Raw genomic sequence first — 52,324 nt, 5'->3', positions numbered from 1 at the left:
GTGGTGCTACTGCTCACGCACCTGGCCGCTTTCAGGCGGCTGTTGAAATCTTGGTTGAGATGGTGGATAGCCAAGCCAAGGGCATCATCCACAGTGCCGAGAGTCGCAAGTTGGTGGCTCCTTTGGCTTTAACGGTGTTTGTCTGGATCTTCTTGATGAACGCCATGGACTTGTTTCCTGTTGATTTGTTCCCCAAGATTTGGGAAATCATCTACGGCGCGAACGGTGGCGATGCGCACCATGCCTACATGCGTGTCGTGCCTTCGGCTGATTTGTCCACCACTTTGGGCTTGTCGACTTCTGTTTTGTTGGTCTGTGTGTTCTACAACATCAAGATCAAAGGTATCGGCGGCTGGGTGCATGAGTTGTTCTGCGCTCCCTTCGGTGCTCATCCTCTTTTGTGGCCCGTCAACTTCATCATGCAAATGATCGAGTTCGCGGCCAAGACCGTGTCGCATGGCATGCGACTGTTCGGTAACATGTACGCAGGCGAATTGGTGTTCATGTTGATCGCCTTGATGGGTGGCGCCGCTGCTGCCACATTACCAGGCATCTTGCTGCCCATCGGTCACATCATTGCTGGTTCAATCTGGGCCATCTTTCACATCATGATCATCACATTGCAAGCCTTCATCTTCATGATGTTGACGCTGGTGTATGTGGGTCAAGCGCATGATGCCCACTAAAGCGCACTCGTTTTCGGTTTTTTCTTAACTTTTCTCTCATCCATTCTTTAGGAGCAACAAAATGGAACACGTCCTCGGTTATGTAGCACTCGCAGCTGGCCTCATCATTGGTTTGGGCGCTATCGGTGCTTGTATCGGTATCGGCATCATGGGTAGCAAATACCTCGAAGCAGCTGCTCGTCAGCCTGAATTGATGAACGAATTGCAGACCAAAATGTTCTTGTTGGCTGGTCTGATCGACGCTGCTTTCTTGATCGGCGTTGGTATCGCCATGATGTTCGCTTTCGCGAACCCCTTCGTCCTGAAGTAATCTAGCAACTACCAAAAGAAAGGTGTTGCCGTGAGTATCAACGCAACCCTGTTCGTCCAGATGATCGTATTTGCGGTCTTGGTGTGGTTCACGATGAAATTCGTGTGGCCACCCATCGCAATCGCCCTCGACGAACGTTCAGAAAAAATTGCCCATGGTTTGGCTGCTGCCGAACATGCCAAGATTGAACTGTCCAACGCGCACAAAGAAGTGGAATTGAAGCTGGCTGAAACCCGCAACGAATCTACCGCTTTGTTGGCTGATGCAGAGCGTCGTGCCCAACACTTGATCGATGAAGCCAAGGCTCACGCCTCGGATGAAGCGAAAAAGATTGTGGCTGCTGCTCACGCTGAAGCAGCGCAAGAAGTCGTGAAAGCCCGTGAGCACCTGCGCGAGCAAGTGGCTGCATTGGCTGTCAAAGGCGCCGAGCAGATTCTCCGCAAGGAAGTCAATGCCAGCGTTCACGCCGACTTGTTGGGTCGTCTAAAGACTGAGCTGTAAGAGGACAACATGGCCGAACTCGCCACCATTGCCCGCCCTTACGCAGAAGCTTTGTTCAAGGCTTCGGCCGCAGACCTGAGCGGTACCACTGCATGGCTCGATGAGCTTGCAGCGATCGCTGGGAACGCCCAATTGCTGCAATTTGCAGAAGGCCCCAAAGTCACTTCAAACCAAGTGTTTGACTTGATCGTTGGTGTTGCCAAATCCAAATTGCCAACTGCTGCGCAAAACTTTTTGCGCGCCGTGATTGACAACGGTCGCTTGAGCGCATTGCCTGAAGTGGCAACGCAATTCCGTGCCCATGTCAACGCGCAAAGCGGTACGGCAGACGCTGTTGTGTACAGCGCTTTCGACATCGACGCAGCAGCTTTGGCTGATGTGACGGCTGCTCTTGAAAAGCGTTTTGGCCGCAAACTCAACGTCTCTGTGGCTTTGCAGCCTGAGCTGATTGGCGGTATTCGCGTGGTGGTGGGCGACGAAGTGTTGGACACTTCTGTCAAAGCCCGTTTAGATCAAATGAAAGTTGCGCTGACGGCTTAATGCCTGTCAGCCCTAACAAGAAAGAAGGAAAGAGTCATGCAACTCAATCCAGCAGAAATCTCTGAACTGATTAAGAGCCGTATCGAAGGTCTGGGCAATGATGCCAACGTTCGTAATCAAGGCACCGTTTTGTCGGTGACTGACGGTATCGTTCGCGTGCACGGTCTTTCAGACGCGATGCAAGGCGAAATGTTGGAATTCCCCAACAACACATTCGGTCTGGCCCTGAACCTCGAGCGTGACTCGGTCGGCGCCGTGATCTTGGGTGAGTACGAGCACATCTCTGAAGGCGACGTTGTCAAATGTACAGGTCGCATTTTGGAAGTGCCAGTCGGCCCTGAACTCATTGGTCGCGTGGTGAACGCTTTGGGTCAGCCTATCGACGGCAAAGGCCCAATCAACGCCAAGATGACCGACGTGATCGAAAAGGTTGCACCTGGCGTTATCGCTCGCGAATCTGTGAGCCAACCCATGCAAACTGGTTTGAAGTCTGTGGACTCCATGGTGCCAGTGGGCCGTGGTCAACGTGAGTTGATCATTGGTGACCGTCAAACTGGTAAGACGGCTGTCGCGATCGACGCCATCATCAACCAAAAAGGTCAAAACATGACCTGCGTTTACGTCGCGATTGGCCAAAAAGCCTCGTCGATCAAAAACGTGGTTCGCGCTTTGGAGCAAGCTGGCGCGATGGAGTACACCATCGTTGTGGCCGCTTCTGCCTCTGAATCTGCAGCGATGCAATACGTGTCAGCCTACTCAGGTTGCACGATGGGCGAATACTTCCGCGACCGTGGCGAAGACGCTTTGATCGTGTATGACGATTTGTCTAAGCAAGCTGTGGCTTACCGCCAAGTGTCATTGCTGTTGCGTCGCCCACCCGGCCGCGAAGCTTACCCTGGCGACGTGTTCTATCTCCACAGCCGTTTGCTCGAGCGCGCTGCCCGCGTGAACGCCGACTACGTCGAAGCTTTCACCAAAGGTGCCGTCAAAGGCAAAACTGGTTCATTGACTGCATTGCCAATCATTGAAACCCAAGCTGGTGACGTGTCTGCATTCGTGCCTACCAACGTGATTTCGATCACTGACGGTCAAATCTTCTTGGAAACTTCGTTGTTCAACGCTGGTATCCGTCCTGCGATTAACGCTGGTATTTCAGTGTCTCGCGTGGGTGGTGCAGCTCAAACGAAATTGATCAAGAACTTGTCCGGTGGTATCCGTACCGACTTGGCTCAGTACCGTGAATTGGCAGCGTTTGCTCAGTTCGCTTCTGACCTCGACGAAGCCACACGTAAACAGCTCGACCGCGGTGCTCGCGTGACTGAATTGCTCAAGCAAGCTCAGTACAGCCCACAGTCCATCAGCATCATGGGTGCAACCCTGTTTGCTGTGAACAAAGGCTACATGGACGACATCGAAGTCAAGCAAGTTCTGCACTTTGAATACGAAATGCATGCTTACCTCAAAGACAAGCACGCTAAGTTGTTGGCCAAGCTTGAAGCCGACAAAGCCATGGACAAAGAGGCTGAAGCCGAAATGACCGAAGCTTTGAACGCGTTCAAGAAAACCTTCGCTTAATTCCTACCTGACACAAGGAGCCTCAAATGGCAGCAGGTAAGGAAATTCGCGGCAAGATCAAATCGGTGGAAAACACCAAGAAGATCACCAAAGCTATGGAAATGGTCGCCGCGTCTAAGATGCGTAAGGCGCAAGAGCGCATGCGTGCGGCTCGCCCTTACAGCGAGAAGATTCGTCACGTCGCGGCTAACCTCGGCAAGGCCAATCCTGAGTACGTTCACCCCTTCATGGAAGTGAACCACGCCAAGGATGTGGGCTTTATCGTGGTGACCACAGACAAAGGCTTGTGCGGCGGTCTCAACACCAACGTGTTGCGTATGTTGTCGAACAAGCTGAAAGATTTGCAAACCGAAGGTCACAAAGCACAAGCTGTGGCTATCGGTAACAAGGGTCTGGGCTTTTTGGGTCGTTCGGGTGTCAAAGTTGTGTCGCACGCGACGCAGCTGGGTGACACCCCTCACCTCGACAAGCTCATTGGCCCCGTCAAGGTGTTGTTGGATGCGTATGTCAACGGCGAGATCAATTCGGTCCAGCTGTGCTACACACGTTTCATCAACACCATGAAGCAAGAGTCTGTGGTTGAGCAACTTCTGCCCTTGTCGGCCGAAGTGCTGAAAACGCACGAAGTGCACAGCACTTGGGACTACATCTACGAACCGGACGCACAAACCGTCATCGACGAATTGTTGCTCCGCTACGTAGAAGCTATGGTGTATCAAGCCGTGGCTGAAAGTATGGCGTCCGAGCAATCGGCCCGTATGGTTGCGATGAAGTCTGCGACCGACAACGCTGGGAACGTGATCAACGAACTCAAACTGGTTTACAACAAGACGCGTCAAGCCGCGATTACGAAAGAACTTTCGGAAATCGTTGCAGGTGCGGCTGCTGTCTGATTTTAATTTTTGGAGCAAAAAATGGCTCAAGCCCAAGGCAAGATTGTTCAATGTATTGGCGCGGTGGTGGACGTCGAGTTCCCACGCGACCAAATGCCCAAGGTCTACGACGCGCTCAAGCTCGAAGGCACAGCACTGACTCTGGAAGTTCAGCAACAGCTCGGTGACGGCATCGTCCGTACCATCGCGTTGGGAACTTCAGACGGTCTGCGCCGTGGTTTGATGGTGACTAACACTGGTGCCGGTATCACCGTGCCAGTTGGTAAAGCCACACTCGGCCGCATCATGGACGTGTTGGGTAACCCCATCGACGAACGTGGCCCAGTTGACCAAACTCAAACCGCCACTATTCACCGCAAGGCTCCTGCCTATGACGAACTCAGCCCTTCGCAAGAATTGCTCGAGACCGGCATCAAGGTGATCGACTTGGTCTGTCCTTTCGCCAAAGGCGGTAAGGTCGGCTTGTTCGGTGGCGCGGGTGTGGGTAAAACCGTGAACATGATGGAACTCATCAACAACATCGCTAAAGCGCACAGCGGTTTGTCCGTGTTCGCTGGTGTGGGTGAGCGTACCCGTGAAGGTAACGACTTCTATCACGAGATGGCCGACTCAGGCGTGGTGAACTTGAAAGACTTGAACGAGTCCAAAGTTGCCATGGTTTACGGTCAGATGAACGAGCCTCCAGGCAACCGTTTGCGCGTTGCGTTGACAGGTTTGACCATCGCGGAATCATTCCGTGACGAAGGCAAAGATGTGTTGTTCTTCGTAGACAACATTTATCGCTACACATTGGCCGGTACAGAAGTGTCCGCCTTGTTGGGTCGTATGCCTTCTGCTGTGGGTTACCAACCTACATTGGCCGAAGAAATGGGCCGTTTGCAAGAGCGTATTACCTCTACCAAAGTGGGTTCTATCACTTCCATCCAAGCCGTTTACGTGCCTGCCGATGACTTGACCGACCCATCTCCAGCAACAACGTTTGCTCACTTGGACTCCACCGTTGTGTTGTCTCGTGACATCGCTTCGCTCGGTATCTACCCAGCTGTGGATCCATTGGACTCCACCAGCCGTCAATTGGACCCATTGGTTGTGGGCGAAGAGCACTACTCAACAGCGCGCGCTGTGCAGGGCACTTTGCAACGCTACAAAGAATTGCGTGACATCATCGCGATTTTGGGTATGGACGAATTGGCTCCGGACGACAAGTTGGCTGTGGCTCGCGCTCGTAAGATCCAACGTTTCCTGTCTCAGCCTTTCCACGTTGCTGAAGTGTTCACTGGTTCACCCGGTAAATACGTGACCTTGGCCGAAACCATCCGTGGTTTCAAGATGATTGTGAACGGCGAGTGCGACCACTTGCCAGAGCAAGCCTTCTACATGGTCGGTACCATCGACGAAGCGTTCGAAAAAGCTAAAAAGATCTGAGAGATCCTATGAGTACCATCCACGTAGATGTCGTCAGCGCAGAAGAGTTGATCTTCTCCGGCGAAGCCACTTTTGTGGCTTTGCCAGGCGAGGCGGGCGAGCTCGGTATTTATCCGCGCCACACGCCGCTGATTTCACGCATCCGCCCCGGTTCGGTGCGCATTCACACAGCTGATGGTGGTGAAGAGTTTGTTTTCGTAGCAGGTGGCATTCTTGAAGTGCAACCTGACTGCGTCACCGTCATGTCTGACACCGCTGTGCGCGGCAAAGATATGGACGAAGAAAAAGCAAACGCAGCCAAACTCGCAGCTGAAGAAGCCGTTAAGAACGCAAAATCAGACGTTGATATGGCCCGTGCTCGCTCAGAGCTGACCATCTTGGCTGCTGAATTGTCGGCCTTGCGCCGCTACCGCGCTCACAAGTAATTGCTGTGCGCGTCAGCGTCCAAAAGCCCCTGCCTCACGGTCGGGGCTTTTTTATTGCCTGTTCTAAAAACATGGACAATTTGAACCATGCCTAAAGCCAAACTCCGAGCTGCCACTGTGGGTGGCACAGCAGACGCCATCGAAAACCAGTTTTATGAAGCCTTGCAAACAGGTGACATAGAAAAGCTCATGGGCTGTTGGGCCGACGAAGACGACATCGTGTGCGTCCACCCAGGCGGGCCACGCTTGATTGGCAGCGCTAGCATCCGTGCCGCGTTTGAAGCCATGTTTGCCAACGGCACCATTGCAGCACGACCTGAGCATATTTGCAAAGTTGAGTCGCTCACCAGTGCCATGCACAACGTGATTGAGCGCGTGGCCTTGCTCACCACAGATGGCACACAAGAGGCCGTTGTGGTCGCGACCAACGTGTATCAGCGAACGGCACAGGGATGGCGCATGGTGGCGCATCACGCTAGCCCAGGCACTGCGCCCACACACGCAGAAGCACACGAAGCGCCACAGGTCTTACATTGATTTGGGATTACCACGCGCCTTGGTGGCTGCCTGGCGGAAACCTACAAACGATTTATTCCGCCAAGTTTGCGCGTCGTTACACAGGCGCAAAACCGTGCTGGGCGCGTGAACGATGGGACACGCCAGACGGCGACTTTGTTGATGTGGACTGGCGCAGCGATGACGCTGTGCTGGCAGAACATGCCCCACTGCTGGTGCTTTTTCACGGTCTAGAAGGTTCATCGAGCAGCCACTATGCCCAGGCCTTCGCGCAAGAAGCGCAGGCGCGAGGATGGCACATGGCCGTTCCGCACTTCAGGGGATGCAGTGGTGAAATCAATTGGACGCCGCGTGCCTACCACTCCGGTGATTTTGAAGAAATAGGCTGGATGCTTCAGCGCTTTCACCAACACCACCGAGGTCCGATTTTTGCGGTTGGTATTTCTCTGGGCGGCAATGCGCTCATGCGCTGGGCGGGGGAAATGGGCCACACGGCAACGCAGGTTGTGAATGGCATAGCGTCCGTGTGCTCACCCATCGACTTATGTGCAAGCGGTCATGCCATTGACACTGGATTTAACAAAGCTGTTTATGCGCGCATGTTTCTAGCCACCATGAAGCCGCGTGCCATGCAAAAACTAGAACAATTCCCTGGCCTGTTTGATCCGCAAATGTTAATGGCGGCAAACACCCTTTACGCATTTGACGATGTGTTCACGGCGCCGCTGCACGGGTTCAGAGGCACTGATGACTATTGGGACCGAGCCAGTGCCAAACCTGGGCTGACACGGGTTCGAGTTCCTGCGTTGGTGCTGAATGCTCGTAACGACCCCTTCATTCCAGCCAGTTGCTTGCCCACCCAGGGTCACGTCAGCGATCAAGTCACCCTTTGGCAGCCAGAGGCTGGGGGGCATGTCGGCTTTGCTTCAGGTAAATTCCCCGGTGATTTGAAAGAAATGCCTTGGGCCGTGACGGAATGGATGACACAGCATGGATGACCTCGTTCAACAAGCCATGGCCAAATGGCCCAATGTTCCAGACTGCTACGGTTGGTTGGGGCTAGATGCACGCGGCGACTGGTACATGCGCGATGACCAAACGCAAGCTTTAGGCACCTTTACCCAAAGCAAAGGTTCGCGCTTGCAGCATGAAAAGCTCATCGCATTCATCGGCCGAAACTACGCCTGCGATAAGCAAGGGCATTGGTATTTTCAAAACGGCCCACAGCGCGTGTATGTAGAACTAGAGGCCACGCCTTGGGTCTGGCGTCTACAGCCAGACGGCACGATTCATGCGCACACGGGCATGCCTGTGCGGATGCAGCGCTGCATCATGGACGAACATGGACGTGTGTACCTTGACACCGAGCAAGGCTTTGGCTTGCTGCACACCCAAGACGTGGTGCAAGCTGCCGACTTAGTCGAGGCCGGCTTATGGGTGCCTCAGGCAGTGCCGGCTCGTGAACTGCCCAAACGCTTTGGCTATGTACGCAGTCCACAGCAAAGTGCGGTAGCCCAAGTTAAGACGTAAAAAAACCGGCTCAAAAGCCGGTTTTTTTACAAGAAGCGAAAGCTTATTTGCCTTCGGGCTTCTTAGGTTCTGTGAACTTCGCACCAGCTGCATTGGCCATGTAAACCACGCCACGGCCAATTTCGAAATCTTCAAAATCACCGCCGCCTTGAGGGCCCATAGCGCCCTTGCCCTTGAGCGCAGAAGTCAACAAGGTGTCATAGCCTTTGCCGATACGAGCACCCCATGCGCCAGCATCGCCAAACTTGGGCGCACCGGCTGCGCCTGAGGTGTGGCAAGCCGAGCACTGGGCTTTGAAGACGTCTTCGCCACTGCGCGCTGCACGGTTGGCGTCTTTGATCTCCACTGCGCCAACTTTTTGGATACGAGCTGCAACTGCCTCTGGCTCGTTGGAAGAGCCAGCTTGTGGCTTGTTGCCAGAAGTCACATAGGCCACCAAGCCAATGATGATGAACACAGGCAGCACAAAAGAATACAAGACAGCCAACAAAAGCTGCTTCGGAGTTTTGATAGGACCTGTGTGGTCTTCTTCGTGGTGTTGGTTGCTCATTTTTAAATCCTGTAAGAGGGGCTCTAGAACTGACGGAAATTATAGCGGGGCGCCTACAATGCCAAGTCACAAAAGCGCGGCTGTAGCTCAGTGGATAGAGTATTGGCCTCCGAAGCCAAGGGTCGTGGGTTCGATCCCCGCCAGCCGCACCAAATTTACATTCGCCATCCTTCGGGGTGGCGTTTTTGTTTACGGCAAAGTCTTATCGTACATGGGTTTGCCAGATTTTTTAGTTCGTGAGTCTTCGTCATGCTGCGCCGACAGTCGGGGGTTGAACAGGGTTTGAAGAGGGTTTCGCATCCAACGCTGTCAAAGCGAAACCCTGCAAACTACCCCGAAGCCTAATCCGCATAGGGCTTAAGTATGTTCCTCGCGCGCGCATGCATGCGCGCGTATCGTTCGCTGGTCACGTTGACATGCGCTTATCGGCATCTTTTAAAAGTTCCGATGGACGAATGTCGAAAGCATTACATAGCTTGTAAAGCATCCGCACACTAGGGCTGTTTTTGCCGAGTTCGAGGAGCGAGATGTAGTTGCGGTCAACGTCAGCACGCAATGCCAAGTCGGTTTGACTCCATTTACGTTTTGTGCGTTGGCCCCGAAGTGCCAAACCGAATGCCTGATCTATATCCAATTTGCTTGCTTAATTTATTAAGCAAGGTTCGTTTATGCGGGGCTATGAATTGCTGCATATATACGGCAGAATGAGGAGCATGTATTTAGGAACAGAATTTCACCGCTATTGGGCTGAATGCGGTGACGCCTTAATCCATCCAAGGGATCAAAGCTACTTCGAAAACGACAAAACAAAACAGTGCAAAGAAGACTGTGACTTTGTCACAAGTGACTATGGGCCATGGCCTTTCGATGGACCGATGGAGACGGCGAAAATTGTCGTTTGCTATGCCAATCCAGCTTACTCAGTAGAAGATAAAAAGCACCAAGAGCTAATCAGTAAACAAAGAACTGGGGTAGAGCCTTTGCCTAGGCCATGGCATAAGTTTTATAAAACAAGGATCGCAGATCCATTAGGAAAGAGCGTCGAGTCGTTGGAGTCTCAGATGGCGATCTTAAATGTGTGTCCATATCCATCAATCTCCATGCCTGACCGAGCAATCAGGTTCGCGGCAGGGCTTCCAAGTGTGTGGGCCGCTCAGAAATACTTGAGGGAAGTGCTAATTCCAAATGCCAAGGCGGGAAAGATATTTTTGGTGATAGCTAGGAAGCACATGCTTTGGGGTGTGAATGACGGCATAACTGAAGGCAACATTTCTTGCGTCAGAAATAGGTTCGGCAAGTTAGATCAAGTGACGGTAGAAAAAATTCATAACTGGATGACCAGTCAAGAGCGGTGTGAATCACCAAAACCCGAAAATTGAATAATGAACATAACGTTGCGCCCTATCCCTCACGGCTCATATGTAGCCAGTGATGCTGAAGTAATCTCATGCACCTACAACATGAATGGCTTCACACCCATGAATTCTGTGTTGGTTGCGCATCAGATTGAGCGTGCGTATTTCACGAGCAAGACGTTAGAAATTCACCACTCTGTAAGAGGCTTCCGCACGTTAGTGCATGAGGATGTGAGTCCCAGCGTAATCACGAGCACAGAGACTGAAAAGTGGGACAGCATCAGCGATGCGTCGTTTGAAATCTTGCGAACGGCGGCGGCGGTGGGTCGATACAAATCAATTTGCTTCACACAGTTTGCTTTTGTGAAAGGGCTATTCCCTGAAATTGCCTTTGAGCAATTGTTGCTCGCTGCTGAGTTTGCTGAGCATTTCGGGAGTTTCGAAGAAATCATCGTGGATGTGGACGAGAAGTACATCGAGCAAGCACAGGCAATTTGGCAACAGCTGAAGCAAAAACTGAGTGAGCCGCATCCAGATGATGAGTTCGAAGTGGATAGCACAACGAAAGTTGAGAACACCCAACTCGATCCCGTTACAAGCACGGCGTTTCTGCTCGAACGGGCGGAGACTGGGGACGCGAAATCCATGGCTCAACTTGGGCAGCACTACCGGAACCAAACGCCGATTCTTGCGTTGAAGTGGCTAACGCTAGCAAGCTTTAGAGGTCTCAAGAGTGCGGAGCCCCTACTCGCGTATGTTGAGTCAAAGTTGACCTATGAGGAAAAAACTATTGGTTACAAATTGAGCTTGCTTTGGCTATCTGACCAGATAAAGAAAATTGAAGCGCATCGTGAGGCAGAAATGGCACCTGAGTTTGTTGCTTGGATGAAGAAAGAAGCTACGTAATATGAAGCGATTGCTCAATTTGCTATTTGGCATCTCAACCAAAAAGCGTAGCCAACTACCTGAGATTGCAGCATCGGATATGCCCGCAACAGTTGCAGAGGCAATTTCGCTAATGCAGGATATTCTTCCGCAGCATGTCCAAGACGACATTAGAGCTATGAAAAGTGAGGATCTTGGACGATTACATCGTTCACTTGGAATGTGGGTGCGCAACAATTTTCAGCTGTGGAGTAAAGACTCTGAAATACGAAAGGAAATTGGAACTGTTTGTGCAGATAACGCATCGGAAGTCGTTGTTTGTGCATTTTGGGAGAAGTTGCAAGAGCGAGATGGTTTGACTGAGACGGTCAAATCATGACGTGCAAAAAATCACGAATGGCTTTTTTTGTGCCACTGATATTTCTAGCAGGGGCGCTGACGTCGAGTGTTTTTGAATGGTTGCAGCCAGTATCGACGATAGAAATTACCAACGTGAGCACGCGAGACATAAGCTATATCGATATCGAATATCGTGGGGACTACAAGTACACAACCCGACTGGCGGAAAAGTTGAAACCTCACGAAGGTGTCGTGTTTAAGGGGATATCTAATGGAGAGGCGAGTTACAGCTTAGAGGTCAAATTTGATGATGGAACCATCGTTTCGGGTGGCGCTGGATACCACGGCAGAGGCGACGTTGTACGAGAATATGTTGGTATCACAGGGGTCATGAGTTCCACGCGCAATTTTCCGAGTTTGTTTTATTCAGACCCCCGTGAGACGACACATCATGAGAAGGGGAGCACAAGGGCCGATCGACTTAAGAGCGAGCGGAGTCATTAGGTTGGCGCTAAAAGACGAACAACGGCGAATAAGTCTTGGCGCCCCGCCAGCCGCACCAGCTTTTACTCAGACGATGCCTGTTTCAACGCCAGCGCACGGTCATACAAAGCGTTCTTGGCCTCGCCGCTGATTTCTGCCGCTACTTTCACGGCTGTTTTCAGGGGGAGTTCTTCCATCAAGATTTTCAGGAGCCGGTCGTTGTCCGAGCCCGCTGCGCGTTCTTGCGCTTGGGCATGCACTACCAAAGCAAATTCGCCACGCGTGCGTTGTGCGTTGCCTTGCAGCCAACCAGCCAAATCTTGCGCTGCCACAGTGGCAATTTCTTCAAACTGCTTGGTCAGCTCTCGACCCACAGTCACTGGGCGATCGCCCAAAACCGCCAGTGCAGTGGCCAATGCTTCGATGCGATGCGGCGCTTCTAGCAGCACTTGCGTGCGAGGCTCTTCGGCCAGCACCTCAACGGCATGCCCGCGCTCGGTGGCTTTGGATGGCAAGAAGCCCACAAAAACAAAACCAGACGAGTCATGTGCAGGTGTGCCGCACGCGCTCAACAGCGCGGTCACGCTGCTGGCGCCGGGCAATGGCATCACACGCAAGCCCGCGCTTTGTACCTGCCAAGCCAAGCGCGCACCGGGGTCGCTCACGGCTGGGGTGCCCGCATCGCTCACGTAGGCCACGCGCTGCCCAGCCTGCAAACGCCGAATCACCTCTTCTGCCGCTTCGGCCTCGTTGTGTTGGTGTACCGCCAGCCAGTGCGAGGACGATTTGTCGATGCCGTAGGCGCGAAGCAAAGTTTGTGAGTGGCGCGTATCCTCACATGCCAGCGTGTCGCAAAGACTCAGCACATGCAACGCACGCAAGCTGATGTCGGCCAAATTACCAATGGGCGTGGCCACCACATACAGCGTGCCTGTGGGGTGGTTTTGGGCGGCTGCGGCAGCGTGTGCGGCCGTCAAGGCGGAATCGAAGTTGACGTTCATCAAGGAGGTGCTGTGAACAAACCCAATGGTCAAAAGCAAGTGCAATCAACCACCAAGCAAAAAGGAGATGCGGCCGAAGACCGCGCGTTGCAGCATTTACAAACCCAAGGGCTGCAACTGATGCAACGCAATTATCGAACGCCCGGGCGGGGTGGTGGCGAAATAGATTTGGTCATGCGGGAGAGCGATGGCACCTTGGTCTTTGTCGAGGTACGAAAACGCGGCAACGCCCAACATGGCGGGGCTTTGGCCAGCATTACTTTTGTCAAACAGCGGCGCATTGTGTTTGCTGCGCGTCACTATCTGTTGAAACTGCGCCAGACACCCCCATGTCGGTTTGATGTGATCGCCGTCGAGGGCGACGACTTGCAGTGGTTCAAAGCCGCTTTTGACGCTTAAAGGTATCATTGCCCCCATGCTTGAGCAACGTATCGAACAACACTTCATCGACTCTGCCGACCTGAAATACCAGGCCGCGCAAGTCTTGTCTAAACCCATTGCAGCAGCAGTGTCCGCCGTATTAGCCAGTGTCACCAGTGGTGGCAAAGTGCTGGCATGTGGCAATGGTGGCTCAGCCGCCGATGCGCAACATTTTGCGGCAGAGTTTGTGGGCCGTTTTGAGCGCGAGCGCCCAGAACTGGGCGCGATTGCGCTGACCACCGACAGCTCCATCATCACGGCGATTGCCAACGATTACAGCTACGAACAAATCTTTTCTAAACAAGTGCGCGCCCTCGGTCAGTCGGGCGACGTGTTGTTGGCCATCACCACCAGCGGCAGCTCGCCCAACGTGTTGGCCGCCATTCAAGCGGCCCACGAGCGCGACATGACAGTGGTGGCGCTCACTGGCAAAGGCGGCGGCAAGATGAGCCAAGCCTTGCGCGAAACCGATGTGCACATTTGTGTGCCGCACGACCGCACAGCCCGTATTCAAGAAGTGCACTTGTTGGCCATCCATTGCATTTGCGATGGTGTGGATGCGCAATTGCTGGGTGATACAGAAGGTAAAGAATGAAAATTTTGAACAAATCCACAGCTTCGTTGCTGTCCACATTGGTGATGTGCTTGGGGCTCGCCTCTTGTGCTGCACCTTTGATGTTTGGTGGCGTCATTGGTGGTGCCATGGTGGCCAGTGATCGTCGCTCGGCAGGCATTCAGGTGGAAGACGAAACCATCGAACAGCGCAGCGCGACAGCCATTCGTGAAAACTTCGGCAGCAAAGAGCACATCAACATCACCAGTTACAACCGCCAAGTGTTGATCACGGGCGAAGTGACCACAGACACGGTGCGCCGCCAAGTGGAATCCTTGATTGGCCGCGTGGAGAACGTCCGTGCGGTGGTCAACGAACTGGCCATTGGTCCCGCATCGAGTTTCAGTGATCGCTCCAGCGACGCTGTGCTGGTGGCGAAGGTCAAAGCCTCCATGGTGGATACAGAAGATGTCTTTGCCAACGTCTACAAGGTGGTGGGCGAGCGCGGCACTATTTATTTGATGGGCCGTGTGACCCAACGCGAAGCCAAGCGTGCGACCGATGTGGTGCGTGGCGTCAGTGGCGTGAAACGTGTGGTGCGCGTGTTTGAATACATCACAGAAGATGATTTACGCGCCATGCAACCCAAGCGCGGTGACTCGCAATCTGTGGATCTGAATGCACCTAGATCCAACGCTTCGCAGCAACCCGTTGTGACGCCCATCAAATAATTGAGCGCAACAAATAAAAAAGCCCCGCATGCGGGGCTTTTTTGTGGGCGCTCGGGTTTAGCGCAAACGCTTGATCAAGCTGGATGTGTCCCAACGGTTACCACCCATTTTTTGCACGTCGCCGTAGAACTGGTCGACCATCTGCGTCACTGGCAACACAGCGCCGTTGCGCTTGGCTTCGTCAAACACCAGCCCCAAATCTTTGCGCATCCAATCCACGGCAAAGCCGAAATCAAATTTGTCGGCCACCATGGTCTTGCCACGGTTGTCCAGTTGCCAGCTTTGTGCCGCGCCTTTGCCAATCACGTCGAGCACGAGGTTCATGTCCAGGCCTGCCTTTTGGCCGAAGGCAATCGCTTCGCTCAAGCCCTGCACTAAACCTGCGATACAGATTTGGTTCACCATCTTGGTCAGTTGGCCCGCGCCCGGCTCGCCCATCAGGGTGAACGCACGAGAGAAGGCCATAGCCACGGGCTTGACCTTTTCAAACACAGGCGCATCGCCACCACACATGACGGTCAGCAAACCGTTTTGCGCACCGCCTTGGCCGCCGGACACAGGTGCATCGATGAAGTGAATGCCTAGATTCTTGGCGGCGATGTAAATCTCGCGTGCCACGTCAGCAGAGGCTGTGGTGTGGTCCACCAATACGGTGCCCGGCTCCATACCCGCCAACATACCGTCAGCGCCAAACACCACCGAGCGCAAATCGTCGTCATTGCCCACGCAGCAAAACACGATGCTGGCGCCTTTGGCGGCTTCGCGTGGGGTCAGTGCGCTCTTAGGTGCTTTGCTGGCTGCAAATTCATTGACCCAAGCCTCGGCCTTGGCGGGCGAGCGGTTGTACACCGTGACCGCGTGACCTGCTGTGGCCAAGTGGCCAGCCATGGGGTAGCCCATCACACCCATGCCGATGAAGGCAACGTGAGCAGAGGGGGCGGATTCGTAAGTTTTGGCGTTGATGCTAGACATGGTTATTCCAGAAAAGGGTTGAACTGCGCTGAATCATAGGGGCTAGGCGCGGCTCGGTGTGTCACGCAGGGAACCGCTGGGAGGGCCTAAGCAATTCGACCTTGGCGGCGTGCGTCTTGTAGGGCTTGCGCCATGGTTTGCATGCCTTGCGCGGCACCTGTTTGCAACACGCTTTGCATTTGCGCAGTTTTGCCCTCGCGAATGAGATGGCGAATCGCGGGCGTGGCGACCATCGTTTCAAATATCGCAACGCGGCCATCGCCGCTTGGCGTGGGGCATAGCGTTTGCGACACTACCCCAACCAGGGCATCGCTGAGTTGGGTGCGTACCAATGCTTTCTCGTGGGCGTCAAACACATCCACCATGCGCTCGACCGTTGCGCAAGTGCTGCGCGTGTGCAGGCTGGCCAACACCAAGTGCCCGGTTTCGGCGGCGGTGAGGGCGAGGCGAATGGTTTCTAGGTCGCGCAGCTCGCCCACCAAAATTACATCGGGGTCTTCGCGCAAGGCTGCGCGCAATGCGTGCGCAAAGCTTTGGCTGTGTGTGCCCATTTCGCGCTGGGTAATCAGGCATTGGTCGCTGGTGTGTACAAACTCGATCGGATCTTCTAGTGTCACGATGTGTTGTTGGGTGTGCGTGTTCAGGTGTTGCACCATGGCCGCCAAGGTGGTGGATTTGCCAGAGCCAGTTGGCCCTGTCACCAGTAGCAAGCCCACGCGTGTGAGTAGCTCAGGAATGGCGGGCGGTACGTGCAGCGCAGCAAATGTAGGTGTGCCGCTGGGGATGTGCCGCATCACCGCGCCGAAGCCGTGCTGCTGCATGAAGGCGTTGGCTCGAAAACGTCCCAGCTCTGGCACGGCAAACGCAAAATCTACCTCATGGCCTTGGTTGAATTGCGCGTGTTGGGCTTCGTCCATCAACGGTGCCAGCATCATGCGCAGCGCATCGTGGGTTAGCGCATGGGGTGTTGGCGTAGCCGCATCGAGTGTGACCAACACACCGTGCTGACGCACCATCGGAGCACGCCCCGCAGACAAGTGCAAATCAGAGGCTTGCAGCGCCACCGCTTGGGCGAGGAGTTGGTTCAAAGTCAGAGCTATGTGAGGCATGCCGCTCTCCTTGTTAAAGTTGCACCCAAGATGAATACGCCAGACCACGTGCTACACGACAAACTCCAAGCGGTGCAAGCCCGCATTGCAGCGGCCTGTGTCGCGAGCAACCGTCCTGCGAATGCGGTGCAACTATTGGCAGTTTCCAAAACATTCAGCGCTGACGATGTGCGCCAAGTGGCGGCCTGTGGTCAGCGCGATTTTGGGGAAAACTACATCCAAGAAGGGGTAGACAAAATCACCGCTTTGCAAGGTGTCGCACCCCCTTTGGTGTGGCACTGCATTGGCCCCATTCAAAGCAACAAAACCAAACTGGTGGCTGAACACTTTGACTGGGCGCACACGGTAGACCGCTTCAAAATTGCGCAGCGTTTGAGCGACCAACGCCCCCCACATTTACCTCCGCTCAACGTGTGCCTGCAAGTCAACATCGACGGCGGCGAAACCAAATCAGGCATTGCCCCCGCCGACGTGCTGGCGCTGGCCGCCGAAGTGGCCAAGCTGCCCCGCTTGGAGTTGCGTGGCCTTATGACCATTCCAGACCCCGTGGAAGGCTTTGATGCGCAAGTAGCTGTGCACGCCAAAGCACGCGCCTTGTTTGACGAGGTGAAAGCCGCTTTGAACCTGCCCCAGTTCGACACCTTGTCGATGGGCATGACGGGCGACCTAGAAGCTGCCGTGCAGGCGGGCAGCACGATGGTGCGGGTGGGGACGGCGATATTTGGTGGGCGAACTTACGCCGCTTAAAACTGCGGCAAATTAAAACCGCGGTAAATCCGGATGCTTAATCTGCCCCGCACGCACCAACATCTTGCCGTATTCGGCGCAGCGGTGCAGGGTGGGGATGACCTTGCCGGGGTTGAGTAAACCCTTGCTGTCAAAGGCGCGCTTCACGCCAAACATCTGTTCGTTTTCTTCGGCGCTGAACTGCACGCACATGCTGTTCACCTTCTCGATGCCCACGCCGTGCTCGCCCGTTACCGTGCCACCCATGGCCACGCTGGTTTCCAAAATGTCTGCCCCAAACTGTTCGCAACGGTGCATTTGGTCGGGGTCGTTTGCATCAAACAGAATCAGCGGGTGCAAGTTGCCGTCGCCTGCATGAAACACGTTCAAGCAGCGCAGCTGGTATTTCTTTTCCATCTCTTGAATGGCTTGCAGGATGTCGGCCAAACGCTTGCGCGGAATGGTGCTGTCCATGCACATGTAGTCGGGGCTGATGCGGCCCGAAGCGGGAAACGCGTTTTTGCGACCGCTCCAAAATTTCATGCGTTGCGCTTCGTCGCGGCTCACGGTGATGGCGGTTGCGCCACAGCCGCGCAGCACTTCGCTCATGCGGCCAATTTCTTCTTCCACTTCTTCAGGTGTGCCGTCGCTCTCGCACAGCAAAATCGCGGCGGCGCTCAGGTCGTAGTCGGCGTGGACAAAGTCTTCCACGGCGGCGGTCATGGGGCCGTCCATCATCTCTAAACCTGCGGGGATGATGCCTGCGGCAATCACTGCAGCCACCGCGTCGCCCGCTTTGCGCACATCGTCAAAGCTGGCCATGATGCAGCGAGCCAGTTGTGGTTTGGGCACGAGCTTGACGGTCACTTCTGTGGTCACCGCCAACATACCTTCGCTGCCTACCACCACGGGCAACAGGTCGAGGCCCGGTGTGTCGAGCGCATCGCTGCCAAACTCAATCGGCTCGCCTTCAATGGTGAAGCCCTTCACCTTGAGCACGTTGTGCACGGTGAGTCCGTATTTCAAACAGTGCACGCCACCCGAGTTCTCGGCCACGTTGCCGCCGATGGTGCAAGCAATTTGGCTCGACGGATCGGGCGCGTAGTACAGACCGTATTGCGACACCGCTTCGCTGATGGCGAGGTTGCGCACGCCGCACTGCACGACTGCAGTTCGAGCGATGGGGTCAATGTTGAGAATTTGGTTGAACTTGGCCAGTGACAGCGTCACACCCATGGTGTGCGGCATCGCGCCGCCCGACAGGCCTGTACCTGCTCCGCGGGCCACAACGGGCACATCCAGTGCGTAACAGGCCTTGAGCACGGCTTGCACTTGGTCTACTGTCTCGGGCAAGGCCACGCACATGGGGCGGGCGCGGTAAGCAGTGAGGCCGTCGCACTCGTAAGGCACGGTGTCCTCAAGGGTGTAGAGCAGGGCGTGCTGTGGCAGCACTTGCAGCAGGGCTTGCACGACTTGCGCTTGGCGCTCGGCGCGGGCAAGGGTGTTTTGCTGGTCGGAGGTGAGTGGTGCGTTCATGCGCCTCACTTTAAGGCAAAACGCAAGAAAGACGTGTGAAGAAAGTTACACCCGCGCGTGAAGCCAATTTAAGGGACGGCTTTTTTCAGCCAATCCGCAAAGGCCGCGCACTCCCAGCGGTCCATCGCGCCCGTGCGCCAACACAGGTAATGCCCATGCGGGCTAGGCACTTGGCGCGGGAAGATGCGCACCAGCGTGCCGTTTTCAAGCCAAGGCGCGCCCAGTTTCAAGCGAACCAAGCCAACGCCTAGGCCCTGAGCTGCGGCATCGCACATCAGGCCAATGTCGTTGAAGCTGCTGCCATCAATCGGCTCAGGCCAGTCTTGGTCATGCGCGGCAAACCACGTCCGCCAAGGCTCCAAGGGGCTGCGCAACAAGGTGGCATCGGCCAAGTCCTCTGCGTTCTCAAACGGGCCGTGTTCGCGGATGTAGGCGGGCGAGGCCAAGGGCGTCACATCGTCTTTCATGATGCACACATGCTCTACGTCTGCATAACGGCCAGTGCCAAAGCGGATGGTCAGGTCGGCGTCTTCGGCCACCACGTCCAACAGCGGGATGCTCACTTGCAGGGTGATGTCGATCTCGGGGTAGGCATCGGCAAACTGTCGCAGGCGCGGCATCAGGATGGAGCGGGCAAAGGTGGGCGTCACGGCCAAGCGCAGTTTGCGTTTACCAGGCGTGGCGCTGCCGTCTTTGCCGGGGAAGCGTTCCAAAATCGCCAAGCCCTCGCGCACATGGGCGAGGTACTCGCTGCCTTCGGTGGTGAGCGAAAAGTCGGCGCGGCCGAAGAGCTTGACGCCCAGCAACTGCTCAAGCTGCTTCACGCGATGGCTCACCGCGCTGGGTGTCACGCATTGCTCTTCAGCAGCTTGCGTGACCGAGCGCAACCGCGCCAACGCCTCAAACGTGAGCAAGCACTGAATGGGCGGGATGCGGCTGGCGCTCATGAAGAAGTGGGCGCTTTATTTGAAGATGACGGTCTTGTGGCCGTTCAACAGCACGCGGTGTTCGCTGTGCCATTTCACAGCGCGGGCCAACACTTGGCTTTCTGTGTCACGGCCTTGGGCGGTGAAATCTTCCACGGTTTTGCTGTGGTCCACGCGGGCCACGTCTTGCTCAATGATGGGGCCTTCGTCCAAATCGGCGGTCACGTAGTGGGCGGTAGCGCCAATGAGCTTGACGCCACGGTCGTGGGCTTGGTAATACGGCTTGGCACCCTTGAAGCTGGGCAAGAAGCTGTGGTGAATGTTGATGGCGCGACCAGACAATTTCTTGCACAAGTCGTCGCTCAAAATTTGCATGTAGCGGGCCAGCACCACCAGCTCTGCGCCTTCAGCTTCAATCACTTCGTATGCTTTGGCTTCGGCTTGTGCCTTGGTCGCTGCGGTGACGGGAATGTGGTGGAACGGCACGTTGTAGCTGGCCGCCAGTTGGTAAAACTCGCGGTGGTTGCTGATGATGGCTCGAATGTCCAAAGGTAGCAGGCCGCTTTTGACGCGGAACAACAAGTCGTTCAGGCAATGGCCTTCTTTGCTGACCATCAACACCGTGCGCATAGGTTGGGTGGTGTCGTGCAGCGTCCACTTCATGCCGAAGGTGTCGGCAAAGGTGGCGAGCTGTGCACGTAACTCGTCTTGGTCTACGGCATCGCAGGCAAATTGCACGCGCATGAAGAACAAGCCCGTGTCGGGGTCGTTGTACTGAGCGGCTTCTTCGATGTTGCCTTTGCGCTCCAGCAAAAAGCCAGACACGGCGTGCACGATGCCCTGGCGATCAGGGCAAGACAAATTAAGGATGTATGCAGTCATGTGCGCAATTGTAGGTAGGACTGGACATGAAAAAGGGCGCCGAAGCGCCCTAGGTGTCGTGCGTGTGCAGGCTCAGTGCACCACAACTGGGTTTTGGGCCAGCACGGCGTAGCCGGCCAAGGTGTCTTCCACCTCTTCTTGGGTGGGGGCGTTTTCTTGCCACGCACGCAAATGCACCTGAAATTGCTCGGCCCACGAGCCTTCGAGGTAAATCTCTTTGCCAGAACGTTTGTCTACGATCTCAAAGCCATGACGGGCCAAGGCGGGCACGTCTGGGCGGACAGGCACCAACGCGTCGTCTTGCACGTGCAGGTGCATCACGGAATACGTGTCGGAGTTGTAGAGCATGTCCATGGGAATCTTTCGGCTGAAAACGAATTGCATCTAAGCATATCGGATTCAAAAGCCCAAATTCAAGGGCTGGGTTTTTCGGCGGTGTTTAAAAGTTGGTCCACAAAGTCGCCGTTGGCGTTGGTGATGCGCAAACGCACAGGCAAATAGCCCAATGTGGGGGCAAACCAAAGCTCAATGTGCTGGTCAAACTCACGGCGGGGCTTGCGGTTGAGCTTGATGGCACCGATCTCGCCAAAGGGCAATTGCAGCAACTCTTCTTTTTCCACCAAGAAGTGCCAGACCTCCGCCTCGCGCTGCGACACAGTTTGGAACGACAGCATCGTGCCCAGCGGGAAACGCGTGGGGTCGCCTGCCAATAGGGTGCTGATTTGAATCACCACGCTCAAGCGGTCTTGCGCGCCTTTGAGCAGCGGCGCATCGGGCGAATTGGCGCTGAAGCTGATGATGCCTTTGTCGCGCTGAAAGTGCGCAGCCAGTTCGCTGCGACCCTTGTCGCCAAAGCGTGTGGGCATGAGGCCTTCGGGCCCTAACGTGCCCTTGCTGACTTGGGTGCGCGAGCCAAGCAAAAATGCGCTGACGGTCAAACGCGAATCGTAGTTTTGGCCGTCTTGTTGCCACGCGAGTTCGGCCGAGGCCCAGTAATTCAAACCTTTGGCTTGGCCTTGCACTTTGTATTTCAGCAGAGCCGATTCGGGGGCTTTGAACGCGGTGGCTTGGGTGAGTCCATCGCTGCCGGTGCGGTTGTGAGGCGGCAAGTCAAGGCCAGAGGCCTGACGAGGCGGCAGGGCGACAGGCGCAGCCAGGTCGACACCGAAATCGTCGAAGTTCAATGGTTTTGTTTTGGATGTCGATGCGTCGACAGCGCTTGCGTTGGCATTTGTATCCGCAGCATCAGTTGGCTTGGGTTGGGTGCGGGCCGGCTGCACAGGCTTTGGCACTTGCGGTGCGCGTGGTGCAGCGACCTCGATTTGGCGCGTCACCATGGCTTGGGGATGCAAAGGCTGGCCCGGCTCCGGCGTGAACCACATAGGGCCACCTGCCAGCAGCCAGAGGTGCATCAACAACACGCCAGACACCAGCAGCACCGCGTGTTTGCGCTGCAAATGCGGATGGCTAACAGGTGCGTTGTTGACGTGGGCGGCTACCTGCATGGCGGGCGCGTGTTCTTTCATAGAATCGTGGCATGAAATTAGCCACATACAAAGACGGTACACGCGATGGACAACTGGTGGTTGTGTCGCGCGACTTGAGCACCGCGCATTATGCGACGGGCATCGCCACCCGCATGCAGCAAGCGCTGGACGACTGGGGCTTCATCGCCCCCCAACTGCAAGACTTGTATGAAACCCTCAACAACGGTAAAGCGCGCCACGCCTTCCCGTTTGACCCTGCACTTTGCATGGCCCCGCTGCCCCGCGCCTACCAGCGCCTGACGGGCAATGCCTACGCCAATCACGCCGCCTTGTTGGGCGAGGGTGAGGGCGATTTGGTGATGCACCAAGCCGCCAGCGATGCACTGATGGGCGCAAACGACCATGTGGTGTGTGCCAACGAAAACCTAGGTGCAGACTTCTCTGCCGAAATCGCCGTCATCACAGGTGACGTGCCCGTGGGTGCATCGGCTGACGATGCGCTTGAAAGCATCCGCTTGGTCATGCTGTCCAACGCCATCACCCTGCGCAACGTCACACACAACGTGCAAAGCCACCCCGCTGCGTCATTCAGCCCCGTGGCCGTGACGCTGGATGAGCTGGGCGACGCATGGGACAACGGCAGCGTGCACCTGACCGTGCAAGTGGCATGGAACGGCCGCAAGGTCGGCATGTGCGACGCAGGCACAGACATGACGCATCACTTCGGCCAACTCGTGGCCTATGCCAGCAAAACGCGCGCACTGCGTGCAGGCACCGTGGTCAACAGCGGCACAGTCAGCAATGCGGGCTTTGAGAAAAACGGCAAAACTGAGTGGCCCAAAGGCTATAGCTGCATCGCCGAAAAACGCGCCATGGAAACTGCGCTCGATGGCAAGGCCACCACCGAGTACATGAAGTTTGCCGACACTGTGCGCATCGAAGCCAAAGGCAAAGATGGCCAAAGCGTGTTTGGTGCCATCGAGCAAGAACTGGCCTCGCTAGACGCTTAAACAAACGTTTCGCCAAAACAAAAAGCCCGCTGCTGTAGCGGGCTTTTTGTTGTCGGCCACGCACGTGGCTGAAGGTTTACTTCAGGTGCGCGGGGTCTGCGGCCATTTTGTCGAACTTCTTGAAGTACTGACGTGCCATGGCCACCACTTGTGCATCGGTGGGGTGGTCGCTGGCGACGCTGTCCACCACGTTCACATGGGCGTGGTGTTGTTTGCACCAGTCACGGAACTCATCGCGAGCTTTACCTGGTCCGGTGACCAACACTTCGTGTGTGCCTTCTAGGGCTTTGGCAATGTCGGCATACAGGTGTGCGGTGTCGGTGGGTTTGCCTTGGTGTTTGTGGTGGGTGCGTGATTTGACGCGTTGGCTCTCCACGTGCTCACGGTCGAACATCAGCACGTGGGCTTCTTGGTGGTCCATCCAAACAACGGCGTGAAAAGTGGTCATGTGTTTTCTTTCTTAGTGGTGGTTGTGTTCAGATTTTTCTTGGCAGCCAATGCAGCGCGCTGCTTCGGGTGCTGCGTTCAGGCGTGCTTCGGAAATCGTGGCATCGCAATCGACGCAATGGCCATACGTGCCAGCACTTAAGCGAGCCAAGGCGTCGTCAATCGCAGCCAGCTCGGCGGTTTCGTGTTCGTTGATGGCGAACTCCAAATCGCGTGCGGTGTTGACCTGTGCGTCTGAGTCTTCGTTGTGCGCGAAGTGCTCGGCCGCCACTTCTGCGCGGCTGGCTTTGCCACCGCGTTGCTGTGCAATTTGTGCAAGCAAGTCGGCGCGTTGGGTTTCAAGCTTTTGCTTGAAGGCTGTGGCGTGTTGTGCGTCCATGGAAGCTCCTCTATTTATGGTTTGATGTTGCGCCCATCATGCGCTTCATTCCTTGATGGATGTCAATGAATCCTCGTTTTCACCTAGGCAGGGCAGACGTTGCGAATATGTCCAATGCGTCAGACATAATTTCAAACATGCAACGCTTGCGTCACGCCATCCAACTCACCCGCCTTGTGCTGGTGTGGTTTGCGTTGTCTGTTGGCGTGGCCATTGCATCGCCCATCGTCAACCCGCAGGGCATGGACTTGGTCTGTACCAGCACGGGCAGCATGAAGCTGGTGGTGCAAAGTGACGATGAAGCTGCCGCATCCACCCACACGCTGGACTGCCCTTTGTGTGCCTCCATCAGCGCACCACCTCCTGCGTTGAACACTGCGTTGACCCAACCTTCCCCACTGGCCCATGTCATGCAGCCCATCGCTGCAGCGCACATTGCGGCTCTCACTGCGCCCCCGCTGCCTTCGCGTGGGCCGCCTGAACTTTCCCTCTGAGTTTTAAACGGGCGCGCGGCCTTGTGCCGCCGCTTGGTGTGCTGGCTTTGTGCTGCGCGTTCGCACACAGGTCAGATGCAATTGACGCAAGTTCAAACAGAAGGAAACAAGATGAATCAATTTTTCAAAACACTCGCCCAGTGCATCTGGGCTTGCTTGGCGGCTACGGCGCTGCAGGCACACGCCCACATCGTCTTGACAGAACCGCAAGCGGTGGCTGGCAGTTATTACAAAGCTACGTTACGTGTGGGGCATGGCTGCAACGGTGCGGCAACCCATGGCCTGGTCGTGCAAGTGCCCGCTGGCTTTGAAGGGGCCAAGCCGCAACCCAAAGTAGGCTGGACCATCACCACCCGTAAAGCCCAACTGAACAAGCCGTACATCAGCCATGGCAAAACCGTGACCGACGATGTGGTGGAGTTGCGCTGGACGGCGACACACAAAGACAATGCCCTGCCCGATGACCAGTTTGATGAATTCGCCTTCATGGGACGTTTGCCCAACCAAGCAGGACCTTTATGGGTGAAGGTGTTGCAGGTGTGCGAGAACAGTCAAAATGATTGGTCAGACATTCCAACCCAAGGCACCTCGACACGCGGCCTCAAATCACCTGCTGCTTTGCTAGACGTGCAAGCCGCACCCAAACACGAACACCACCATTAATTCAAAGGAGCATTTATGAAATTTACGAAACACCTCATCGCCACCGCATTCGCCACTGCGTGCGCGGTCAACGCGTATGCCCAAAACGTGACCATCACCGACGCATGGGCACGCGCCACTGTGCAAGGCCAAAAGGCCACCGGTGCATTCATGAAAATCACCGCCAAAGACAACGCCAAATTGGTGGGCGTGAGCAGCCCCGTCGCAGGCGTGGCTGAGATTCACGAAATGAAGATGGACAAAGACGTGATGCGTATGAACGCCTTGCCCAACGGCCTAGACTTGCCCGCTGGCAAAGCGGTCGAGCTCAAGCCTGGCGGCTATCACGTGATGTTGATGGACTTGAAAGCACCCTTGGCCAAAGACACTACCGTGCCTGTGACGCTGACGTTTCAAGATGCCAAAGGCGTGAAGTCCAACGTAGAGCTGAAAGTGCAAGTGGGCATGCAAGCACCCATGATGCAACATCAAAAACAGATGGAACACAACCATGCTGACCACAAGCACTGAGCTGTCAGCCAAGCGTGGGCTGGGTTTTGGTTTAATGCGACCTATACATACAGGAGACAGACATGACCCACCCAGCCGGTTTTGATTTCACCAAGTTCGTTCCGGGCTTTGACTTTTTAAAGAACCTCACGCCCGGAGGTGGAGCCACATCATCTGCTGCGCCTGGTTGGGTGGCTCCTACGCTGGACCCTGAAGAGCTTGAGAAGCGCATTCAAGAACTCAAGACGGTTCAGTTTTGGCTGGAACAAAACAGCAAAGCAGTGGGCGCCACCATTCAGGCTCTCGAAGTGCAGTGCATGACGCTCAATACCTTGAAGGGCATGAACATGAGCTTCAACGATTTGGCTGAGTCGCTCAAGGTCAAGCCGCAAGAAGCGGCGCAACCAGCACCTGCCCAGCCTAAATACGCATTCACGCAAGCAGCGCCTGCACAGGCAGAAGCTGCGGCAGAAGAGCCAAAAGCCCAACCTAAAGCCAGCAAGTCACGCAGCAAAAAAGCTGCGGCTGCTGGTGTGGACCCTTCTCATTGGTGGGGCGCTTTGACGGACCAGTTTCAGCACATCGCCACACATGCCATGAACGACATGGCGCATCGCGCACAAGCACACGCCACCACTGGTGCTGCCAAGCCTGCTGCTAAAAAATCGGCCGCCAAAACAGCTGCGCGCAAACCTGCCGCCCGCAAAACACCCGCGCGTAAAACCGCCACCAAATCCAAACGATGAAACTCTTCCCCTACGGTCACGCCACCCACCCGCAGTGGGAAATGGCCGCAGGCTTGGTGCTGGCGCAGTTGCGCGCGCACATGGCCTTGCCCGAGTACGCCAGTGCGCCGCACCTTGGTTTGATTTACATCACCGACCACTACGCCACGCACGCACAAGACATCTTGTCGCACCTCAGCGCTGAGCTGCCGGAGGTGACCGATTGGGCGGGCACCGTGGGGGTGGGTATTGCGGCCAACAACGTGGAATATTTTGATGAGCCAGCGCTGAGTGTGATGTTGTGCGACATCTCGCCTGAGCACTACCGCGTGTTCAGCGGCGTGGCCCCGTTGGCGCAAGCCGGCATGGGTGCCAAGCATGGCAGCAGCTTTGTGCCGCACACGGCCTTGTTGCATGCCGATGCACACACGCCCGATGTGCCCGAGTTGATTGCCGAGTTAGCACAACGCACGGCCAGCGGCTATGTGTTTGGTGGCTTGTCGGCCAGCCGAACCGATGTGGTGCAGTTTGCTTTCAGTGGCGACGGCAACATCGCAGGGCAGGGCCATGCTGCAGGCGTGTTTCATGGCGGCTTGAGTGGTGTGGCGTTTGATGCCAGCGTGGCCATGGTGTCGCGCGTGACGCAGGGGTGTTTGCCCATCGCCCAAACGCACACCATCACCCGTGCTGACAACAACGTGGTGCTGACCCTAGACAACGAACCTGCGCTGCATGTGTTGGAGCGCGATTTGAAAATCAGCCTGGCTGACAAGCAGCCTGCGATTGCCAAAGTGCGTGCCACTTTGGTGGGGTTATCAGCCGCGCACGACCCAGCTGTGAAGCGCACAGGTGAGTTTGACGATGCGGTGTTGGTTCGCCACATCGTCGGCATCGATCCCGCACGCGAAGCGGTGGCTGTGGCGCAGCCGGTGGAGGTGGGTATGCGCCTCACGTTTTGTGAGCGCAATGCCGCTGCGGCACGCGCAGACCTGACACGCATTTGTGCCGAAATTCGCGAGGCCCTAGAGCCCGAAGAAATGACGGCTGACTTGGCGGGCGCACTCAGTGCCGACACCAACATCAACCCGCATCCCGCACGCCGCATGGCGGGTGCTATTTATGTGAGCTGCGCAGGGCGCGGCGGTCCACACTTTGGTGGCGAGAGTGCTGAGATGCACATCGTGCGCCGCGCATTGGGCGATGTGCCGCTGGTGGGTTTCTTTGCCGGTGGCGAAATTGCCCACCAAGAGCTGCATGGCTACACCGGCGTTTTGACGGTGTTCACCACTGAGGTTTGATGGCGCTGCCGCTTAGCGGCGGGGTTTAAACCCCGCGTGCGCGGTCTTCTTTGAACTTGGCGCGGAATGCGCCGAACTGCCCTGCTTCTAAAGACTCGCGCACTTCGCGCATGAGGTTGAGGTAGTAGTGCAGGTTGTGTACTGTGGTCAACATGGGGCCGAGCATTTCGCCGCAGCGGTCTAAGTGGTGCAAGTACGCACGGCTAAAGCCGCCGCTGGTTGTGCCGTCGGGGCGTGTGTGGCCGGCGCAGGTGTAGCAGGTGCAGGTGCTGTCGAGTGGCCCGTGGTCTGCCTTGTGACGGGCATTGCGCAGCTTCAAATCGCCATAGCGGGTGAAGATGGTGCCGTTGCGTGCATTGCGTGTGGGCATGACGCAGTCAAACATGTCTACGCCATCGGCCACGCCTTGCACCAAGTCTTCGGGTGTGCCCACACCCATCAAGTAGCGTGGTTTGTTTTCGGGCATGCGATGCGGTGTGTGCGCCATGATTTCTAGCATTTGGTCTTTGGGCTCGCCCACGCTCACGCCGCCAATGGCGTAGCCGGGGAAGTTCATGTCCACCAGCGCATCGAGTGACTCTTGGCGCAAGTTGGTAAACATGCCGCCTTGCACGATGCCAAACAGGGCGTTGGGGTTTTCTAAGCGTGCAAATTCGTCTTTGCTGCGCACGGCCCAGCGGCGGCTCATCTCCATTGACTTGCGAGCCTCGGCCTCTGTGGTGAGGTGGCCTTTGGTTTCGTAAGGTGTGCACTCGTCGAGTTGCATGACGATGTCACTGTTGAGCGTGGTTTGAATTTGCATGCTCACCTCGGGTGACATGAATAACTTGTCGCCGTTCACGGGCGAGGCAAACGTCACGCCTTCTTCGGTGATTTTGCGCATCGCACCCAGCGACCACACCTGAAAACCGCCGCTGTCGGTGAGGATGGGTTTGTTCCAACGCTCAAAGTCGTGCAAGCCGCCAAAGCTTTGCATCACATCGAGGCCAGGGCGCATCCACAGGTGGAAGGTGTTGCCCAAAATGATTTGCGCGCCCATTTCTTCGAGGCTGCGAGGCATCACGCCTTTGACCGTGCCGTAGGTGCCCACGGGCATGAAGATAGGGGTTTGCACCACGCCGTGGTTGAGCGTGAGCGTGCCGCGGCGGGCATGACTAGATGTGTCTTTGGTGAGAACGTCAAACTTCAACATGGTTGGTCTTTCTTTGTAGCAGCATGGCGTCGCCGTAGCTGAAGAATCGGTATTGGTGGGCAATGGCGTGGCGGTACAGCGCGTGCATGTGCTCGAAGCCAGCAAACGCGCTGACCAACATGAGCAATGTGCTCTTGGGTAAATGGAAGTTGGTGATCAACACATCCACCACCTGGAACGTAAAGCCGGGCGTGATGAAGATTTGTGTGTCGCCACTCGTCAGCCCACTTTGCGCCCAACTCTCTAGCGTGCGCACGCTGGTCGTGCCCACCGCCACCACGCGGCCACCGCGTGCGCGGCAATCGGCAATGGCTTGGATGGTTTCTGGCGGGATGTTGTACCACTCGCTGTGCATGCGGTGCTCGGCCAAGTTCTCGGTCTTGACTGGCTGAAACGTGCCCGCTCCCACATGCAGCGTGACGCTGGCGCGAGACACGCCTTGGGCTTCTAGCCCTTGTAGCACGCCTTCGTCAAAGTGCAGCGCTGCGGTGGGGGCCGCGGCGGCACCGGGGTGTTTGGCAAACACGGTTTGGTAACGGCGCTCGTCCTCGGCTTTGTCTTCCTCGGTTTCGTGTTGCGCGTCGGCGGTGTTTTGGTGGCGCTCGATGTAGGGCGGCAGTGGCATGTGGCCGTGCGCTTGCATCAGTGTGTGCGGCTCGTCGCTGAACTTGAAGCGAAACAGTTGGCCGTCTTCATTGGGCCAGCGGCCCAAGAGCGTGGCGTTGAATCCGCCGTTATTTTTGCCGCCGACCATCAACAGCTCAGTACCCACGGGCGGCTTTTTGCTCACCTTCATGTGGGCCACCACTTCGTGGTTCGTCAGCACGCGTTCAACCAAGAGCTCCAGCTTGCCGCCGGTGGGCTTTTCGCCAAACAAACGGGCTTTCACCACTTGGGTGTCGTTGAACACCAGCAAATCGCCAGCTTTGAGGAGGGAGGGGAGGTCTTTGAAAGTGCGGTCGACCAAGTCGGCCGAGCGGCCATCGAGCAAGCGTGAGGCGCTGCGTTCAGAGGCGGGGTGTTGCGCGATCAGCGACTCGGGCAGATGGAAATCGAAATCGCTGAGGGTGTAGGTGTGAAGCATGCGCTTGAGGGCCGGACAGGCCCGTTCCAAGTAAAAACAGCCGTGATTTTCGCACGGCTGTTTTAAAGTCTAAAAGTACGCTAACTAGTTATTACTGTTTTGTGCCAATCACAATGACACCATCATCTTTGTTGGGCGTTAATGCAAGTGATACAAACTTATTGGGGGTGACGGTAGTATCGATATACGCGACTCCAGCCATTGAGCTTTGTCCAACGGCACATGACGAACCACTGGCTGCTAGATTTAAGTTGTAAACATTTTTCCCGCCTGATCGAGGAACAAGTGTTCCGACGGTTATGCAGTTTGTTTGATTTAGCGTGAATGCGCCTGATCCATCAATTGTTATGGATCCTGGCACTAGAGAGTAGGAGCGAGACCTTCCGACAAAGGTCCACGTTCCTGCTGCTGCCCCTGCAGTTGCCGCCGTATCGTATGTGGATGAATAAGTTAGCGGGACGGTCGCACCGTTTGTGCTGGTGAGCGACATCGATGTCTTGGCTGTTACAGGGCCAGTAAGAGTGCCTGGCGTTGATGCATTTGTAACGAAGTTGAAATCTGTCCCATTAATTGAGACGTTGTTTCCATTCGTAGTGGCAGTCCCGTAAAGGGCTCCGTAAATGGTTGATCCAGAGCTATAAATTCCCCAAGTTTCTCCTGTTTCAAGGACAACCGTGTTTACCGTATAGCCTGTGGAAGCGGCGCCAGACCAGTAGCCCTGAGCATCCGCATTCAACGTTGAGCCGCCGCCTCCCCCGCCTCCGCATGCAGTTAGGGCTAGTGACATCACAAGAGCTAAAAGTTTCAGAGTACGCATAGGGTTCTTTCTAGTGGGTTGTTAAAAGTTTTCACTTTGAGTATATATACGAATTAGTGTGTATGTGAATTAGGCATAAATTGAGACATTCCTATGGGTGAAACCCTCGCTTCAACAATCTTTTGGACTATGCGTACGGGCTCTGCGGCAAGAGCAGGGCTTGACACAAGTTGTGTTCAGCGAAAAGTGCGGTTTCTATCAAACCTACCTGAGCCGCATTGAGAACGGCCAAGCGAACCCCACGCTGAACGCGATGGAGGTCATCGCGGTAGGGCTGGGGTTGACGGTGTTTGAATTGTTTGAACGGGTGCGCGAGCAGGCGCAGGCTGGTAAGCCCTAGTTCAGGCGGCCTTGAACCGTGAAGCCATCGGCGTCAATACGGTCATATTGAATCAGTTGAAGTTGATTGACCCCGTTGCTCAAATTTACCAAGTAACGGAACTGTTCTGTTTTGTCAAGTGGCGCTGAGGCGTAGCTGGTGGTGGTCGTATCGTAGTGTTTGACTATGAGATTAAAGATGACAGAGTAGGCCGTGTCTTCTTCGATAGCGTAAGACCACACTTGTATGCCAACTTTGGCAGAGTTGCTACTTGTGTATTTGTCTACAACCCCAATGACGCCCGTATCCCCCACTTTTGCTGAGGTCGGAAAAGCAGCCACTGCTCGCCACACATAAACATATAAGTTGTCATAGGCGTAGTAGTTTTTGTATTGGCTGTTGACGACAGCGTAGTAGTAGTAGATGTTGGTGATGTTTGCTGCCGATTTGTTTTCGTAGGGCGAGTCACAAGGGCTTGCAGCGCCATAAGCAATATTGGTTGACACGACATTTGCCATAACTTGAACGCCTGCGACGTTGGCCGTGCTGTTGGACAAGATGTATGTGCCTGGACATGGACCGTGGGCTTTGAGTTGCGATGCGTACGGTGCATTGTTGAGGTTCGTCCAGGCATCTTGAATGTCAAAGCTGCTGGCCGAAATGGCGCGCGCACTGGGGTCTGAGCTGGCCCAGTCGTCGTTGCCAGCACCACCGCCGCACGCTGTGAGCGAGAGCGCCAAGACTAAGACACTTGTTAAGACTTCATGTTTCATTGTATTTTTGTATTCTTAAATACAAGTTATTGAATCACAATTGTTGCATTGCTGGTTATTTCTAGTTAACTTCTAGTTGGCGATTTGACGAGTTCATCCTCAATCGTGGTGCTGAAAAGGCTGTCTATGCGTGTTCAAAGAATGCAGGTGTTGCTGGGAGGGCTCTGTTTGAGCGGGCTTGCTTCGGCACAGGTCATGCAAGCTGGTCACGATGAGGCAGTGGATTACCCGCTTGGGCGTTACAACGCTCAGCTGGGCGTGGATGCGTGGCAGTTTTCAAATGGCCGCCCCGACCCTTTGTTGATGATGTCGACCAACGCGCAATGGCATTACCGACCTGTTTCACCGTGGGGTACTTTTGATGGCCGCTTGATGGTTTCCCCGAGGGCCACGTTGGCATTTAAGGCGCGCAGCAACCAAGAGATGGGGTCTCATGTCGATGAGCTCAGTGCAGATTGGGCAATTTCCCCGCGTCTAGGTGTGAAGGTTGGCGTGGTGGACTACAAAACCAGCTGGTGCCGCACATATGACATTGACTCGCCTTGGGTGCGTGAGAACGACCCGTTTTGCACGGTGGTGGATGTCAGCGGTCCTAGCGGAGGTGCGCCCGGTGCGCAGCTGTATACGAATATGCAAGTAGGTGCTTATCGTTTGCAGGGAATTGCTGGCGTCTACAGCCCTTTGTGGTTCGGCTATAACAAGACCGAATTTTCAAATCTCACGTATTCAAACAGTCGCGTCGAGAAGAACAATAAGCAAGGCTTCTCAATCAATGCCTTGAATTTGGATACCGCGACGGAGTTTCGATTCGGATACTTGGCCACACAGCAAGAGCAGGCAGTCCACGGCGGCTGGAATGCGCCAGACTTTCGGGTGAACCAGGCGTATGACATCACGTTTGCAGGCGTGAGTTTTTACGCGATGCCTAAGCTCAATGTACGCATGCAAACGCTGCATCATGTGATGTCCAACAAGAATGTGGTGGAGCCTGGTTCTAGCTATCCGCACACCGTCCGGGGCAACGCGCTGTCCCGGCGCTCATATGTGATGGAGTTCAATTACCAACAGGATGCGCAGAACGTGTTTGCATTTGCGGCCTCCAAGTTTTTGATGCACAACGCTTTGACTGAAACCAACTATCCATATTCAGGCTACACGGTGTATCCAGATTTTTCAGATTACACACAGCGAAGTTTTTCTTTGGCGTGGCGACATGATTGGCCCGAGGGCTTATTCACCTCAGTGCAGCTCACGCGTAGTAGCTTGGTCGACACGAGCACTTATTACGGGTATGACAAAGCTATGCATGCCAACGGCTTAGGTATGCGCCTCGGCTACCAGTTTTAAAAACCGCTTGGCGGCGGGCACAATCAATGCCCATGCCGCCCGCAGAAAAAGCCACCACCAAACCGCTCTCCGCACCGCAAAAAGCGTTGCGCAAGCTTGGGCTGGACCGCGACATTGATTTGGCCTTGCACCTGCCGCTGCGCTACGAAGACGAAACGCGCATCGTGCGTCTGGCTGACACGCGCGAGGGCGACATGGCGCAAATCGAAGCTACGGTGGTGTCGTGTGACATCGCCTACAAACCGCGCCGCCAATTGCTGGTGGTGGTGGATGATGGCTCGGACACCTGCACGCTGCGCTTTTTCAGTTTTTACCCTTCTCAACAAAAAGCACTGGCGGTGGGCAACCGCTTGCGTTTGCGTGGCGAGGTGAAGGGCGGCTTCATGGGGCGCACCATGATGCACCCCGGCTTCAGTATGGCGGGTGGCGAGCTGCCCAATGCGCTCACGCCGGTGTACCCCACCTCGGCAGGTTTGCCGCAGGTGTATTTGCGTAAGGCAGTACACAGCGGGCTGGTGCATGCGGCGCGACACGGTGCGTTTGTCGAGACGATTCCGCCCGAGCACATGCCGCGCTCGGCCATGAGTGCTGGCGCGAAGGCGTGGAGCCTTGAGCAGGCCTTGCACTTTTTGCACCACCCCACGCCCGATGTGTCGTTGGCCCAGTTGGAAGACCGCACACACCCTGCGTGGCAACGTCTGAAAGCCGAAGAATTGCTGGCGCAGCAGCTGTCGCAACTGCAGTCCAAACGTGCGCGTGATGAGTTGCGCGCGCCTGCATTGGCGCTGAAAAAAGGCGGTTTGCACGAGCAGTTGTTGGGTGTGTTGCCATTTGGTTTGACCGGCGCGCAACGCCGCGTGGGTGAAGAAATTGCGCAAGACTTGATGCGCCAAGTGCCCATGCACCGTTTGCTGCAAGGCGATGTGGGTTCGGGCAAAACTGTGGTGGCGGCATTGGCTGCAGCGGTGGCGATGGATGGCGGTTGGCAATGTGCGCTGATGGCTCCAACTGAAATTTTGGCCGAGCAACACTTTCGCAAACTGATTGGTTGGCTAGAGCCTTTGCTCACGCCGTTGGGCAAGCGCGTAGCATGGCTCACGGGGAGCCAAAAGAAGAAAGAACGCACCGAAATGTTGGGGCTCATCGCCAGTGGCGAAGCTGCTTTGGTGGTGGGCACGCATGCGGTGATTCAAGAGCAGGTCGTCTTTAAAAACTTGGCACTGGCCATCATCGACGAGCAGCACCGCTTTGGCGTGGCGCAGCGTTTGGCGCTGCGCGAGAAGATGCTCACGCACGACGGCATGCCACAGCAAGAGCCACACATGCTGATGATGAGCGCCACGCCCATTCCCCGCACCTTGGCCATGAGCTATTACGCTGACCTTGATGTGTCCACGCTGGACGAGTTGCCGCCGGGTCGTACGCCGGTGGTGACCAAACTGGTGTCAGAGTCGCGACGTGATGAGTTGATTGAACGCATTCGCCACCAGCTCGATGAAGGCCGTCAGGTGTATTGGGTGTGCCCGTTGATTGAAGAAAGCGAAGCGCTCGATTTGACCAATGCCACCGAAACGCATGCCTTGTTGATGGATGCGCTCAACTACCCTGGCACAAAGCCGGTGTTGGTGGGGCTGCTGCATTCGCGCATGCCACCTGCTGACAAAAAGGCGGTGATGGCGCAGTTTGAAAGTGGCGCCATGGGCGTGTTGGTCAGCACCACCGTGATTGAAGTGGGCGTGGATGTGCCCAATGCCTCGCTGATGGTGATTGAGCACGCCGAGCGTTTTGGCCTCAGTCAGTTGCACCAGTTGCGAGGGCGTGTAGGGCGCGGCGCGGCTGCTTCTGCCTGCGTGCTGATGTATGCCACGGGCGAGAGTGGCCGCGTGAGCGAGACGGCGCGCGAGCGGCTGCGTGCAATGGTGGAAACCTCGGATGGATTTGAAATTGCACGACGTGATTTAGAAATTCGTGGCCCAGGCGAGTTTTTGGGCGCACGCCAATCGGGGGCTGCGCTGCTGCGCTTTGCTGATTTAGCGGAAGATGGCGAGCTGTTGCAATGGGCGCGAGAATTGGCCCCGCTGATGTTGGACATGTACCCCGAGTTGGCTGCGCGGCATGTGAGCCGCTGGTTGGGTGGAAAATCGGATTTCTTGAAGGCTTAAAAAACATGACCCTCACCGAACTCAAATACATCGTGGCCGTGGCCCGTGAAAAACACTTTGGCCGCGCGGCCGAAGCCTGCTTTGTGTCGCAGCCCACCTTGTCTGTGGCCATCAAAAAACTCGAAGAAGAGTTGGATGTGAAGCTGTTTGAGCGCAGCGCCAACGAAGTGGCGGTAACGTCCTTGGGCGAAGAAATCATTCGTCAAGCGCAAAGCGTGTTGGAGCAAGCGGCCAACATCAAAGAAATTGCCAAGCGTGGCAAAGACCCACTGGCCGGCCCTTTGAAGCTAGGCGTGATTTACACCATTGGCCCTTACTTGCTGCCAAGCTTGGTGCGCCAAGCCATCTCTAAAACGCCGCAAATGCCGTTGATGTTGCAAGAAAACTTCACGGTCAAATTACTAGAAATGTTGCGCACCGGCGAGATTGACTGTGCCATCTTGGCCGAGCCATTTCCAGACACAGGCCTTGCCACCGCGCCCTTGTACGACGAGCCCTTCATGGCCGCCGTTCCCAGCAATCATCCGCTGGCGACCTTGAAGCATGTCAGTGCGGATGAGTTGAAGAACGAAACCATGTTGCTGTTGGGCAATGGTCATTGCTTTCGCGACCATGTGCTGGAGGTGTGCCCAGAATTTGCGCGTTTCTCTAGCAATGCTGAGGGTATTCAAAAGAGTTTCGAAGGCTCGTCGTTGGAGACCATCAAGCACATGGTGGCCGCTGGTATGGGTGTGACACTGGTGCCGCGTTTGAGCGTGCCGAAAGAGGCACTGAACACACAAGCCAAGCGTAAAAAAAGCGAAGAGACGTATGTGCGCTACTTGCCCATTACTGACGATAAGGGGGGCGAGCCGCCCACGCGCCGTGTGGTGTTGGCGTGGCGTCGCAGCTTCACGCGTTACGAGGCGATTGCCGCTTTGCGCAATGCCATCTATGCCTGCGAACTGCCAGGCGTGAACCGCTTGTCGTAATAGGTGTGTGCATGCGTGAACGCCTGAGCCTCTATTTAGATTTGATTCGTTGGAACCGCCCAGCGGGCTGGTTACTGCTGCTGTGGCCTTCTCTCTCTGCCTTGTGGGTGGCGGCCGATGGCTGGCCCGGTTGGCATTTGGTGGCGGTGTTTGTGTTGGGCACGATCCTGATGCGTAGTGCGGGCTGCTGCATCAACGATGTGGCCGACCGTGATTTTGACCGTCACGTCAAACGCACGGCAGAGCGGCCCGTCACGCGAGGGGCAGTGTCTGTGCGCGAGGCCTTGCTGGTGGGCGCTGTGCTGGCGCTTGCTGCTTTTGGTTTTGTACTCACTACCAACCCTGCCACCATCGCGTGGTCGTTTGCAGGCTTGGCTGTGACCTTGATTTACCCCTACGCCAAACGCTATGTGTCGATGCCGCAAGCGGTGTTGGGCGTGGCGTTTAGCTTTGGCATTCCTTTGGCGTTTGTAGCGGTTGGCAGTGCCGACTTGGCGTGGCAAGACATCAACCTGCAAACCTTGAGCGACGCTGTACCCATGCAGGCTTGGGGTTTGATGTTGTTCAATTTTTTTTGGGTGTTGGCCTACGACACTGAGTACGCCATGGTGGATCGTGACGACGACATTCGCATTGGTATGAAGACCTCGGCCATCACCTTGGGTCGTCACGACATATCGGCCATCATGGCGTTTTATGCGGTCTATCTGTGCGGCTGGTATGGCTTGCTTGAGTCAGAGAAGTTAGGCAGCGCTTGGACGTTTGCTTTGATCTTGGCAAGCCTGCAAGCGCTGTGGCACTTTTTGCTGATCTTGGATCGTTCACGAGATGGTTGCTTTAGAGCGTTTCGGTTGAACCACTGGTTGGGTGCAACCGTATTTGCTGGTGTGGCTTTGGGTTATGCCATGCGTTGAATCGCTGAGACTTAAATATGAAAAAAGCGCTTGTGGCAGATGCCTCAAGCGCTTTTTGTTTGCAAGTATTAAGCGGTTGGCTTAGTGAGCTTTTGCCTTTTTAGACTTCTTCTTTTTCAATTTCTTTTTCTTGGCCTTTTTGGCTTTTTTATCCGCTTTAGCAGGAGCTGCTGGTGCGGCATTGGTGTTGCTAGGCGCAGCTTGGTCAGGTTGAGCGACAGGTGCCGTAGGCATGGCGGGCGCTTGTGCTTCAGATGCCAATGGCATACCTAAAGCGGCAACGGATAAAAGAGAAAGAAGGAGTTTGTTCATGGAGACAGAGGTTTAAAAAACAATGGCGCATTGTCTCATTACTTGTAGGGATTTAAGCCCCAAACTCGTCGCCGAGCTCGTGGGCGCGTAGTTCTGCGGCTTTGAGCGCCGCTTGAAATAGATCGCTCACATGGGCGTTTTGCATGGAGGTGAGCGCTGCGTAAGTGGTGCCGCCCTTGGATGTGACGCGCTCGCGCAGCACAGAAGGGGGTTCGCTGGCGGTTTTCGCCAGTTGTGATGCGCCTTCAAACGTACCGATGGCCAGCTGCGTGGCTTGTTCAGCGGTCAAGCCCATTTTTACTCCGGCTTCCACCATGGCTTCGATGAAGAAGAACACATAAGCAGGGCCAGAACCCGAGATGGCGGTGACTGCATCCAGCAAAGGCTCGTCTTTGACCCAAAGTAATGCGCCGGTGGTGGCGACCACTTGCTCAATCCAAGTCTTGTCTGTTGAAGTGACGGCTGCACGTGCAAAAAGACCAGTTTGGCCAAGGCCCACCAAGGCTGGTGTGTTGGGCATCGCGCGTACGACGCGCTCTGTGCCTAGCCAGTTGGCAATGCTGTCGCTGCGAATACCAGCAGCCACGCTCAGATGCAGGGCGTTGGCGCAGAAATCACGTGTTTGTTGGGCGGCTTCTTTAAAGGTTTGTGGCTTCACGGCCCAAATCAACAAGCCTGCTTCGGCTAATGTGGCATCGGCTGCGGCTAGAACGCGCACGCCAAATTGGGCCTGCAGACGCTGGCGAGCTTCTTCAAAAGGCTCGACCACCAAGATGCGATTGGCAGGCGTGCCCTGCTTAATAAGGCCGCCAATGATGGCGCTGGCCATATTGCCGCCGCCAATGAATGCAAAGGTTTGAGGGGTGTTAGAGGGTGTAGACATGCAGGAATTGTCTGCGAAACTAAAAAGAATCGTAAAAATAGTTTGACGCGGGCCAAAAAGTTATGGCATAATTTGCGGCTCCGCTAAAAAGCGGGGTTTATCTGCCCCAAGTTGAAGCGTTGCGAGTGGTTCGCGATGTGGATGACGGGCCCAAGACTGATCGGTTCTATGTGTAGCCAGCCTGCAAAGGTGAGTTGTGCAAAAACTGATGCAAGTTGGGAATATTGAAATGATCCAAACTGAAACACGGTTAGATGTCGCTGACAACACCGGTGCGAAGTCCGTTTTGTGCATTAAGGTGCTCGGCGGTTCTAAGCGTCGTTATGCAAGCGTGGGCGACATCATCAAGGTGAGCATTAAAGAAGCCGCTCCGCGTGGCCGCGTCAAAAAAGGCGAGGTGTATAGCGCTGTTGTGGTCCGTACTGCCAAAGGCATCCGCCGTGGCGACGGTTCGCTCGTCAAATTCGATGGCAACGCAGCTGTGTTGCTCAATGCAAAGTTGGAGCCTATCGGCACCCGTATCTTCGGCCCAGTGACGCGCGAGTTGCGCACTGAGAAGTTCATGAAGATCGTGTCATTGGCTCCTGAAGTTCTGTAAGGACTAAACAATGAACAAGATTCGCAAAGGCGACCAAGTCATCGTCCTTACTGGACGCGACAAAGGTAAACGTGGCGTTGTGTCGCTGCGTAAAGATGACAGCCACTTGGTGGTCGATGGCATTAACTTGGTGAAAAAACACACCAAGCCAAACCCAATGGCTGGCACGCAAGGCGGCATCGTTGATAAAACAATGCCTATCCATCAGTCCAACGTGGCCATTTTTAATGCTGCTACTGGTAAGGCTGATCGTGTTGGCATCAAAGTCCTGGCAGACGGCAGCAAAGTGCGCGTCTACAAGTCCAGCGGCGAAGAAATCAAGGCGGCATAAATATGGCACGACTCCAACAACACTACCGCGAAAAAGTTGCGGCCGAATTGACTGCTAAGTTCGGTTACACATCGCCCATGCAAGTTCCGCGCTTGACCAAAATCACGTTGAACATGGGTGTGAGCGAGGCTGTGGCTGATAAAAAAGTCATGGACAACGCTGTGAGCGACCTGACCAAAATCGCCGGCCAAAAGCCAGTGGTGACCAAGGCTAAGAAAGCTATCGCGGGTTTCAAAATTCGCGAAGGCCAGCCAATCGGTTGCATGGTGACTTTGCGTGGCGTTCAGATGTATGAATTCCTGGACCGTTTCGTGACCGTGGCTTTGCCTCGCGTTCGTGACTTCCGTGGTATTTCTGTCCGTGCCTTCGACGGCCGTGGCAACTACAACATCGGCGTTAAAGAGCAGATCATTTTCCCTGAGATCGAATACGACAAAGTTGACGCTTTGCGTGGTTTGAACATCAGCATCACCACGACGGCTAAGACTGACGAGGAGTGCAAGGCGCTTCTCGCTGGTTTCCGTTTCCCATTCAAGACAGAGGTGGCACGTGGCTAAACAAGCATTGATCGAGCGCGAGCTCAAGCGTGACCGTTTGGTTGCAAAGTACGCTGCTAAGCACGCAGAGTTGAAGGCGATCGCCAACGACTTCAAGCGTAGCGATGAAGAGCGCGCAATGGCCCGTTTGGGTCTGCAAAAGCTGCCACGCAACGCGAACCCAACACGTCAACGTAACCGTTGCGCAATCACCGGTCGTCCACGTGGCACGTTCCGCCAATTCGGCCTTGGCCGCGCCAAGATCCGTGAATTAGCCTTCCAAGGCAACATTCCCGGCATCACCAAAGCCAGCTGGTAATAGGCAGGAGATTCAATATGAGCATGAGTGATCCAATCGCCGACTTGCTGACTCGCATCCGCAACGCGCAAATGGTGGCTAAACCCACCGTGATGGTGCCTTCTTCCAAAGTGAAGATCGCCATTGCGCAAGTGCTGAAGGACGAGGGCTACATCGACGGTTTTCAAATTAAAAAAGACGCTGGTAAGACTGAGCTTGAGATCACTCTCAAGTACTACGCAGGTCGTCCAGTGATCGAACGCATTGAGCGCGTGAGCCGTCCCGGCCTGCGCGTTTACAAAGGCTGCGGCGCTATCCCCCAAGTCATGAATGGCATGGGTGTGGCAATTGTCACAACACCTCAAGGTGTGATGACTGACCGCAAAGCACGCGCTACCGGTGTCGGTGGCGAAGTGTTGTGCTACGTCGCTTAACCGCAGCCTAAAGGAAAGACTGAAATGTCCCGAGTAGGAAAAATGCCTGTGACCATCCCTCAAGGTGTGGATGTGTCTATTAACAATACCCAAATCAGTGTGAAGGGCGCCGGCGGTACGCTGTCGATCGCTGCTAATGCATTGGTGAAGGTTGTCAACGAAGCTGGTCAAGTGACATTCACGCCAGTTGATGATTCTCGCGAAGCGAACGCCATGAGCGGTACTTTGCGTCAATTGGTCAACAACATGGTGACTGGTGTGACCAAAGGCTTCGAGAAAAAACTGACTTTGGTTGGTGTGGGTTACAAAGCTGCTGCGCAAGGTTCTAAATTGAACTTGGCAGTGGGTTACTCTCACCCCGTCAATATCGACATGCCTGAAGGCATCAAGGTTGAGACGCCAGCCCCAACTGAAATCCTGATCAAAGGTGCTGACCGCCAACGCGTTGGTCAAGTGGCCGCTGAGATTCGTGCTGTTCGTCCTCCTGAGCCGTATAAAGGTAAGGGCATCCGTTATTCGGATGAGAAGATCACGATCAAAGAGACCAAGAAGAAATAAGGAGCTGCAACATGTTGACCAAAAAAGAGCAGCGACTCCGCCGGGCACGTCAAACACGTATCCGCATCGCCAACCAAGGCGTTGCACGTTTGATGGTGAACCGCACCAACTTGCATATCTACGCTACTGTGGTTTCCGCTTGCGGTACCAAAGTGGTTGCGACAGCATCCTCAGCCGAAGCCGCAGTGCGCACACAACTTGGCGCAACTGGCAAAGGCGGCAACGTCAATGCAGCGCAAGTGATTGGCAAGCTGATCGCTGAAAAAGCGAAAAAAGCTGGCGTCGAAAAAGTGGCGTTTGACCGTTCAGGTTTTGCTTACCACGGTCGCGTCAAGGCTTTGGCCGACGCAGCCCGCGAAGCTGGCTTGCAGTTCTAATCGGATTGGAAATTACACATGGCTAAATTTCAAGCTAAAGCGCAGGGTGACGGTCCAGAAGACGGACTCCGCGAAAAAATGATCGCGGTCAACCGCGTCACCAAAGTGGTTAAGGGCGGCCGTATTCTCGGTTTCGCAGCTTTGACTGTGGTTGGTGACGGCGATGGCCGCGTGGGCATGGGCAAAGGTAAATCGAAAGAAGTGCCAGCTGCTGTCCAAAAAGCGATGGAAGAAGCCCGTCGCAACATGACCAAAGTCACTTTGAAAAACGGCACGATTCACCACAAGGTGCACGGTCGTCACGGTGCTGCAAACGTCATGATGATCCCCGCACCTAAGGGTACCGGCATCATCGCAGGCGGTCCAATGCGCGCTGTGTTCGAAGTGATGGGTATTACTGACATCGTGGCAAAAAGCCACGGTACATCAAACCCATACAACATGGTTCGTGCAACCTTGGATGCTTTGAACAATTCCACGACGCCTTCAGAAGTGGCGGCTAAGCGTGGCAAAAACATCGAAGAAATCTTCGCTTAATCTCGGAGCATTCAATGACTACCCCTCAAACTGTGAAGATCCAATTGGTGCGTAGCCCAATTGGCACCAAAGAATCGCACCGCGCCACCGTTCGTGGCTTGGGCTTGCGCAAACTGAATTCTGTGAGCGAGTTGCAAGACACGCCAGCAGTGCGCGGCATGATTAACAAGATCAGCTATCTGGTCAAAGTGCTGTAAAAGGTTGAAGATGGAACTCAATAACATCACCCACGCACCTGGCGCAAAACACGCCAAGCGTCGCGTTGGTCGCGGTATCGGCTCTGGCCTCGGCAAGACTGCTGGTCGTGGTCACAAAGGTCAAAAGTCTCGTTCAGGCGGCTACCACAAGGTTGGTTTCGAAGGCGGTCAAATGCCTTTGCAGCGTCGTTTGCCTAAGCGCGGCTTCAAGTCCACCACTTTGAAGTACAACGACGAAGTGACATTGGCTGACTTGCAACAACTCGGCGCTGCTGAAGTTGATATGTTGACATTGAAGGCCGCTGGCCTCGTGGCATCTATCGCTCGTGTCGTCAAGGTTGTGAAGACTGGCGAATTGACGACTGCTGTCAAGCTCAATGGTATCGGTGCTACTGCTGGTGCCAAAGCTGCGATCGAAGCCGCTGGCGGCTCCGTCGCTTAATCGTTAGAAAACAGGAACAGCGCTCCGTGGCTACTACCTCTCCATCGATCGGTAACAACGACAAGTTCGGCGACCTCCGTCGCCGACTGGTCTTCTTGCTGCTCGCCTTGGTGGTTTACCGCGTGGGCGCCCATATTCCTGTGCCCGGCATCAACCCTGACCAATTGCAACAATTGTTCAAGGGCCAGCAGGGCGGCATTTTGAGCCTGTTCAACATGTTCTCGGGTGGCGCTTTGTCGCGCTTTACCGTGTTCGCGTTGGGCATCATGCCTTACATCTCTGCATCGATCATCATGCAGTTGCTGACTTATGTGTTGCCCTCTTTGGAGCAGCTTAAAAAAGAAGGCGAAGCAGGTCGTCGCAAGATCACTCAGTACACACGTTTTGGTACTTTGGGCTTGGCTTTGTTCCAGTCCATGGGTATTGCCTTGGCGTTGGAAGCATCAGCCGGTTTGGTCAACGTGCCAGGCTTTGGTTTCCGCATGACAGCCATGGTCAGCTTGACCGCAGGCACCATGTTCTTGATGTGGTTGGGTGAACAAATCACTGAGCGTGGTTTGGGTAACGGTATCTCTATCTTGATTTTTGCTGGTATCGCAGCAGGCCTGCCCGGTTCAATCGGTGGCTTACTCGAGCTGGTGCGCACAGGTGCTATGAGCATCTTGGCTGCCATCATCATTGTTGTTGTTGTGGCTCTGGTCACTTACTTCGTGGTGTTTGTTGAGCGCGGTCAGCGCAAAATCTTGGTGAACTATGCACGTCGCCAAGTGGGTAACAAAGTGTATGGCGGTCAATCGTCTCACTTGCCCCTCAAGTTGAACATGGCGGGTGTGATTCCTCCTATCTTCGCTTCGTCCATCATTCTGTTGCCTGCAACTATCGTGAGCTGGTTCAGCTCAGGCGATAGCATGCTTTGGCTAAAAGATATTTCTGCAGCACTTGCACCTGGACAGCCTGTCTACGTGATGTTGTATGCAGCTGCAATTGTTTTCTTTTGCTTCTTTTACACTGCCTTGGTCTTTAACAGCCGAGAAACAGCGGATAATCTGAAGAAGAGTGGTGCTTTTGTCCCGGGTATTCGTCCCGGCGACCACACTGCCAAATACATCGACAAAATTTTGGTTCGACTCACGCTCGCAGGCGCCGTGTACATCACCTTTGTGTGTTTGTTACCTGAGTTCATGATCTTGAAATACAACGTGCCTTTCTACTTCGGTGGTACATCGTTGCTGATTATTGTGGTTGTCACCATGGACTTTATGGCCCAAGTGCAAAACTACATGATGAGCCAACAATATGACTCGCTGTTGAAGAAAGCAAGTTTCAAAACAACGCTCTAACGGGCCAAGTAAAAAGTCGTGTTTCATGCCAATGAGGGTGTGAAATGAAATGAGTTTTAGGAGAATGAAATGAGAGTTTCGGCTTCGGTCAAAAAAATTTGCCGCAACTGCAAAATCATCCGCCGCAAGGGCGTGGTTCGTGTGATCTGTACAGATCCACGCCACAAACAGCGTCAAGGTTGATTGAACTGGTTTAAAGAGGACGCACATGGCACGTATCGCTGGCATTAACATTCCGCCGCACAAACACGCTGAAATCGGTTTGACATCGATTTTCGGTATTGGTCGCACACGCGCTCGCAAAATTTGCGAAGCATGTGGCATTGATTACGCAAAGAAGATCAAAGATCTGACTGACTCGGACCTCGAAAAGATCCGTGACCAGATCGCTGAATTCACGATTGAAGGTGACTTGCGTCGCGAAACAACAATGAACATCAAGCGTTTGATGGACATCGGTTGCTACCGCGGCTTCCGTCACCGTCGTGGTCTGCCTATGCGTGGTCAACGTACGCGTACCAACGCTCGTACACGCAAGGGTCCGCGTAAAGCAGCCCAGTCGTTGAAGAAATAATAGGACTGAACAATGGCTAAATCTCCAAGCGGCGCAGCTTCACGCGTACGTAAAAAGGTTCGTAAGAACATTGCTGACGGCATCGCGCACGTGCACGCGTCGTTCAACAACACCATCATCACCATCACTGACCGCCAAGGCAATGCTTTGTCATGGGCTTCGTCAGGTGGTCAAGGTTTCAAGGGCTCACGCAAGTCCACACCTTTCGCAGCTCAAGTGGCTTCGGAAGTTGCTGGTCGCGCTGCCGTTGATCAAGGCATCAAGAACCTTGATGTCGAGATCAAAGGTCCAGGCCCTGGCCGTGAATCTTCAGTGCGCGCTTTGGCCGCATTGGGCATTCGCATCAACTCGATTGCTGACGTGACTCCAGTGCCGCACAACGGCTGCCGTCCACAAAAGCGTCGTCGTATCTAAGCGTTCTTCGCTTTTTACTGTTAACCACAAGCCCACCGCCGCTGGCTAACCCCCAGCGGCTCCTCGCTTCTTGCGAGCAGCTGATCAGATAAGGAAATTCAAGTGGCACGTTACCTAGGCCCCAAGGCCAAACTCTCACGCCGTGAAGGCACCGACTTGTTCTTGAAGAGCGCACGCCGCTCTATCAGCGACAAGTGCAAATTCGACAGCAAACCAGGCCAACACGGCCGCACATCAGGTCAACGTACGTCTGACTTTGGTTTGCAATTGCGCGAAAAACAAAAAGTCAAACGCATGTACGGTGTGTTAGAACGTCAGTTCCGCCGTTACTTCGCAGCTGCCGATCGCCAAAAAGGTAACACCGGTGCAAACCTGTTGACCATTTTGGAAACACGTTTGGACAACGTTGTGTACCGCATGGGCTTCGGCTCTACACGTGCTGAAGCACGTCAGTTGGTGTCACACAAAGCCATCACCGTGAACGGTCATCAAGTCAACATCGCTTCTTACTTGGTGAAAGCCGGTGACGTCGTGGCTGTGCGTGAAAAGTCTAAAAAGCAAGGCCGCGTGTTGGAAGCTCTCGAGTTGGCTAAGCAAGTGGGCATGCCTGCTTGGGTTGAGGTCAACCTCGAAAAAGCTGAAGGTGTCTTCAAGAAGACGCCAGACCGTGACGAATTCGCTGCGGACATCAACGAATCTTTGATCGTCGAACTTTACTCGCGTTAATCCTGGTTGAAGTTTTCAACCTAACGCACCCCACGCTGCCTGCTCGCGCAGCGTGGTCCAGACACCCAGCCTTACCGGTGTAACGAACCGGGGGTATTGAAGGAAATCTGAATGCAAACAAACTTGCTGAAACCAAAAAATATTCACGTCGAGCAATTGGGTCACAACCGCGCCAAGGTTACCTTGGAGCCGTTTGAGCGTGGCTATGGCCACACGTTGGGCAATGCTCTGCGTCGCGTTTTGTTGTCTTCTATGGTTGGCTATGCAGTGACTGAAGTCACCATCGCTGGCGTTGTGCACGAGTACTCGTCTATCGATGGCGTGCAAGAAGATGTGGTCAACATCTTGTTGAACCTCAAAGGCGTTGTGTTCAAAATGCACAACCGCGATGAAGTTACTCTGAGCTTGCGCAAAGACGGCGAAGGCGCTGTGACTGCTGCAGATATCCAAGTGCCTCACGATGTTGAAATCATCAACCCTGAGCACGTGATTGCGAACTTGTCGCACGGCGGCAAGATCGACATCCAACTCAAAGTTGAAACAGGTCGTGGCTATGTGCCAGGTACTGTGCGTCGTTATGGCGAAGAGCCAAGCAAGTCCATCGGACGCATCGTGTTGGATGCCGCTTTTTCGCCGGTCAGCCGTGTGAGCTACGCCGTTGAAAACGCACGTGTTGAACAACGTACGGACCTCGACCGCTTGGTCATGGAAATTGAAACCAACGGTGCCATCTCTGCTGAAGACGCTGTGCGCGCTTCGTCAAAGATCTTGGTTGAGCAACTGGCTGTGTTCGCACAGTTGGAAGGCGACGCCATCAACGGCATCATGGAAGCTGCTGCTCCACGTGGCGGCCAACAGTTCGATCCGATCTTGTTGCGCCCTGTCGACGAGTTGGAATTGACTGTTCGTTCTGCCAACTGCTTGAAAGCAGAAAACATCTATTACATCGGTGACCTGATTCAGCGCACTGAGAATGAGTTGCTCAAGACCCCTAACTTGGGTCGCAAGTCACTCAACGAAATCAAAGAAGTGCTCGCTTCACGCGGCTTGACTTTGGGCATGAAACTCGAAAGCTGGCCACCTGCCGGTTTAGAGCGTCGTTAATCTAAAATCACTGACTTTTAAAGTCCCCTGGCCGTACCTGATACGGCGGCCGGTAAAACATCAAAGGAAATCAAAATGCGTCACGGACACGGACTTCGCAAACTCAACCGCACTAGCTCACATCGTTTGGCTATGTTGCGCAACATGATGAACTCGCTCATCGAGCACGAAGCCATCAAAACCACATTGCCAAAAGCCAAAGAATTGCGTCGCGTCATTGAGCCGATGATCACTTTGGCTAAAGAGCCTACCGTTGCAAACCGCCGCTTGGCATTTGACCGCTTGCGCGATCGCGACAGCGTTGTGAAGTTGTTCAACGAATTGGGCCCACGTTTCAAGACACGTCCAGGTGGTTACACCCGCATTTTGAAAATGGGTTTCCGCGTGGGCGACAACGCACCAATGGCTTATGTTGAATTGGTAGACCGCGCAGAAGTTTCTGAGCCTTCTTCTACCGAAACAGCCGCTTAATAGGTTATACTAATACTCTTGACGCGCGATGGAGCAGCCTGGTAGCTCGTTGGGCTCATAACCCAAAGGTCGTAGGTTCAAATCCTACTCGCGCAACCACTTTAAAACGCCCGCTGAATTTATTCAGTGGGCGTTTTTCTTGGGAAGTCCACACATGGAAATCAGTCGCGTCGAAGCCTTGTCACAACGTATCGTGCAACCCTATGCATGGGGTAACGCTGTGTGGCACGTTTGGGGTGCTGGTCAGGCCGCTGAGCAGGGCCTAGAAGGCCAAGTCGCCGGTACCAGAAGCAATGCCTCAAAGCAGCCTCTTGTGCTGCTACATGGTGGTTCTGGCAGCTGGACGCATTGGCTGCGCAATGTCGAGCACTTGGCGAAGATCCGAACAATTTGGGCATTAGACATTCCTGGGTTTGGTGACTCCGACTTGCCCAGCGGTGTGAGCGATGCCGATGGCTTGGTGCCCTACCTGGCTGAAATATTGATGCGCACGTTCAGCAATGATGCTGTGGATGTCATGGGCTTTTCATTTGGTGGCATGACGGCTGGTTTGGTGGCTGCGGAATATCCCAACCTCATCAGGCAATTGATTTTGGTCGGCGCGCCTGGCTTGGGCCTATTTGGCAAGGAGTTGCCAATGCGAGGCATGACGCCTGACATGGATGAAGAGGCGCAGCGCAAGGTACATCGCCACAACCTGAATGCCATGATGTTTGTGCATGCAGACAGCGTGACTGATGAGGTGATTGACTTGCAGCAAGCCAACGTTGCACGTGACCGCTTGCGACGCAGACGCATTGCCCGCACGGATGTACTGGCGCAAGCGCAAACACACTGGACATGTCCCGTGCATGGCGTGTGGGGTGCTTGTGACGCGCTTTACCAAGGCACGTTGGCGCAAGTCCCACAGGTGTTGTCATCGATGGCCTCATTCACGGAGGTTCCCGATGCCGGCCATTGGGTCATGTTTGAAAAACCAGACGCATTTCATGCAGCGGTGGCCCCACTGCTGAGCCGCTGAGCCATCAGCCAACTTGACGTCGCGCCTCAAGCGCGCACAATGAAACCATGCTGTACAAATTCAAATCAAAAGCCACGGGCGACCTCATCATGTTGGAGCCCCAAGGCAAACACATCCTCAAACTCATTGGCAAAGAGCCAGGAGCCCAAGGCATCATCTTGCCCAGCGAGATGTTGACGGCCATTGATGCCTTGAATGCAGCTGTCGGACAAGAAGAGTCGGCGCATCAAGCTGCCAAAGAAGCGGCCCAGAACGGCAACGTGCAGGAGACGGGCGCAGCCTCCGCAGTAGATGGCCCTCGCACCATCAGCTTGAAGCAGCGCGTTGTACCGTTCATTGACATGCTACGCCGTGCACACGCCGAAGACAAAGAGGTGGTCTGGGGTGTTTGACGACACGCCCAAGCATCATGCCTATGAAGCGCTCACGCCTGATGTGGTGCTGGATGCGCTCTCTGATTTAGGGCTTGAAGTTGATGGTCGGCTCACAGCCTTGAGCTCGTATGAAAACCGTGTCTACCAAGCCATGCTGGATGACAACAGCTCGGTGGTCGCTAAGTTTTACAGGCCGGCGCGTTGGAGCGATGCTCAGATTTTGGAAGAACACAGCTTTGCTGCAGAGCTGATGGCTGACGAAGTGCCATTGGTGGGGCCACTCACGCTGCACGACAAAACTTTGCACCGCGCACACGGTTTCGCATTCAGCGTTAGCCCACGTCGTGGTGGACGCATGCCTGAGCTGGACGACGCTGAGGTGCTGGAGTGGATAGGGCGCTTCATCGCACGCATTCACAACGTGGGCGCGCAACACAGCTTTGACACGCGCCCCACCTTGAATGTGAACACGTTTGCCACTGAGTCACGTGACTGGCTGATGGAAAACCGCATCATTCCCATGGACCAGCAAACTGAATGGCTGGCGGTCTGCAACCAAGCCATTGACATGGCGCAAGAGAAATTTGCAGCGCATCCTGCGAAGCACATTCGCTTGCACGGTGACTGCCACCCCGGCAATATTTTGTGGACACCCATAGACCTGCCCAATGGCGGCCCACACTTTGTGGATTTGGACGATGCCCGCATGGGGCCTGCGGTTCAAGACTTATGGATGTTGCTCAGCGGTGAGCGTGCGCAGCGCACACAGCAGCTATCGATGTTGCTGGATGGCTATGAACAAATGCGTGAACTCAACCGCAGCGAACTCGCGTTGATCGAGTCTTTGCGCACCCTGCGTTTGATTCACTACAGCGCTTGGTTGGCGAGGCGCAAAGACGACCCCGCCTTTGTGCAGCACTTCTCATGGTTTGGCAGCAGCGACTATTGGGCTGGTCAAACGCATATGCTGGTGGAGCAATGCGAAGCCATGCAAGAAGAGCCTCTGTACGCTTAACAGCCGAGTAGGTCTGCCAGTGCGTGAATGTCCCGCGCATGCAAATCGTTGCCAGCTTGTGGCGACACATCTTTCGGTTGAGTTGCACCAAACTCAAAAGGTCGTTCAATGTAGGCCGTGCGCAAGCCACTTGCGCGTGCGCCCTCTAAGTCATCGTGGTGCGCGGCGCACAGCATCACTTGTTGAGGCTGTAAGTCAAATGTTGATGCGACGCCTAGATAGGTGGCTGGATCTGGTTTATAGGCACGAAATACTTCGGCTGACAACACACAGTCCCAGGGTAAACCAGCTCGCTTAGCCATGTTGGTGAGCAACCCAATATTGCCATTTGAGAGCGAACAAATAGTGAATTTCGTTTTCAACCGCTGCAAACCCGCCACGCTGTCGGGCCATGCGTCTAATCGATGCCACACACGGTTGAGGTGCACACGCTCAGCTTCGCTCAAATGCGTCAAACCGAACTTGGGCAGCAAGTCTTCCAAGATGAACCGATGCAGCTCATCAATGCGCGTCCAGCCCAGCTCGCCCGAGCGAACACGCGCCATAGCAGGTTGATAACCAGCACGCCAAGCCAATGCAAAAGCGTTGGCATCCAAAGAAGGGAAGAGCGCTTCTACTTCGCGCATGATGCTGCCGTGCCAATCGACCACGGTGCCAAAAATATCAAAGGCCAACACATGTGTGTTGGCCTTCAAGTTGTCTAGCAACGCGGGGTGAGGTGTGTCCATGTGTGTCATGGACTGTGTTTTACACCAAGAGTGCGTTCACCCGTTTCACATAGGCGGCAGGGTCTTCTGGCAAACCACCTTCCGCCAACAAGGCTTGGTCAAACAAGATGTGCGCCAAGTCGTTGAAGTTTGGGTTGGCGTCACCGCTGAGTTTCTTCACCAAAGCGTGTTCAGCATTGACTTCCAAGATGGGTTTCATCTCAGGCGCTTGTTGCCCAGCTTGTTTGAGCATGCGAGCCAATTGCATGGACATGCCGTGGTCTTTGACTACCAAGCAAGCAGGTGAGTCGACCAAGCGCGTGGTCACGCGCACATCGTCGGCTTTGTCTTTCAATGCCTCTTTGAGTTTGGCCAACACGGGCTTGAAAGCTTCTGCGGCATCTTCAGCCGCTTTCTTCTCAGCTTCGTCTTGCAGTGAGCCCAGGTCCACCGCACCTTTGGCGACGGATTGCAACGGCGTGCCATCAAACTCTTGCACAAAGTTCAAAGCCCATTCGTCCACGCGATCAGTCATCAATAGCACTTCGATGCCCTTTTTGCGGAATACTTCGAGTTGAGGGCTGTTCTTGGCAGCCGCCAGAGTGTCGGCGGTGATGTAATAGATGGCCTCTTGGCCTTCTTTCATGCGCGCCTTGTAGTCGGCGAAAGACACGGTCACAGCGTCTGTGCTGGTGCTTGCAAAGCGCAACAACTTGGCGAGCTTGTCTTTGTTGGCAAAGTCTTCGCCCAAGCCTTCTTTCAGCACGGAGCCAAACTCCGCGTAGAACTGGCTGTACTTGCCTTGCTTGGCTTTGTCTTCGTCGCTTAAAACGTCAGTGACACCTTCGGTTGTCGCGTCAGTCACGCCATCGCCGCCCGCCACGGGCGCTTTGTCGTACTTGGCCAAATCTTCCAACACGGCCAACACACGTCGGGTGTTGCCTTCGCGAATGGCTTTCACATCGCGGCTTTCTTGCAGCAACTCGCGGCTCACGTTCAGCGGCAAATCAGCCGAATCCACCACGCCTTTGATGAAGCGCAAGTAGGAGGGCATCAACGCCTCAGCGTCGTCCATGATGAACACGCGTTTCACGTACAACTTCAAGCCCGACTTTTTGTCGCGGTTGAACAAGTCCATCGGTGCTTTGCCAGGGATGTACAGCAACTGTGTGTATTCGGTGCTGCCTTCCACGCGGTTGTGGCTCCAAGCCAAAGGTGGCTCAAAGTCGTGGCTGATGTGTTTGTAGAACTCGGCGTGCTGTTCGTCCGTCACGTCCTTCTTGGGGCGCGCCCACAAGGCGTTGGCTTGGTTGATGGTTTCCCATTCGTCGGTCAGCACCATTTCGCCGGGTTGGTCGTTCTCACCTTCTTTCCATTCTTCTTTGCGCATGCGAATGGGCAAAGAGATGTGGTCTGAGTATTTGTTGATGACTGATTTGAGTTTCCATGCGCTCAGGTATTCCTCGGCATCGTCGCGCAGGTGCAAGATGATTTTGGTGCCGCGCTCCGCTTGGGTGATGGTCTCCACCTCAAAGTCGCCGGTACCCGTGCTGCTCCAGCGCACACCCTCGCTGGCCTTCAGGCCTGCACGGCGAGATTCAACAGTGATGCGGTCGGCCACGATGTAGCCTGAGT

Annotated in this window: 69 protein-coding genes and 2 tRNA genes (2 of these 71 only partly in view); 51 read left to right on the top strand and 20 right to left on the bottom strand. The window is 54.9% G+C overall.

Annotated features, from left to right (window positions below; translation table 11 throughout):
* The 11 genes from atpB to C5F52_RS02695 all read left to right on the top strand — a co-directional run.
* On the top strand, positions 1-686 hold the 3' portion of the coding sequence (gene atpB, locus C5F52_RS02745; RefSeq protein ID WP_104796778.1) for a F0F1 ATP synthase subunit A. It extends 172 nt beyond the left edge of the window; the window shows 686 of its 858 coding nt (coding positions 173-858); its start codon lies off the left edge, out of view; it ends in the stop codon at positions 684-686.
* 61 nt (positions 687-747) lie between these two features.
* On the top strand, positions 748-996 hold the full coding sequence (atpE, locus tag C5F52_RS02740) for a F0F1 ATP synthase subunit C (RefSeq protein WP_100147432.1): 249 nt from the start codon (positions 748-750) through the stop codon (positions 994-996).
* Positions 997-1,026: 30 nt separating this feature from the next.
* A complete protein-coding gene (locus C5F52_RS02735; protein WP_104796777.1) occupies positions 1,027-1,497 on the top strand; it encodes a F0F1 ATP synthase subunit B in 471 nt (156 codons plus the stop codon).
* A gap of 9 nt (positions 1,498-1,506) precedes the next feature.
* A complete protein-coding gene (locus C5F52_RS02730) occupies positions 1,507-2,037 on the top strand; it encodes a F0F1 ATP synthase subunit delta (RefSeq protein ID WP_104796776.1) in 531 nt (176 codons plus the stop codon).
* Positions 2,038-2,073: 36 nt separating this feature from the next.
* On the top strand, positions 2,074-3,612 hold the full coding sequence (atpA, locus tag C5F52_RS02725) for a F0F1 ATP synthase subunit alpha (protein WP_104796775.1): 1,539 nt from the start codon (positions 2,074-2,076) through the stop codon (positions 3,610-3,612).
* Between the two features lie 26 nt (positions 3,613-3,638).
* Entirely contained in the window at positions 3,639-4,505 is an 867-nt protein-coding gene (gene atpG / locus C5F52_RS02720) for a F0F1 ATP synthase subunit gamma (RefSeq protein WP_104796774.1), read from the top strand.
* A gap of 21 nt (positions 4,506-4,526) precedes the next feature.
* Positions 4,527-5,930 carry a F0F1 ATP synthase subunit beta gene (gene atpD, locus C5F52_RS02715; RefSeq protein ID WP_104797138.1) on the top strand — a complete coding sequence of 468 codons (1,404 nt, stop codon included), beginning with the start codon at positions 4,527-4,529 and terminating at the stop codon, positions 5,928-5,930.
* Positions 5,931-5,938: 8 nt separating this feature from the next.
* Positions 5,939-6,355 (top strand): F0F1 ATP synthase subunit epsilon, encoded by a 417-nt coding sequence (locus C5F52_RS02710; protein ID WP_104796773.1) that lies wholly within the window; start codon positions 5,939-5,941, stop codon positions 6,353-6,355.
* Positions 6,356-6,442: 87 nt separating this feature from the next.
* Complete coding sequence (locus C5F52_RS02705) at positions 6,443-6,892, top strand: nuclear transport factor 2 family protein (protein WP_104796772.1); 450 nt, start codon at positions 6,443-6,445, stop codon at positions 6,890-6,892.
* Entirely contained in the window at positions 6,889-7,869 is a 981-nt protein-coding gene (locus C5F52_RS02700; protein WP_104796771.1) for a YheT family hydrolase, read from the top strand. Before C5F52_RS02705 ends, C5F52_RS02700 begins: the two co-directional genes overlap by 4 nt.
* Positions 7,862-8,401, top strand: a complete 540-nt coding sequence (locus C5F52_RS02695; RefSeq protein WP_104796770.1) for a DUF2946 family protein — start codon at positions 7,862-7,864, stop codon at positions 8,399-8,401. Before C5F52_RS02700 ends, C5F52_RS02695 begins: the two co-directional genes overlap by 8 nt.
* 43 nt (positions 8,402-8,444) lie before the next feature.
* Here C5F52_RS02695 and C5F52_RS02690 read toward each other — a convergent pair whose 3' ends face one another.
* Positions 8,445-8,951, bottom strand: a complete 507-nt coding sequence (locus tag C5F52_RS02690; protein ID WP_104796769.1) for a c-type cytochrome — start codon at positions 8,949-8,951, stop codon at positions 8,445-8,447.
* Between the two features lie 76 nt (positions 8,952-9,027).
* Between C5F52_RS02690 and C5F52_RS02685 the strand changes: the two genes are divergently transcribed.
* Positions 9,028-9,103 (top strand) — tRNA-Arg (locus C5F52_RS02685).
* A gap of 254 nt (positions 9,104-9,357) precedes the next feature.
* Here the strand turns inward: C5F52_RS02685 and C5F52_RS30405 are convergent.
* A complete protein-coding gene (locus C5F52_RS30405) occupies positions 9,358-9,561 on the bottom strand; it encodes a helix-turn-helix domain-containing protein (RefSeq protein ID WP_369951866.1) in 204 nt (67 codons plus the stop codon).
* A gap of 103 nt (positions 9,562-9,664) precedes the next feature.
* On the opposite strand from C5F52_RS30405, the gene C5F52_RS02675 reads away from it, so the two are divergent.
* The 3 genes from C5F52_RS02675 to C5F52_RS02665 are packed head-to-tail and all read left to right on the top strand — an operon-like array spanning position 9,665 to position 11,570.
* Positions 9,665-10,330, top strand: a complete 666-nt coding sequence (locus tag C5F52_RS02675) for a hypothetical protein (RefSeq protein ID WP_146100024.1) — start codon at positions 9,665-9,667, stop codon at positions 10,328-10,330.
* 3 nt (positions 10,331-10,333) lie between these two features.
* The gene (locus C5F52_RS02670; protein WP_104796766.1) at positions 10,334-11,212 is read left to right on the top strand and encodes a hypothetical protein; all 879 of its coding nucleotides are present in this window, start codon (positions 10,334-10,336) and stop codon (positions 11,210-11,212) included.
* A 1-nt stretch (position 11,213) separates the two neighbouring features.
* Positions 11,214-11,570, top strand: coding sequence for a DUF6794 domain-containing protein (locus tag C5F52_RS02665; RefSeq protein ID WP_104796765.1), 357 nt, complete (start codon positions 11,214-11,216; stop codon positions 11,568-11,570).
* A 526-nt stretch (positions 11,571-12,096) separates the two neighbouring features.
* On the opposite strand, the gene rsmI is transcribed toward C5F52_RS02665, so the two are convergent.
* Positions 12,097-13,014, bottom strand: a complete 918-nt coding sequence (rsmI, locus tag C5F52_RS02655; protein WP_104796763.1) for a 16S rRNA (cytidine(1402)-2'-O)-methyltransferase — start codon at positions 13,012-13,014, stop codon at positions 12,097-12,099.
* 12 nt (positions 13,015-13,026) lie between these two features.
* On the opposite strand from rsmI, the gene C5F52_RS02650 reads away from it, so the two are divergent.
* The 3 genes from C5F52_RS02650 to C5F52_RS02640 are packed head-to-tail and all read left to right on the top strand — an operon-like array spanning position 13,027 to position 14,718.
* Positions 13,027-13,413, top strand: coding sequence for a YraN family protein (locus C5F52_RS02650; RefSeq protein WP_104796762.1), 387 nt, complete (start codon positions 13,027-13,029; stop codon positions 13,411-13,413).
* A gap of 16 nt (positions 13,414-13,429) precedes the next feature.
* Positions 13,430-14,029, top strand: a complete 600-nt coding sequence (locus C5F52_RS02645) for a phosphoheptose isomerase (protein ID WP_104796761.1) — start codon at positions 13,430-13,432, stop codon at positions 14,027-14,029.
* Positions 14,026-14,718, top strand: a complete 693-nt coding sequence (locus C5F52_RS02640; protein ID WP_104796760.1) for a BON domain-containing protein — start codon at positions 14,026-14,028, stop codon at positions 14,716-14,718. The genes C5F52_RS02645 and C5F52_RS02640 overlap by 4 nt, the downstream gene beginning before the upstream one ends.
* A 57-nt stretch (positions 14,719-14,775) precedes the next feature.
* Here C5F52_RS02640 and C5F52_RS02635 read toward each other — a convergent pair whose 3' ends face one another.
* Both C5F52_RS02635 and C5F52_RS02630 read right to left on the bottom strand, forming a co-directional pair.
* On the bottom strand, positions 14,776-15,690 hold the full coding sequence (locus tag C5F52_RS02635; protein ID WP_104796759.1) for an NAD(P)-dependent oxidoreductase: 915 nt from the start codon (positions 15,688-15,690) through the stop codon (positions 14,776-14,778).
* An 86-nt stretch (positions 15,691-15,776) separates the two neighbouring features.
* A complete protein-coding gene (locus C5F52_RS02630) occupies positions 15,777-16,784 on the bottom strand; it encodes a type IV pilus twitching motility protein PilT (RefSeq protein ID WP_104797137.1) in 1,008 nt (335 codons plus the stop codon).
* 45 nt (positions 16,785-16,829) lie between these two features.
* Here C5F52_RS02630 and C5F52_RS02625 point away from each other — a divergent pair, with 45 nt between their 5' ends.
* The gene (locus C5F52_RS02625) at positions 16,830-17,546 is read left to right on the top strand and encodes a YggS family pyridoxal phosphate-dependent enzyme (protein WP_104796758.1); all 717 of its coding nucleotides are present in this window, start codon (positions 16,830-16,832) and stop codon (positions 17,544-17,546) included.
* A gap of 12 nt (positions 17,547-17,558) precedes the next feature.
* Here C5F52_RS02625 and C5F52_RS02620 read toward each other — a convergent pair whose 3' ends face one another.
* From C5F52_RS02620 to C5F52_RS02600, 5 genes are all read right to left on the bottom strand, one after another.
* Positions 17,559-19,061: an FAD-linked oxidase C-terminal domain-containing protein gene (locus C5F52_RS02620; RefSeq protein ID WP_104796757.1), complete on the bottom strand. Its 1,503-nt coding sequence runs from the start codon at positions 19,059-19,061 to the stop codon at positions 17,559-17,561.
* 68 nt (positions 19,062-19,129) lie between these two features.
* A complete protein-coding gene (locus tag C5F52_RS02615) occupies positions 19,130-20,008 on the bottom strand; it encodes a LysR substrate-binding domain-containing protein (protein WP_104796756.1) in 879 nt (292 codons plus the stop codon).
* 15 nt (positions 20,009-20,023) lie between these two features.
* Positions 20,024-20,869, bottom strand: a complete 846-nt coding sequence (gene purU, locus C5F52_RS02610) for a formyltetrahydrofolate deformylase (RefSeq protein ID WP_104796755.1) — start codon at positions 20,867-20,869, stop codon at positions 20,024-20,026.
* A gap of 72 nt (positions 20,870-20,941) precedes the next feature.
* Positions 20,942-21,223, bottom strand: coding sequence for a DUF3567 domain-containing protein (locus C5F52_RS02605; protein WP_104796754.1), 282 nt, complete (start codon positions 21,221-21,223; stop codon positions 20,942-20,944).
* Between the two features lie 59 nt (positions 21,224-21,282).
* Positions 21,283-22,395, bottom strand: coding sequence for a DUF3108 domain-containing protein (locus C5F52_RS02600; RefSeq protein WP_161499636.1), 1,113 nt, complete (start codon positions 22,393-22,395; stop codon positions 21,283-21,285).
* Between the two features lie 11 nt (positions 22,396-22,406).
* Between C5F52_RS02600 and C5F52_RS02595 the strand changes: the two genes are divergently transcribed.
* Positions 22,407-23,366: a fumarylacetoacetate hydrolase family protein gene (locus tag C5F52_RS02595; RefSeq protein WP_104797136.1), complete on the top strand. Its 960-nt coding sequence runs from the start codon at positions 22,407-22,409 to the stop codon at positions 23,364-23,366.
* A 76-nt stretch (positions 23,367-23,442) separates the two neighbouring features.
* On the opposite strand, the gene C5F52_RS02590 is transcribed toward C5F52_RS02595, so the two are convergent.
* Entirely contained in the window at positions 23,443-23,814 is a 372-nt protein-coding gene (locus tag C5F52_RS02590; protein WP_104796752.1) for a hypothetical protein, read from the bottom strand.
* Positions 23,815-23,826: 12 nt separating this feature from the next.
* Positions 23,827-24,192 carry a TraR/DksA family transcriptional regulator gene (locus C5F52_RS02585; RefSeq protein WP_104796751.1) on the bottom strand — a complete coding sequence of 122 codons (366 nt, stop codon included), beginning with the start codon at positions 24,190-24,192 and terminating at the stop codon, positions 23,827-23,829.
* 137 nt (positions 24,193-24,329) lie between these two features.
* On the opposite strand from C5F52_RS02585, the gene C5F52_RS02580 reads away from it, so the two are divergent.
* The 5 genes from C5F52_RS02580 to C5F52_RS02560 all read left to right on the top strand — a co-directional run bounded on the left by C5F52_RS02580 (position 24,330) and on the right by C5F52_RS02560 (position 27,861).
* Entirely contained in the window at positions 24,330-24,686 is a 357-nt protein-coding gene (locus tag C5F52_RS02580) for a DUF2946 family protein (protein ID WP_104796750.1), read from the top strand.
* Between the two features lie 111 nt (positions 24,687-24,797).
* Positions 24,798-25,349: a YcnI family protein gene (locus tag C5F52_RS02575; protein WP_104797135.1), complete on the top strand. Its 552-nt coding sequence runs from the start codon at positions 24,798-24,800 to the stop codon at positions 25,347-25,349.
* 15 nt (positions 25,350-25,364) lie between these two features.
* Positions 25,365-25,859, top strand: coding sequence for a copper chaperone PCu(A)C (locus tag C5F52_RS02570; protein ID WP_104796749.1), 495 nt, complete (start codon positions 25,365-25,367; stop codon positions 25,857-25,859).
* Positions 25,860-25,921: 62 nt separating this feature from the next.
* A complete protein-coding gene (locus C5F52_RS02565) occupies positions 25,922-26,584 on the top strand; it encodes a PhaM family polyhydroxyalkanoate granule multifunctional regulatory protein (RefSeq protein ID WP_104796748.1) in 663 nt (220 codons plus the stop codon).
* Positions 26,581-27,861, top strand: a complete 1,281-nt coding sequence (locus C5F52_RS02560) for an FIST N-terminal domain-containing protein (protein WP_104796747.1) — start codon at positions 26,581-26,583, stop codon at positions 27,859-27,861. Before C5F52_RS02565 ends, C5F52_RS02560 begins: the two co-directional genes overlap by 4 nt.
* 25 nt (positions 27,862-27,886) lie before the next feature.
* Here C5F52_RS02560 and tgt read toward each other — a convergent pair whose 3' ends face one another.
* The 3 genes from tgt to C5F52_RS29630 form a co-directional block, all read right to left on the bottom strand.
* Positions 27,887-29,053 (bottom strand): tRNA guanosine(34) transglycosylase Tgt, encoded by a 1,167-nt coding sequence (gene tgt, locus C5F52_RS02555; protein WP_104796746.1) that lies wholly within the window; start codon positions 29,051-29,053, stop codon positions 27,887-27,889.
* Positions 29,040-30,137, bottom strand: coding sequence for a tRNA preQ1(34) S-adenosylmethionine ribosyltransferase-isomerase QueA (gene queA, locus C5F52_RS02550; protein ID WP_104797134.1), 1,098 nt, complete (start codon positions 30,135-30,137; stop codon positions 29,040-29,042). The genes tgt and queA overlap by 14 nt, the downstream gene beginning before the upstream one ends.
* A gap of 91 nt (positions 30,138-30,228) precedes the next feature.
* A complete protein-coding gene (locus C5F52_RS29630) occupies positions 30,229-30,954 on the bottom strand; it encodes a hypothetical protein (RefSeq protein WP_146100021.1) in 726 nt (241 codons plus the stop codon).
* Positions 30,955-31,051: 97 nt separating this feature from the next.
* Between C5F52_RS29630 and C5F52_RS02545 the strand changes: the two genes are divergently transcribed.
* On the top strand, positions 31,052-31,294 hold the full coding sequence (locus C5F52_RS02545; RefSeq protein ID WP_104796745.1) for a helix-turn-helix domain-containing protein: 243 nt from the start codon (positions 31,052-31,054) through the stop codon (positions 31,292-31,294).
* Here the strand turns inward: C5F52_RS02545 and C5F52_RS02540 are convergent.
* Positions 31,291-32,046 (bottom strand): hypothetical protein, encoded by a 756-nt coding sequence (locus C5F52_RS02540; RefSeq protein WP_104796744.1) that lies wholly within the window; start codon positions 32,044-32,046, stop codon positions 31,291-31,293. The two genes, C5F52_RS02545 and C5F52_RS02540, sit on opposite strands and share 4 nt — an antisense overlap.
* 195 nt (positions 32,047-32,241) lie before the next feature.
* Here C5F52_RS02540 and C5F52_RS02535 point away from each other — a divergent pair, with 195 nt between their 5' ends.
* Genes C5F52_RS02535 through C5F52_RS02520 form a run of 4 tightly spaced genes read left to right on the top strand, consistent with a single transcriptional unit; the run spans position 32,242 to position 37,440 of the window.
* Positions 32,242-33,393 (top strand): hypothetical protein, encoded by a 1,152-nt coding sequence (locus C5F52_RS02535; protein ID WP_104796743.1) that lies wholly within the window; start codon positions 32,242-32,244, stop codon positions 33,391-33,393.
* A gap of 32 nt (positions 33,394-33,425) precedes the next feature.
* On the top strand, positions 33,426-35,555 hold the full coding sequence (gene recG, locus C5F52_RS02530; protein WP_369951840.1) for an ATP-dependent DNA helicase RecG: 2,130 nt from the start codon (positions 33,426-33,428) through the stop codon (positions 35,553-35,555).
* A gap of 5 nt (positions 35,556-35,560) precedes the next feature.
* Positions 35,561-36,526, top strand: coding sequence for a LysR substrate-binding domain-containing protein (locus C5F52_RS02525; RefSeq protein WP_104796741.1), 966 nt, complete (start codon positions 35,561-35,563; stop codon positions 36,524-36,526).
* Between the two features lie 11 nt (positions 36,527-36,537).
* Positions 36,538-37,440, top strand: coding sequence for a 4-hydroxybenzoate octaprenyltransferase (locus C5F52_RS02520; RefSeq protein WP_104796740.1), 903 nt, complete (start codon positions 36,538-36,540; stop codon positions 37,438-37,440).
* An 81-nt stretch (positions 37,441-37,521) separates the two neighbouring features.
* On the opposite strand, the gene C5F52_RS02515 is transcribed toward C5F52_RS02520, so the two are convergent.
* Both C5F52_RS02515 and proC read right to left on the bottom strand, forming a co-directional pair.
* A complete protein-coding gene (locus tag C5F52_RS02515; RefSeq protein WP_104796739.1) occupies positions 37,522-37,752 on the bottom strand; it encodes a hypothetical protein in 231 nt (76 codons plus the stop codon).
* A gap of 52 nt (positions 37,753-37,804) precedes the next feature.
* Entirely contained in the window at positions 37,805-38,635 is an 831-nt protein-coding gene (gene proC, locus C5F52_RS02510) for a pyrroline-5-carboxylate reductase (protein ID WP_104796738.1), read from the bottom strand.
* A 229-nt stretch (positions 38,636-38,864) separates the two neighbouring features.
* Between proC and rplN the strand changes: the two genes are divergently transcribed.
* The 21 genes from rplN to C5F52_RS02405 all read left to right on the top strand — a co-directional run bounded on the left by rplN (position 38,865) and on the right by C5F52_RS02405 (position 49,982).
* Positions 38,865-39,233: a 50S ribosomal protein L14 gene (gene rplN / locus C5F52_RS02505; protein WP_053172537.1), complete on the top strand. Its 369-nt coding sequence runs from the start codon at positions 38,865-38,867 to the stop codon at positions 39,231-39,233.
* A gap of 10 nt (positions 39,234-39,243) precedes the next feature.
* The gene (gene rplX / locus C5F52_RS02500; protein ID WP_104796737.1) at positions 39,244-39,564 is read left to right on the top strand and encodes a 50S ribosomal protein L24; all 321 of its coding nucleotides are present in this window, start codon (positions 39,244-39,246) and stop codon (positions 39,562-39,564) included.
* Positions 39,565-39,566: 2 nt separating this feature from the next.
* Positions 39,567-40,121, top strand: coding sequence for a 50S ribosomal protein L5 (rplE, locus tag C5F52_RS02495; RefSeq protein WP_104796736.1), 555 nt, complete (start codon positions 39,567-39,569; stop codon positions 40,119-40,121).
* A complete protein-coding gene (gene rpsN, locus C5F52_RS02490; protein ID WP_104796735.1) occupies positions 40,114-40,419 on the top strand; it encodes a 30S ribosomal protein S14 in 306 nt (101 codons plus the stop codon). The genes rplE and rpsN overlap by 8 nt, the downstream gene beginning before the upstream one ends.
* A 17-nt stretch (positions 40,420-40,436) precedes the next feature.
* Complete coding sequence (rpsH, locus tag C5F52_RS02485; RefSeq protein ID WP_104796734.1) at positions 40,437-40,832, top strand: 30S ribosomal protein S8; 396 nt, start codon at positions 40,437-40,439, stop codon at positions 40,830-40,832.
* A 24-nt stretch (positions 40,833-40,856) separates the two neighbouring features.
* Complete coding sequence (rplF, locus tag C5F52_RS02480; RefSeq protein WP_104796733.1) at positions 40,857-41,390, top strand: 50S ribosomal protein L6; 534 nt, start codon at positions 40,857-40,859, stop codon at positions 41,388-41,390.
* Positions 41,391-41,401: 11 nt separating this feature from the next.
* On the top strand, positions 41,402-41,767 hold the full coding sequence (rplR, locus tag C5F52_RS02475; RefSeq protein WP_104796732.1) for a 50S ribosomal protein L18: 366 nt from the start codon (positions 41,402-41,404) through the stop codon (positions 41,765-41,767).
* 18 nt (positions 41,768-41,785) lie between these two features.
* Positions 41,786-42,304, top strand: a complete 519-nt coding sequence (rpsE, locus tag C5F52_RS02470; protein ID WP_104796731.1) for a 30S ribosomal protein S5 — start codon at positions 41,786-41,788, stop codon at positions 42,302-42,304.
* A gap of 14 nt (positions 42,305-42,318) precedes the next feature.
* Positions 42,319-42,501 (top strand): 50S ribosomal protein L30, encoded by a 183-nt coding sequence (gene rpmD, locus C5F52_RS02465; RefSeq protein ID WP_104796730.1) that lies wholly within the window; start codon positions 42,319-42,321, stop codon positions 42,499-42,501.
* Positions 42,502-42,511: 10 nt separating this feature from the next.
* Positions 42,512-42,943 carry a 50S ribosomal protein L15 gene (gene rplO, locus C5F52_RS02460; protein WP_104796729.1) on the top strand — a complete coding sequence of 144 codons (432 nt, stop codon included), beginning with the start codon at positions 42,512-42,514 and terminating at the stop codon, positions 42,941-42,943.
* Between the two features lie 26 nt (positions 42,944-42,969).
* Positions 42,970-44,283 carry a preprotein translocase subunit SecY gene (gene secY, locus C5F52_RS02455; RefSeq protein ID WP_104796728.1) on the top strand — a complete coding sequence of 438 codons (1,314 nt, stop codon included), beginning with the start codon at positions 42,970-42,972 and terminating at the stop codon, positions 44,281-44,283.
* 69 nt (positions 44,284-44,352) lie between these two features.
* Positions 44,353-44,466: a 50S ribosomal protein L36 gene (gene rpmJ, locus C5F52_RS02450; protein ID WP_011481465.1), complete on the top strand. Its 114-nt coding sequence runs from the start codon at positions 44,353-44,355 to the stop codon at positions 44,464-44,466.
* A 25-nt stretch (positions 44,467-44,491) separates the two neighbouring features.
* Positions 44,492-44,857, top strand: a complete 366-nt coding sequence (gene rpsM / locus C5F52_RS02445; protein WP_104796727.1) for a 30S ribosomal protein S13 — start codon at positions 44,492-44,494, stop codon at positions 44,855-44,857.
* 12 nt (positions 44,858-44,869) lie between these two features.
* Positions 44,870-45,271 carry a 30S ribosomal protein S11 gene (gene rpsK / locus C5F52_RS02440; protein ID WP_100133809.1) on the top strand — a complete coding sequence of 134 codons (402 nt, stop codon included), beginning with the start codon at positions 44,870-44,872 and terminating at the stop codon, positions 45,269-45,271.
* Between the two features lie 102 nt (positions 45,272-45,373).
* Positions 45,374-45,997 (top strand): 30S ribosomal protein S4, encoded by a 624-nt coding sequence (rpsD, locus tag C5F52_RS02435; RefSeq protein WP_104796726.1) that lies wholly within the window; start codon positions 45,374-45,376, stop codon positions 45,995-45,997.
* 111 nt (positions 45,998-46,108) lie between these two features.
* Positions 46,109-47,101, top strand: a complete 993-nt coding sequence (rpoA, locus tag C5F52_RS02430; protein WP_104796725.1) for a DNA-directed RNA polymerase subunit alpha — start codon at positions 46,109-46,111, stop codon at positions 47,099-47,101.
* A 75-nt stretch (positions 47,102-47,176) separates the two neighbouring features.
* Positions 47,177-47,572: a 50S ribosomal protein L17 gene (gene rplQ, locus C5F52_RS02425; RefSeq protein WP_104796724.1), complete on the top strand. Its 396-nt coding sequence runs from the start codon at positions 47,177-47,179 to the stop codon at positions 47,570-47,572.
* Between the two features lie 22 nt (positions 47,573-47,594).
* Positions 47,595-47,671, top strand: a tRNA-Met gene (locus C5F52_RS02420).
* Between the two features lie 55 nt (positions 47,672-47,726).
* Complete coding sequence (locus C5F52_RS02415; RefSeq protein ID WP_104796723.1) at positions 47,727-48,593, top strand: alpha/beta fold hydrolase; 867 nt, start codon at positions 47,727-47,729, stop codon at positions 48,591-48,593.
* Positions 48,594-48,640: 47 nt separating this feature from the next.
* Complete coding sequence (locus C5F52_RS02410) at positions 48,641-48,985, top strand: DUF1840 domain-containing protein (RefSeq protein WP_104796722.1); 345 nt, start codon at positions 48,641-48,643, stop codon at positions 48,983-48,985.
* Positions 48,978-49,982 carry a serine/threonine protein kinase gene (locus tag C5F52_RS02405; RefSeq protein ID WP_104796721.1) on the top strand — a complete coding sequence of 335 codons (1,005 nt, stop codon included), beginning with the start codon at positions 48,978-48,980 and terminating at the stop codon, positions 49,980-49,982. Before C5F52_RS02410 ends, C5F52_RS02405 begins: the two co-directional genes overlap by 8 nt.
* On the opposite strand, the gene C5F52_RS02400 is transcribed toward C5F52_RS02405, so the two are convergent.
* Together C5F52_RS02400 and htpG are read right to left on the bottom strand one after the other, a co-directional pair.
* The gene (locus tag C5F52_RS02400; protein ID WP_104797133.1) at positions 49,979-50,710 is read right to left on the bottom strand and encodes a haloacid dehalogenase type II; all 732 of its coding nucleotides are present in this window, start codon (positions 50,708-50,710) and stop codon (positions 49,979-49,981) included. The genes C5F52_RS02405 and C5F52_RS02400 overlap by 4 nt on opposite strands.
* A gap of 19 nt (positions 50,711-50,729) precedes the next feature.
* Positions 50,730-52,324: the 3' portion of a molecular chaperone HtpG gene (htpG, locus tag C5F52_RS02395; RefSeq protein ID WP_104796720.1), read on the bottom strand. It continues 391 nt past the right edge of the window; 1,595 of the gene's 1,986 nt are visible here — the last part of the coding sequence; its start codon lies off the right edge, out of view; the stop codon is at positions 50,730-50,732.

The organism is Limnohabitans sp. TS-CS-82, from assembly GCF_002943475.1.
Note: the sequence above shows the minus strand (reverse complement) of the source record. Positions and strands in the feature narration are given on the sequence as shown.

Excerpts from the sequence above, each read along its gene's own strand:
- C5F52_RS02415 (WP_104796723.1), top strand. The coding sequence starts at position 47,727 with ATGGAAATCAGTCGCGTCGAAGCCTTGTCACAACGTATCGTGCAACCC.
- C5F52_RS02730 (WP_104796776.1), top strand. The coding sequence starts at position 1,507 with ATGGCCGAACTCGCCACCATTGCCCGCCCTTACGCAGAAGCTTTGTTC.
- rplE (WP_104796736.1), top strand. The coding sequence starts at position 39,567 with ATGGCACGACTCCAACAACACTACCGCGAAAAAGTTGCGGCCGAATTG.
- C5F52_RS02605 (WP_104796754.1), bottom strand. The coding sequence starts at position 21,223 with ATGGACATGCTCTACAACTCCGACACGTATTCCGTGATGCACCTGCAC.
- rpoA (WP_104796725.1), top strand. The coding sequence starts at position 46,109 with ATGCAAACAAACTTGCTGAAACCAAAAAATATTCACGTCGAGCAATTG.
- atpE (WP_100147432.1), top strand. The coding sequence starts at position 748 with ATGGAACACGTCCTCGGTTATGTAGCACTCGCAGCTGGCCTCATCATT.
- queA (WP_104797134.1), bottom strand. The coding sequence starts at position 30,137 with ATGCTTCACACCTACACCCTCAGCGATTTCGATTTCCATCTGCCCGAG.
- recG (WP_369951840.1), top strand. The coding sequence starts at position 33,426 with ATGCCGCCCGCAGAAAAAGCCACCACCAAACCGCTCTCCGCACCGCAA.
- rpsK (WP_100133809.1), top strand. The coding sequence starts at position 44,870 with ATGGCTAAATCTCCAAGCGGCGCAGCTTCACGCGTACGTAAAAAGGTT.
- rplX (WP_104796737.1), top strand. The coding sequence starts at position 39,244 with ATGAACAAGATTCGCAAAGGCGACCAAGTCATCGTCCTTACTGGACGC.
- rpsH (WP_104796734.1), top strand. The coding sequence starts at position 40,437 with ATGAGCATGAGTGATCCAATCGCCGACTTGCTGACTCGCATCCGCAAC.
- C5F52_RS02590 (WP_104796752.1), bottom strand. The coding sequence starts at position 23,814 with ATGACCACTTTTCACGCCGTTGTTTGGATGGACCACCAAGAAGCCCAC.
- rpmJ (WP_011481465.1), top strand. The coding sequence starts at position 44,353 with ATGAGAGTTTCGGCTTCGGTCAAAAAAATTTGCCGCAACTGCAAAATC.
- C5F52_RS02595 (WP_104797136.1), top strand. The coding sequence starts at position 22,407 with ATGAAATTAGCCACATACAAAGACGGTACACGCGATGGACAACTGGTG.
- C5F52_RS02570 (WP_104796749.1), top strand. The coding sequence starts at position 25,365 with ATGAAATTTACGAAACACCTCATCGCCACCGCATTCGCCACTGCGTGC.
- C5F52_RS02540 (WP_104796744.1), bottom strand. The coding sequence starts at position 32,046 with ATGAAACATGAAGTCTTAACAAGTGTCTTAGTCTTGGCGCTCTCGCTC.
- C5F52_RS02560 (WP_104796747.1), top strand. The coding sequence starts at position 26,581 with ATGAAACTCTTCCCCTACGGTCACGCCACCCACCCGCAGTGGGAAATG.
- C5F52_RS02695 (WP_104796770.1), top strand. The coding sequence starts at position 7,862 with ATGGATGACCTCGTTCAACAAGCCATGGCCAAATGGCCCAATGTTCCA.
- C5F52_RS02675 (WP_146100024.1), top strand. The coding sequence starts at position 9,665 with ATGTATTTAGGAACAGAATTTCACCGCTATTGGGCTGAATGCGGTGAC.
- rsmI (WP_104796763.1), bottom strand. The coding sequence starts at position 13,014 with ATGAACGTCAACTTCGATTCCGCCTTGACGGCCGCACACGCTGCCGCA.
- rpmD (WP_104796730.1), top strand. The coding sequence starts at position 42,319 with ATGACTACCCCTCAAACTGTGAAGATCCAATTGGTGCGTAGCCCAATT.
- C5F52_RS02710 (WP_104796773.1), top strand. The coding sequence starts at position 5,939 with ATGAGTACCATCCACGTAGATGTCGTCAGCGCAGAAGAGTTGATCTTC.
- C5F52_RS02635 (WP_104796759.1), bottom strand. The coding sequence starts at position 15,690 with ATGTCTAGCATCAACGCCAAAACTTACGAATCCGCCCCCTCTGCTCAC.
- C5F52_RS02705 (WP_104796772.1), top strand. The coding sequence starts at position 6,443 with ATGCCTAAAGCCAAACTCCGAGCTGCCACTGTGGGTGGCACAGCAGAC.
- C5F52_RS02535 (WP_104796743.1), top strand. The coding sequence starts at position 32,242 with ATGCAAGCTGGTCACGATGAGGCAGTGGATTACCCGCTTGGGCGTTAC.
- rpsE (WP_104796731.1), top strand. The coding sequence starts at position 41,786 with ATGGCTAAATTTCAAGCTAAAGCGCAGGGTGACGGTCCAGAAGACGGA.
- tgt (WP_104796746.1), bottom strand. The coding sequence starts at position 29,053 with ATGTTGAAGTTTGACGTTCTCACCAAAGACACATCTAGTCATGCCCGC.
- C5F52_RS02410 (WP_104796722.1), top strand. The coding sequence starts at position 48,641 with ATGCTGTACAAATTCAAATCAAAAGCCACGGGCGACCTCATCATGTTG.
- C5F52_RS02690 (WP_104796769.1), bottom strand. The coding sequence starts at position 8,951 with ATGAGCAACCAACACCACGAAGAAGACCACACAGGTCCTATCAAAACT.
- C5F52_RS02400 (WP_104797133.1), bottom strand. The coding sequence starts at position 50,710 with ATGGACACACCTCACCCCGCGTTGCTAGACAACTTGAAGGCCAACACA.
- atpA (WP_104796775.1), top strand. The coding sequence starts at position 2,074 with ATGCAACTCAATCCAGCAGAAATCTCTGAACTGATTAAGAGCCGTATC.
- C5F52_RS02575 (WP_104797135.1), top strand. The coding sequence starts at position 24,798 with ATGAATCAATTTTTCAAAACACTCGCCCAGTGCATCTGGGCTTGCTTG.
- C5F52_RS02565 (WP_104796748.1), top strand. The coding sequence starts at position 25,922 with ATGACCCACCCAGCCGGTTTTGATTTCACCAAGTTCGTTCCGGGCTTT.
- C5F52_RS02580 (WP_104796750.1), top strand. The coding sequence starts at position 24,330 with ATGCAACGCTTGCGTCACGCCATCCAACTCACCCGCCTTGTGCTGGTG.
- C5F52_RS29630 (WP_146100021.1), bottom strand. The coding sequence starts at position 30,954 with ATGCGTACTCTGAAACTTTTAGCTCTTGTGATGTCACTAGCCCTAACT.
- C5F52_RS02640 (WP_104796760.1), top strand. The coding sequence starts at position 14,026 with ATGAAAATTTTGAACAAATCCACAGCTTCGTTGCTGTCCACATTGGTG.
- atpD (WP_104797138.1), top strand. The coding sequence starts at position 4,527 with ATGGCTCAAGCCCAAGGCAAGATTGTTCAATGTATTGGCGCGGTGGTG.
- purU (WP_104796755.1), bottom strand. The coding sequence starts at position 20,869 with ATGACTGCATACATCCTTAATTTGTCTTGCCCTGATCGCCAGGGCATC.
- rplQ (WP_104796724.1), top strand. The coding sequence starts at position 47,177 with ATGCGTCACGGACACGGACTTCGCAAACTCAACCGCACTAGCTCACAT.
- C5F52_RS02520 (WP_104796740.1), top strand. The coding sequence starts at position 36,538 with ATGCGTGAACGCCTGAGCCTCTATTTAGATTTGATTCGTTGGAACCGC.
- C5F52_RS02585 (WP_104796751.1), bottom strand. The coding sequence starts at position 24,192 with ATGGACGCACAACACGCCACAGCCTTCAAGCAAAAGCTTGAAACCCAA.
- proC (WP_104796738.1), bottom strand. The coding sequence starts at position 38,635 with ATGTCTACACCCTCTAACACCCCTCAAACCTTTGCATTCATTGGCGGC.
- C5F52_RS02625 (WP_104796758.1), top strand. The coding sequence starts at position 16,830 with ATGAATACGCCAGACCACGTGCTACACGACAAACTCCAAGCGGTGCAA.
- C5F52_RS02515 (WP_104796739.1), bottom strand. The coding sequence starts at position 37,752 with ATGAACAAACTCCTTCTTTCTCTTTTATCCGTTGCCGCTTTAGGTATG.
- C5F52_RS02620 (WP_104796757.1), bottom strand. The coding sequence starts at position 19,061 with ATGAACGCACCACTCACCTCCGACCAGCAAAACACCCTTGCCCGCGCC.
- C5F52_RS02615 (WP_104796756.1), bottom strand. The coding sequence starts at position 20,008 with ATGAGCGCCAGCCGCATCCCGCCCATTCAGTGCTTGCTCACGTTTGAG.
- atpG (WP_104796774.1), top strand. The coding sequence starts at position 3,639 with ATGGCAGCAGGTAAGGAAATTCGCGGCAAGATCAAATCGGTGGAAAAC.
- C5F52_RS02645 (WP_104796761.1), top strand. The coding sequence starts at position 13,430 with ATGCTTGAGCAACGTATCGAACAACACTTCATCGACTCTGCCGACCTG.
- rpsM (WP_104796727.1), top strand. The coding sequence starts at position 44,492 with ATGGCACGTATCGCTGGCATTAACATTCCGCCGCACAAACACGCTGAA.
- rplR (WP_104796732.1), top strand. The coding sequence starts at position 41,402 with ATGTTGACCAAAAAAGAGCAGCGACTCCGCCGGGCACGTCAAACACGT.
- rplF (WP_104796733.1), top strand. The coding sequence starts at position 40,857 with ATGTCCCGAGTAGGAAAAATGCCTGTGACCATCCCTCAAGGTGTGGAT.
- rplN (WP_053172537.1), top strand. The coding sequence starts at position 38,865 with ATGATCCAAACTGAAACACGGTTAGATGTCGCTGACAACACCGGTGCG.
- C5F52_RS02670 (WP_104796766.1), top strand. The coding sequence starts at position 10,334 with ATGAACATAACGTTGCGCCCTATCCCTCACGGCTCATATGTAGCCAGT.
- C5F52_RS02525 (WP_104796741.1), top strand. The coding sequence starts at position 35,561 with ATGACCCTCACCGAACTCAAATACATCGTGGCCGTGGCCCGTGAAAAA.
- C5F52_RS02600 (WP_161499636.1), bottom strand. The coding sequence starts at position 22,395 with ATGAAAGAACACGCGCCCGCCATGCAGGTAGCCGCCCACGTCAACAAC.
- C5F52_RS02665 (WP_104796765.1), top strand. The coding sequence starts at position 11,214 with ATGAAGCGATTGCTCAATTTGCTATTTGGCATCTCAACCAAAAAGCGT.
- rplO (WP_104796729.1), top strand. The coding sequence starts at position 42,512 with ATGGAACTCAATAACATCACCCACGCACCTGGCGCAAAACACGCCAAG.